Raw genomic sequence first — 55,769 nt, forward strand, 5'->3', positions numbered from 1 at the left:
GGGCCGGGGGCGGCTGCCGAAATTAAAATTCCGCTACCCAACGCGCGCGTTCCCCCCCCCCCCCCCCCCCCCAGGCCCGCCCCCGACCGGGCCCCGCGCGCCTCCCCCGAGGGTTTGGACATGGAAAAACAACGGCACATCCTGCTGGCCCACCTGGGCCGTTCCGCGCTGCTGGCGCTGGTCATGGCCACCCCGGTGGCGCTGCTGTACGCCGACATCCAGCTGCTGGGCGACAACGTGGGCGAATGGTCGCTGGTCGAGCTGACCCAGCTCGGCTTCCTGGTCGCCACCGTGCTGGCGTTCGTGCGCCTGGCCCGCGCCCGCGCGGACGAGCGCGGCTTCGCCGTGCTGGCGGCCGGCTTCTTCGGCTGCATGCTGATCCGCGAGCTGGACGCGGTCTGGGACCTGCTGTTCCGCGGCCTGTGGTCGATCCTGGTCGCGGCCCTGGCCGCCGCCAGCCTCGGCTACGCCCTGCGCCAGCGCCAGGCCACCCTGGACGCCACCGCGCGCTTCCTGCGCTCGCGCCCGGCGGCGGTGATGACCATCGGCCTGGTGCTGCTGCTGATCTATTCGCGCCTGTTCGGCATGACCACGCTGTGGCACGGCCTGCTGGCGGAGAACTACGTGCGCGTGTTCAAGAACGCGGCCGAGGAATGCACCGAGCTGCTGGCCTACACCCTGATCATGGCCTCGGCCCTCACCTATGCCGCCCAGCGCATCCGCGAGCAGCGCCGCGCCGGCGCGCGCGGCCACGCCCGCGCCGGCGCGGCGCTGCTGCAGGCGCGGCGCGCCTCCGGACGCCACTGAGGCGGCGGATCGCCGGCCGGCGGGCTCAGAAGTCCCGCCCGGCCGGCAGCAGCTTGAGCGCGGCGATGGCCTCGGCCAGCGCCTCCACTTCCTGGTTCTCGAAGCCCGCGCGCACCTCTTCCTCGGCCGCGAACAGGCCCTGCTCCAGCAGCCGGATCACGGCTTCCCGCAGCGGCCAGCCGCGGGCCTGGGCGACGCGCTGGATGCGCTCGGCCAGGATCGGGTCGATGTCGCGCAACACCAGGTCGGGCATGGCCTTGGCGGCTCGGTGGGGGGCGGGGCAAAGACTGCCACGAAGCGCCGCCGCATACGAGTCGCCGGCCGCCGTCAGCGTGCCGGCTCGGCCCCGGCCTCGCGGATCCGCGGCCACAGCCAGGCCAGCAGGGCCAGGGTCGGGACCACGGTCAGCGCCGACAGCACGAAGAAGGTCGCGTACGAGGTGGCCTCGACCACGTAGCCGGACACGCCGCCGGCGAACTTGCCCGGCAGGTTGGCCAGCGACACCAGCAGCGCGAACTGGGTGGCGGTGAAGTTGCGGTCGGTCAGCGAGGACATGAACGCCACCAGCACCGTGCCGGCGAAGCCCTGGGCCACGTTGTCCACGGTGATCGCCGCGTAGAACGCCCAGATCTGCGACGGGTACTGGCTCATCAGCAGGAACGCCAGGTTCGACAGCGCCACGCCGAGGGCGGCGACGAACAGCATGCGGCGGAAGCCGAACGCGGCCACGCACAACCCGCCCAGGAACGCGCCGCCGATCCCGGCCCAGATGCCGTACAGCTTGGACACGGTGGCGATGTCGGCCTTGCTGTAGCCGCTGTCCAGGTAGAACGGGCCGGCCATCACCCCGATCACCTGGTCGGGGAACTTGAACAGGCCGACGAACAGCAGCAGGGCCAGGCCCAGGGCCAGGCCGTTGTTGGCGAAGAAGCTGGAGAACGGCTGCCAGAACGCGCCGAGGAAATCGATCCGGCGCACCACGGTGGCCTCCGGCACCGCCGGCTCGCGCGACAGCAGCGTCGCCAGCGCCGGCGCCAGCATCAGCGCCGCCATCGCCAGGTAGGCCACGGTCCAGCCGCCGAACTCGGCCAGGTAAAGCGCGCCGGCGCCGCCGAGGATCAGGCCGATGCGGTAGCCCAGGGTATAGGTGGCCGCCAGCGCGGCCTGGGCCTGCGCCGGGGCGACCTCGATGCGGTAGGCGTCGACCACCGAGTCCTGGGTGGCGCCGGCGAAGGAGGTGAACAGCACCCAGCCCACCAGCGGGCCCACGCCCAGCTCCGGACGGGTGAAGGCCAGCGCGGCCAGGCCCGCGGCCACGCCCAGCTGCGCCGCCAGCAGCCATGAGCGGCGCCGGCCCAGCAGCCCCAGCGGCGCGAACACGTAGCGGTCCAGCAGCGGCGCCCACAGGAACTTCAGCAGGTAGAAGAAGCTGGCCAGGCTGATCAGGCCGATGCTGGCCAGGTCCAGGCCGCCGTCGCGCAGGCGGGTGGACAGGGTCATCGAGGCCACCGGCAGGAACGGCAGGCCGCAGCCGAAGCCCAGCAGCGCCAGGGTCAGCGCCGACGGCGTGCCGAAGGCGCGGCGGATGCCGGCCCAGCCCTTGTAGCGCGGCGGCTCGCCCGCGGGCGCGTTCACGGCAGCGCGCCTTCGTAGTCGACGATGAACGGGGCGTGGTCGGAGAAGCGCTGCTCGCGGTAGATCGAGCAGCCGCGCAGGCGCGGTTTCAGCGACGGGGTGACGAACTGGTAGTCGATCCGCCACCCCACGTTGTTGGCGCGCGCCGCGCCACGGTTGCTCCACCAGGTGTAGTCCTCGCCCTGCGGATGCAGCGCGCGGTAGGCGTCGACCCAGCCGCCGGGCCGCGGCGGGGTGCCGTCGCTGCCCTCGTCCGGGCCGATCATGCCGTTGAGCCAGGCGCGCTCCGGCGGCAGGCAGCCCGAATTCTTCTGGTTGGAGGTCCAGTTCCGGATGTCCTTGCGGCAGCGGACGATGTTCCAGTCGCCGCACAGCACGTAGTCGCGGCCGCTGGCCAGCCACTCGTCGAGCACCGGCTTCAGCCACTCCATGACCTGGAACTTGTAGCCCTGGCGCAGCTCGCCGGAGGAGCCGGAGGGGATGTAGAACGAGACCACGCTGAGGTTGCCGAAGCGCGCCTCGATGTAGCGCCCCTCCTCGTCGAAGTCCGGCCGGCCCAGCACCGTGCGCACCTCGTCCGGCTCGCGCCGGGCGTAGATCGCCACGCCGCTGTAGCCCTTCTTGCTGGTGGCATCGCGGTAGAAGCAGTGGTGGCCGTCGGGGCGGAAGCAGGCGTCGGCCAGCTGGTGCTCCTGCGACTTGGTTTCCTGCAGGCAGACCACGTCCGCGTCCTGGCCGGCCAGCCAGTCGAAGAAGCCCTTGCTGGCGGCCGAGCGGATGCCGTTGGCGTTGAAGCTGATGATGCGCATGCGGGGACGGGTCGGAAAAACAGGCCGACAGCCTACCCAATCGCGCCCGCCGGCGCTGCCTCCGCGGCGCGCCGCGGCCGTATCCTATGCCGCCGTCCCACCGCCGCCATCCCCATGTCCGACCACCGCACCCGCTTCCTGCAGCTGGCCCTGGACGCCGACGCCCTGCGCTTCGGCGAGTTCACCCTCAAGTCCGGCCGTGTCTCGCCCTATTTCTTCAATGCCGGCCGCTTCGACAGCGGCGCGCGCCTGGCCGGCCTGGCCGCCTGCTACGCCGACGCGGTGGACGCGGCCAGGCTGCAGTTCGACGTGGTGTTCGGCCCGGCCTACAAGGGCATTCCGCTGGCCACCGCGCTGGCCTGCGAGTACGCCGGCCGCGGCCGCGACCTGCCGCTGGCGTTCAACCGCAAGGAAGCCAAGGACCACGGCGAGGGCGGCACCCTGGTCGGCGCGCCGCTGGCCGGGCGCCGGGTGCTGGTGGTGGACGACGTGATCACCGCCGGCACCGCGATCCGCGAGGCACTGGGGATCATCGCCGCCGCCGGCGGCACCGTGGCCGGGATCGTGGTCGCGCTGGACCGCCAGGAGATCGCCTCCGAGCAGGACCGCCGCTCCGCCGCGCAGGCGGTGGCGGCGGAGGCCGGGGTGCCGGTGGTGGCGGTGGCCGGGCTGGCCGACCTGCTTGCATTCGCCGCCGGAAACGACACACTGGCGGCGTACCACGCACCGTTGCTGGCCTACCGCGCCCGCTACGGCTGCGACCACACGGGCTGACTGACAGCGCAGGGGGCTGCCGTGACGCCGCAACACATCCGTCCGCTGGCGATGCTGGCGGCACTGGTCCTGCTGCCGGCGCCGGCGATGGCGCAGCAGAAGGCCGCCAACAAGAAGCTCTATTGCTGGGACCAGGACGGGCAGCGCGTGTGCGCCGACACCCTGCCGGCGGAAGCGGCCGGGATGGCGCGCGACGAGATCAGCGCCAGCAGCGGCATGCGCACCGGCCAGGTGCAGCGCGCGCTGACCCCGGAGGAACGCGCCGCGCTGGCCGAGGAGGAGCAGCGCCGGCAGCTGGATGCGATGGCCGAGGAGACCCGGCGCCGCACCGAGCAGGCGATGCTCATCACCTTCCAGGACGAGAACGAACTGCGCCGGGTGTTCAGCGAGCGCGTCACCCTGGTGGAGAACAGCATCGAGACCGCGCGCTACAACGTGGCCAGCCTGCGCGAGGGCCTGGTCACCCTGCTGCGCACCGCCGCCGAGCGCGAACTGGCCGGCAAGCCGGTGGCCGAGAAGCTGGCCGCCGACATCCGCCAGCGCCATGCGCAGCTGCTGTACCACCAGCTGCTGCAGCGCAATTTCGAGCGCCAGCGCGCGGCGCTGGACGGCGAGATCGAGGCCACCCTGGAGCGCTACCGGGCGCTGAAGTCCGGCACCACCGCCGCTGCACCGGCCACCGCCGCGGCGCAGTAAGGCCGCCGGCCGCGCCCGCGGCGCGGCGGCCCCGCTCCGCTCAGAACGGCAGGGTGCGCCCGGGCAGCAGCGGCTGCAGCTGCTCGCGGAACAGGGTGCGGATCCGCGCCAGCGCCGGCTCGTCGTCGGCCTCGAAGCGCAGCACCAGCACCGGGGTGGTGTTGGAGGCGCGCAGCAGGCCCCAGCCATCGTTCCAGTCCGCGCGCAGGCCGTCGATGGTGGTCAGGCGCGCGCCGGCGAACGCCGAATCCTCGGCCTGGGCCGCGGCGGTGAACCGCTCCACCAGCGCGTGCGGGTCCTCGCCGTCCTCCAGCGCGACCTTGATCTCCGGGGTGGACACGCTGTCCGGCAGCGCGTCCAGCACCTCCGAGGGCGACTCGAAGCGGCCGGCCAGGATCTCCAGCAGGCGCGCGGCCGCGTACAGGCCGTCGTCGAAGCCGTACCAGCGCTCCTTGAAGAAGAAGTGGCCGCTCATCTCGCCGGCCAGCTCGGCCTCGGTCTCGCGCATCTTGGCCTTGATCAGCGAGTGCCCGGTCTTCCACATCTGCGGGCTGCCGCCGTGGCGCAGGATGTAGTCCTGCAGGCGGCCGGTGCACTTGACGTCGTAGATCACCATCGCGCCCGGGTTGCGCTGCAGGACGTCGGCCGCGTACAGCATCAGCAGGCGGTCGGCGTAGACGATGCGGCCCTCGCGGGTGACCACGCCCAGGCGGTCGCCGTCGCCGTCGAAGGCCACGCCCAGGTCGGCGTCGAACTGGCGGACGGTCTGCACCAGGTCCTCGAGGTTGCGCGGCTCGCCCGGGTCCGGGTGGTGGTTGGGGAAGGTGCCGTCGACGTCGCAGTACAGCGGCACCACCTCGGCGCCGATCGCCTCCAGCAGGCGCGGCGCGATCTCGCCGGCCACGCCGTTGCCGGCGTCGGCCACCACCTTGAGGGGGCGCTCCAGCTGCACGTCGTCGGCGATCCGGCGGACGTAGTCCTCGGCCACGTCCTGGGTGGCGTAGCTGCCCGGGGCGTCGCTGCGCAGGCGGCCGTCGCGGATGCGTGCGTACAGGTCGACGATCGCCTCCCCGGACAGGGTCTGGCCGCCGACCACGATCTTGAAGCCGTTGTAGTCCGGCGGGTTGTGGCTGCCGGTCACCGCCACGCCGCTGCCGGCGCGCAGGTGGTAGGCGGCGAAGTACACCACCGGGGTCGGCACCATGCCGATGTCGATGACATTGCGGCCTGCCTTGCGCAGGCCCTCGACCAGGCCCTCGACCAGCTCCGGCCCGGACAGGCGGCCGTCGCGCCCGACCACGATGTCGGTGAGGCCTTCCTCGGCCATCACCGTGCCGATCGCCTGGCCGATGCGCGCGGCCACCTTCGCGTCCAGCTGGCTGCCGACCACGCCGCGGATGTCGTAGGCGCGGAAGATCGCCGGGTCCACCGCGACGTCGTCTTCCGGCGCCGGCGCCGGTGCGGCCGGGGCCGCGGCCGGGGTGGAAGCGGCCGGTGCCGGGCGCGGCTCCTGCTTCAGGGTCTGGCCCAGGGTCGGGGCCTCGTCCACCGGCGCCGGGGCGGCGCTGCGGCGCCGCCGCAGCTTGCCGCCGGCGGCCAGCAGCGCCACCAGCACGCCCAGCGCCAGCACCGTCGCCGCCGCCAGGCACGGCAGCGCGCCCAGCCCGAACGGGCCGGCGCCCGGATCCGGCGCCGCCGCGGCGGCGCGCAGGCCCTCCTGGCCGACCGGGCGCGACAGCACGTCGGCGCTGCCGCCGAGGCCGGCGTCGCCGCGCTCGAGCACGTTGTAGTTGCCCTGGCGCAGGGCCAGGTAGGCGCCGTCGGGCACCGCCGCGGCCTCGGTCGCGGCGGTCAGCACGCCCAGCGGCAGGCGCACGTAGGCGACCGCGGCGTCCTGGCCCAAGCGGACCGGCGCCGCCACGCCCAGGGCGATGCGGTCGGCGTCACGCACCACCGTGGCGACCGCCTCGTCCTGCGCCAGCGCGCGCTGCAGCAGGGCCAGGCGGGCGTAGCCGAAGGTCGCCGCGTCGGCATGCGCCGCGGCCAGGTCGGCGCGCAGCACCTGCGCCTGCTCGGCCTTGTCCCAGCCGTCCACCAGGGCGGCGGCGGCCGCTTCGGCATCGCCGGCCTCCAGGGCGGCGGCGACCGCGGCGCTTTCCAGGCGGCCGGCCAGGGCGCGGGTCTGCGCCCGCACCGCCGCGGCGGTGGCCTCGACCACCTGGTCGCGCGCCGCCTCCAGCTGCGCCAGGCGCTGGTCGGCCTGCCATTGCCGCACCCCGCTCCAGGCGAACCAGCCGGCCAGCAGCGCCAGCAATGCCGCCAGCAGCAGCGCCCCCCGCCGGACCTGCGACAGCCCCGGACCCACGTCCTTCTGCTTCATCCCCGCCCCCTGTTTCACCGTACGCCCGTGTGGCCGAAACCGCCCTCTCCCCGGGCGCTGGCCGCGAACGTGTCCACTACCTTCAGTTCCGCTCGCACGATTGGCGCCAACACCAGCTGGGCGATGCGGTCGCCCGGCTCGATGGTGAAGGCTTCCCGGCCCCGGTTCCAGGTGCTGATCAGCAGCGGCCCCTGGTAGTCGGCGTCGATCAGGCCGGTGCCGTTGCCCAGCACGATGCCGTGGCGGTGGCCCAGGCCCGAGCGCGGCAGCACCAGCGCGCACAGGTTCGGGTCGCCGATGTGGATCGCCAGGCCGCTGGGGACCAGCGCGGCGTCGCCGGGCTGCAGCACCAGCGGAGCCTCGATCGCCGCGCGCAGGTCCATGCCAGCGCTGGACTCGGTGGCGTAGGCCGGCAGCGGCCAGCTGTCGCCGAAGCGCGGGTCCAGCAGCTTCACCTCCAGCACCCGGGAGCTCATGCCTGCAGCCTCTCGGCCACCAGCGCCACCAGGGCGTCGGCCAGCTGCACCTTGGGCGCGGAGGCGAAGTCGCGCTCGCCGCCCGGCCAGAACGCGGTCATCGCGTTGGTGTCGCTCTCGAACCCGGCGCCGGGCACGCCCACGCGGTTGGCGATGATCAGGTCCAGGCGCTTGGACGTCAGTTTCTGCCGCGCATAGTCGGCCACGTTGTCGGTTTCGGCAGCGAAACCCACCACCAGCTTGAGCCCGGCGTCCTCGCGCGCGGCCACCTCGGCCAGGATGTCCGGGGTGCGCACCAGGTCCAGGGCCAGCACCTGGCCGGTGCCGGTCTTCTTGATCTTGCTCGGCGAGAACGCGCGCGGGGTGTAGTCGGCCACCGCGGCGGCGCCGATGTAGATGTCCGCCGGCAACGCGGCGAACACCGCCTGGCGCATCTGCTCGGCCGAGCGCACGTCCACCCGCTGCACCCCCGGCGGGGTCGGCAGCTGCACCGGACCGGCGACCAGCACCACCTCCGCGCCGGCGCGGGCGGCGCTGGCGGCCACGGCGAAGCCCATCTTGCCGCTGCTGCGGTTGCCCAGGTAGCGCACCGGATCCAGGTCCTCGTAGGTCGGGCCGGCGGTGACCACCACCTTCAGGCCCTGCAGCAGGCCCGGCGTGGCGGCCGCGGCCGGGGCGGCGCCGCCGGCCAGGGCGGCGACGATCGCCTCCGGCTCGGCCAGGCGACCGGGGCCGGATTCGCCCTCGGCCAGCGGGCCGTCGTCCGGGCCGATCACCTGCACCCCGCGCGAGCGCAGCAGCTCGACGTTGGCCACGGTGGCCGGGTGCTTCCACATGCGGTGGTTCATCGCCGGGGCCACCGCCAGCGGGGCCTCGGTGGCCAGGCACAGGGTGGTGACCAGGTCGTCGGCCAGGCCGTGGGCCAGGCGCGCCAGCAGGTCGGCGGTGGCCGGGGCCACGACCACACGGTCGGCCCAGCGTGCCAGCTCCAGGTGGCCCATGGCCTGTTCGGCGGCGGTATCCCACAGGGTGGTGCGCGCCGGATGCCCGGACAGGGCCTGGAAGCTCAGCGGGGTGACGAACTGCTGGGCGCCGGCGGTCATCGCCACCTGCACCTGGGCGCCGGCGTCGCGCAGGCGGCGCACCAGTTCCAGCGCCTTGTAGGCGGCGATCCCGCCACCGACGCACAACAGGATCCGCTGTCCCGCCAGGGCGGCGGTGGCCGTTGCAATCACTTGGAAATTCCTACCCGGGAAAGGGCTACAAGCTTACTCCAGGCGGCGCTTCCGCCTGATTCCCGCGAGCCTGCGCGGACGGCACCCTTGGGCATATGCGGATCCGCGACTGGCCAGCCGGTGAACGTCCACGGGAGAAGCTGCTGGCGCACGGCGCGGCGGCGCTCTCCGACGCCGAACTGCTGGCCCTGTTCCTCGGCTCCGGCCTGCGCGGCCGCGACGCGGTGCAGACCGCGCGCGAGCTGCTGGCCGCGCACGGCCCGTTGCGCGCCCTGCTGGACCGGCCGCCGCGGGCGCTGGCGCGCCTGCCAGGGGTGGGTCCGGCCCGCGCCTGCGCCCTGGCCGCGGCCCTGGAACTGGGCAACCGCCACCTGGCCGCCGCCCTGGAGCGCGGCGAGGCCCTGACCGACCCGGCCAGCGCCGGCCGCTACTTCGCCCGCCGCCTGCGGCCGCGCCCGCACGAGGTCTTCGCCGCCCTGTTCCTGGACAACCGCCACCGGGCGCTGGCGTTCGAGGAGCTGTTCACCGGCACCATCGACGGCGCCGAGGTGCACCCGCGCGAGGTTGTGCGCCGGGCCCTGGCGCACAACGCCGCGGCGGTGATCGTCGGCCACAACCATCCCTCCGGCTGCCCCGATCCCTCGGCCGCCGACCGCGCCATCACCGCCCGGCTCCGCCAGGCCCTGTCCCTGGTGGAGGTGCGGCTGCTGGACCACTTCGTGGTCGGCGACGGCGAGCCGGTGTCGATGGCCGCGCGCGGCCTGCTCTAGGCCCCGCCGGCGCGGGCATCGGCCCGGGCCCGCGGACCGGGTAAAATAGGCGGCCAAACCGCAGAACCGGTCCCCCGTGAAGATCCTCCTGAAGGCCCTGGTCAGCCAGGGTATCGAAGCCCTGCGCGTCGCCGGCAAGCTGCCCGCCGACGCCCCCACGCCCGACTTCGTGATCGAGCGCCCCAAGACCCGCGAGCATGGCGACTTCGCCACCAACGCGGCGATGCTGCTGGCCAAGGCCGCGCGCACCAACCCGCGCGCGCTGGCCCAGGCGCTGGTCGAGGCCTTCCCTGCCAGCGACGACATCGCCCGGGTGGAGATCGCCGGGCCGGGCTTCATCAACTTCCACCTGGCCCCGGGCGCGTGGCAGCGCGAGGTCGCCGGCGTGCTGCGCCACGGCGCCGAGTACGGCCGCAACACCTCCGGCCAGGGCCGCACCGCCGGCGTGGAATACGTCTCGGCCAACCCGACCGGCCCGCTGCACGTGGGCCACGGCCGCGCCGCGGCGATCGGCGACTGCATCGCCCGCGTGCTCGACGCCAACGGCTGGAAGGTCAAGCGCGAGTTCTACTACAACGACGCCGGCGTGCAGATCGAGAACCTGGCGCGCTCGGTGCAGGCGCGCCTGCGCGGGCTCAAGCCGGGCGACGCGCAGTGGCCGGCGGAGGCCTACAACGGCGACTACATCCAGGACGTGGCCGACGCCTACCGCCGCGGCGAAACCGTGCAGATCGAGGGCCACGCGGTCACCGGCAGCGGCGACGCCGAGGACATCGAGGCCATCCGCCGCTTCGCCGTGGCCTACCTGCGCAACGAGCAGAACCAGGACCTGGCCGCGTTCGGGGTGGAGTTCGACATCTACTTCCTGGAAAGCTCGCTGTACCGCGACGGCAAGGTCGAGGAGACCGTGCGCGAGCTCACCGCCAAGGGCCACACCTACGAGGAAGGCGGCGCCCTGTGGCTGCGCACCACCACCTTCGGCGACGACAAGGACCGGGTGATGCGCAAGTCCGACGGCACCTACACCTACTTCGTGCCGGACGTGGCCTACCACCTGAGCAAGTGGCAGCGCGGCTACGAGCGCGCGATCACCGAGCTGGGCGCCGACCACCACGGTTCGCTGGCGCGCGTGCGCGCCGGCCTGCAGGCGCTGGACGTGGGCATCCCGCAGGGCTGGCCGGAGTACGTGCTGCACCAGATGGTCACGGTGATGCGCGGCGGCGAGGAAGTGAAGCTGTCCAAGCGCGCCGGCTCCTACCTGACCCTGCGCGACCTGATCGACGAGGTCGGCCGCGACGCCACCCGCTGGTTCCTGGTCGCGCGCAAGCCCGACTCGCAGCTGGTGTTCGACATCGACCTGGCGCGCCAGCAGAGCAACGACAACCCGGTGTTCTACGTGCAGTACGCCCACGCCCGCGTGGCCGCGCTGTTCCGCCAGGCCGGGGAGAAGGGCTACGCCTTCGACCAGGACAACGGCCTGGCCAACCTCGCCCGCCTGGACGACGACGGCTCGCTGACGCTGGTCGTGGAACTGTCGCGCTACCCGGAGGTGGTGGAGGCGGCCGGCCAGTCGCTTGAACCGCACCTGGTGGCGCAGTACCTGCGCGACCTGGCCTATGCTTTCCACACCTGGTATGCGAACACGCCGGTGCTGGTGGACGAGGCCCCGCTGCGCGACGCGCGCCTGGCGCTGGCCCGCGCCGTGCAGCAGGTACTGGCCAACGGCCTGGGCCTGCTCGGCGTGGGCGCGCCGGAGCGCATGTAAGGCACCAGGCTACGGAGACCGGAAGACGATGGCGGCAAGACGCGGCAAGAGCCAGGCACGACGCAACGGCAGCAGTGGCCGGCCGGCGTGGGTGTGGCTGGTGGCCGGCCTGGCGCTCGGCGCCCTGGTGGTGCTGGGCGCGCCAGTCCTGCTGAAGCAGGACGGCGACGGCTTCGTCCGCTTCGGCCCGCGCGCCGATCCCGACGCGCAGCCGCCGCCGGTGGCCGACCCGGAGGCCATCGCCGAGACCGCGCCGGCCGAGCCGGCGCGCCCCGCCGCGCCGCCACCGCCGCAGTACGACTTCTACACCGTGCTGCCGGGCAACGAGGTGCGCATGTCCGACGCCGAGCTGGCCGCCAGCGCGCGCGAGGAACAGGCCCGCCGCGAACGCGAGGAGGCGCGCCGCGCCCGCGATGCGCTGGAAGGCCGCGCCCCGGACCCGGTGCCGTTGCGCGAGCCGGACCCGGCCATGGCCGGCGCCTCCACCGCCATGCCGGCCGCCGGCAGCGATGCCGGTGCGCCCACGCCCGCCCCGCCGGCGCCGGCCCAGGCCGCTACCGGCACGGGCGAGGCACGCTACATCCTGCAGGCCGGCGCCTTCGGCGCGCCCGGCGATGCGGAGGAAGTGAAGGCCAAGATCGCCATGCTCGGGCTCAGCGCCCGGGTGGAATCCGGCGAGGCCGGCGGGCGCACCGTGTACCGCGTGCGCATGGGGCCGTATGGCAGCGCCAGCGAGCTGGCCGCGGCCAAGCAGGCGCTGGCCGAAGGCGGCCTGCCGGCGGTGGCGATCAGGGCGCAGTGATTCCGCCCCGGGCGGAATCACCCCAAGGTTTGCCCGGCACAATCCCGGGCCCCGTGCCCGCTGCATCCATACCCCCTGCGCCCGCCGGCGCGCACCCCCTGGCCCAGGGGGTGCTGCCCATGCCCACAGCGCCCAGGGAGGCCGAAGCCCGGCCTCGCATGCGGTGGGCCACCGTCGCGTGATGGTGCGAGAATCGGCGGGTTTCTCCCGCGAGGAAATCCACGATGTCCAAGACCGTGTTCATCACCGGCGCCACCTCCGGCTTCGGCCTGGCGGCGGCGCGCCGTTTCGTCTCCGCCGGCTGGAAGGTCGTGGCCACCGGCCGCCGCGCAGACCGCCTGCAGTCCCTGGTCGCCGAGCTCGGCGCGGACAACGTGCACCCGGCGGTCTTCGACGTGCGCGACGCGGCCGCCATGGATGCCGCCCTGGCCGCGCTGCCGGAGGCCTTCGCCGGGATCGACGTGCTGGTCAACAACGCCGGGCTGGCGCTGGGCACCGCGCCGGCGACCCACGCCTCGCTGGACGACTGGAAGGTGATGATCGACACCAACATCACCGCCCTGGTCACGCTCACCCACCGCCTGCTGCCGAAGCTGGTCGAGCGCCGCGGCGCGGTCATCAACATCAGCTCGGTCGCCGGCGTGTACCCGTACCCGGGCGGCAACGTCTACGGCGGCACCAAGGCCTTCGTCAGCCAGTTCTCGCTGAACCTGCGCAGCGACCTGCACGGCACCGGCGTGCGCGTGACCACGATCGAGCCGGGCATGGCCGAGACCGAGTTCACCCTGGTCCGCACCCACGGCAACCAGGCCGCCTCCGACGCGCTGTACAAGGACGCGCACCCGATGAGCGCCGAGGACATCGCCGAGCAGATCTACTACGTGGCGACCCTCCCGCCGCACCTCAACATCAACCGGCTGGAGATCATGCCGGTGACGCAGAGCTTCGCCGGCTTCCAGGTGCACCGCGGCTGACGGCCGGCGGCGGCCGCGCCGCCGCGCGCCGGCACCGTCACTCGAACGGCGAGTCGGTCAGGTAGGTGTAGCCGGTCAGCCCCGCCTCCAGCGCCGCGGCCATGGCCAGCGCCTCTTCCTGCGGCAGCCCGGCGTCGTGCACCCGCTGCGCGTAAGCCGCGCGCAGGTCGTCCAGGCGGTAGCCCACGTAGTCCAGCATCACGTCGGTGGTGTCGCCGCGGCGCTGTTGCGCCAGCTCGTAGCCGCCGCCCTCGGCCAGTCGCACCTCGACCGCGTCGGTATCGCCGAACAGGTTGTGGATGTCGCCGAGGATCTCCTGGTAGGCACCGACCAGGAAGAAGCCGAGGCGGTAGCGCTCGCCGCGGCGCACCGGGTGCAGCGGCAGCGAGGTGTCCAGGCCGCCGTTCTCGACGTAGGTCTTGACCGTGCCGTCGGAGTCACAGGTCATGTCGGCGACCACGCCGCGGCGGGTCGGCGCCTCGTCCAGGCGCTCGATCGGCACGATCGGGAATACCTGGTCGATCGCCCACACGTCCGGGATCGACTCGAACACGCTGAAGTTGACGAAGTACTTGTCGACCAGGCGGTCGTTGAGCTCGTCCAGCACCGGGCGGTGGCTGCGCTCGTTGCCGTCCAGGCGCGCGCGCACGCCGTTGAGCACGGCGTAGAACAGGTCGTCCACGCGCGCGCGCTGCGGCAGGTCGATCTGGCCCAGGGCGTAGGCAGCCAGGCCTTCGGCATGGAAGTGCTGGGCCTCGTGGAACAGCTCCAGCGGCGGGCGGCGGTCGAGGTCGGCATGCAGCTCGCGCAGGTGGCGGATCGCCGCCGGCTCGTCGTCGTGCGGGTCCGGCACGCGCCCTTCCGGCGCCTGCTCGACCTCGATGGTGTCGGCCACCAGCACCGCGTGGTGCGCGGTCATGGCGCGGCCGCACTCGGTGACGATCCGCGGCGGGGCCAGGCCCTGCGCCGCGCAGGCCTCGGCCAGCGGCTGCACGATGTTGGCCGCGTACTGGTGCAGGCCGTAGTTGATCGAGCACTCGCTGCGCGAGCGGGTGCCTTCGTAGTCGATGCCCAGGCCGCCGCCCACGTCCATGTAGCGGATGCCGGCGCCCAGCCGCGACAGCTCGCTGAAGTAGCGCACCGCCTCGCGCATGCCGTTGGCGATGTCGCGCACGTTGGAGATCTGCGAGCCCATGTGGAAGTGCAGCAGCTGCAGGCAATCGGTCATGCCGCTGTCGCGCAGGTTCTTCCACAGGTCCAGCAGCTGGCGCGGGGACAGGCCGAACTTGGCCTTGTCGCCGCCGCTGTTCTGCCACTTGCCGGCGCCCAGCGAGGCCAGGCGCATGCGCACGCCCAGGCCCGGCTGCACGCCCAGCGCGCGCGCCTCCTCCATCGCCAGCCGCAGCTCGGAGGGCTTCTCGATGACGATGAAGGTCTCCAGGCCCAGCTTGCGCCCGATCAGGGCCAGGCGGATGTACTCGCGGTCCTTGTAGCCGTTGCACACCACCAGCCCGCCGGGCCGCGACAGCGCCAGCACCGCCATCAGCTCCGGCTTGCTGCCGGCCTCCAGGCCGAAGCCCTCGCCGTGGTGCGAGGCCAGGGTGCCGGCCACGCCGCGGTGCTGGTTGACCTTGATCGGGTACACCGCGGTGTAGCCGCCGGCGTAGCCGGCGTCGTCCATCGCCAGGGCGAAGGCCGACTGCAGCTGCGCCAGGCGGTCGCCGAGGATGTCCGGGAAGCGCAGCAGCAGCGGCAGCTGCATGCCGCGCGCGCGCGCCGCCTCCACCAGCTCCGGCAGCGGCAGCGCCGGGCCGCCCTCGCCGCGCGGCCGCACCTGGATCGCGCCGTCGGCCACGTCGAAATAGCCCCCGGACCAGTGCGGGATGGACCAGGTGGCGCGGGCGCGGTCGGCGGACCAGTCGCTCATCGGGCAGGACTCGGATGGTGAAAAGGACGCGCATTCTAGCGCCGACGTGCGCCGCGCTCCGTTACAATGCGCGCCCTTCGCCGCCGCCCCCCGGCGGCGCCCCGCCCTCCCGGCCGCCGCCGCGGCACCCCCTGCTCCCCACGAGGACTGCCCATGAGCACCCAGGACAACTGGTACATCGAGCGTTTCGAGCCGACCGGATCGGCCATCGGCTACCGGGTCGAGGCCAAGCTGGACGAGGTGCAGTCCCGCTTCCAGAAGATCGAGGTCTACCGCACGACCGACTGGGGCAACCTGATGCTGATCGACGGCGCGGTGATGCTCACCAGCCGCGACAACTTCCTCTACCACGAGATGATCACGCACCCGGCGCTGTTCACCCACGCCGCGCCGAAGCGCGTGGTGATCATCGGCGGCGGCGACTGCGGCACCCTGCGCGAGGTGCTCAAGCACCCGGGCGTGGAGAGCGCGACCCAGTGCGACATCGACGAGCAGGTCACGCGCATGGCCGAGAAGCACTTCCCGGAGCTGTGCGAATCCAACGCCGACCCGCGCGCCGAGCTGCTGTTCGACGACGGCGTGGCCTACATGGCCAACTGCCCGGCCGGCAGCGTGGACGTGGTGATCGTCGACTCCACCGACCCGGTCGGCCCGGCCGAGGGCCTGTTCAACAAGGACTTCTACGCCAGCTGCTTCCGCGCCCTGAAGGAGGACGGCATCCTGGTGCAGCAGTCCGAATCGCCGCTGGCGCAGCTGGAGCTGATCAAGGCGATGCGCGCGGAGATGGGCAAGGCCGGCTTCTCGACCTTCAAGACCCTGCCGTTCCCGCAGCCGTGCTACCCGACCGGCTGGTGGAGCGTGACCCTGGCGCGCAAGGGCCAGGGCTTCGGCTTCCGCGAGGCCGACGCCGAAGCCAAGGGCTTCGGCACCCGCTACTACACCGCGCACCTGCACCGCGGCGTGCTGGTGGCCCCGCCGTTCGTGGCCCAGGCCCTGGGCGAGTAAGCCGGACCCGGCCCGGCGGCCATGTCCCCGCCGGCGCCGCCACGCGCTGACCCGTTCAGCTGGCGGCAGGGAAACCTGAACTTTTTAAGGCTCCGTTCTGCGAACGGAACATAGCCTTTTCTTAACATTCATAGTTACCAGACGCGCCGGTTTTATATTTGCGCCTGGTGTTACCCCCCCACCCCGCGGCTCCCCCTTCCCCTTCCCGCGGGCACGAAGAAGAAGAAGAGCCATGAACACCTTTGCCGATGCCGCAGGCATCGCCGGGCGGCAGTTCGAGGCGCCCGTGCTGCTCAAGGAAGGCACCCGCCTGCTGGAGCCAGACGTCTACCGCACCCTGGTCAAGGGCCGCGTGGCCGTGGTCAAGGATTACAGCCGCTACCGCCGCACCCCGCTGGCGCCGCTGGCGCGGCTGCTGGTGCGGCGCGAGGCGCGCGCGCTGGGCCGCCTGCGCGACTGGGCGCACGCGCCGATGCTGCTGGGCATCGTCGGCGGCTTGGCGCTGGCGATGGAGTTCGTGCCGGGCGAACCGCTGGGCGCGCAGCGCCGGGTCAGCGAGGACACCTTCCGCCAGCTGCGCGGCGCGTTGGCGCACCTGCACGCCAACGGCATCACCCACAACGACCTGCACCCGGCCAACGTGATGGTCAGCGGCGACCGCGTGGTCCTGCTGGACTTCGCCTCGGCCCTGCGCCTGCCGCGCTGGATGCGCAACGCCCCGGTGGTGCGCGAGCTGCGCCGCAGCGACCTGGCCAACGCGCTGAAGATCGAGCAGCGCCTGACCGGCCGCGCGCCGGGCGAGTTCGTGTCGCAGGTGCTGGCCGATCCGCGCTGGGTCACCGCCGTGCGCGATGGCTGGAAGCGCTTCTACCGCGGTTTCAAGGCCACCTTCGGCGGCTGAGCCGCCGACCGGATCGCCGGCGCGCCTCAGAGCGCGTCGGCGTCCAGCTCGCCGGTGCGGATGCGCACCACCCGGCCCAGGTCGTACACGAACACCTTGCCGTCGCCGATCTTGCCGGTGGCCGCGGCCTTGACGATCGCCTCCACCACCGCGTCGACGCGGTCGTCGGTCACCGCCACCTCGACCTTCACCTTGGGCAGGAAGTCGACCACGTACTCGGCGCCGCGGTAGAGCTCGGTGTGGCCCTTCTGCCGGCCAAAGCCCTTGACCTCGGTGACGGTGATGCCCGCGATGCCCTGGCTGGCGAGTGCCTCGCGCACGTCGTCCAGCTTGAACGGCTTGATCACGGCCATGATCATCTTCATGCGTTGGTCTCCGGGTCGCCACATGGGATAACGGGGCGCACAGGATACCGCGCCGCGCTGCTTGCCCAGCAGCACCCGCCTCCTGTCCAATGCGCCAGGCTCGGAGTTTTCCCACGCCGCGCCGCGAACCCCGCCGACTGCCGTGCCCCCCGTCGCCGGCGCACACTGCCCATCCCGCCGGAGGAGCACCCATGATCGACCTGAACCACATCGACGACCTTGCCCGCCGCCTGAGCGAGCTGGTCCCGCCGGGCCTGCGCGAATCGCGCGAGGAGCTGCAGGCCAGCTTCCGCGCCGCGCTGCAGGCCGGGCTGTCGCGCCTGGACCTGGTGACCCGCGAGGAGTTCGACGTCCAGCGCGCGGTGCTGCTGCGCACCCGCGAGAAGCTGCACGAGCTGGAGCGGGCGGTGGAGCAGCTGGAAGCCCGGCTGGCCGCCGGCGACGGCGGAAGCGGCACCGCCCACTGATCCACCATGGGCCTGGCCCTGGTGCACAGCCGCGCCCGTGCGGGCGTGGCGGCTCCGGCCGTGCAGGTCGAGGTACACCTCTCCGGCGGCCTGCCCTCCACCCAGATCGTGGGCCTGCCGGCGGCGGCGGTGCGCGAATCCCGCGACCGGGTGCGTGCGGCCATCCTCTGCGCGCAGTTCGAGTACCCGCAGCGGCGCATCACCATCAACCTGGCCCCCGCCGACCTGCCCAAGGACGGCGGCCGCTTCGACCTGCCGATCGCGCTGGGCATCCTCGCCGCCAGCGGCCAGATCGACCGCGACGCGCTGGCTGGCTGCGAGTTCCTCGGCGAGCTGGGCCTGACCGGCGAGCTGCGCGCGGTGGACGGCGTGCTGCCGGCGGTGCTGGCCGCCGCGCGCGACGGCCGCCGCCTGGTGGTGCCGGCCGCCAGCGCGGCCGAAGCGGCGCTGGCACGCCAGGCCGAGGCCTATGTCGCGCGCACCCTGCTGGAAACCTGCGCCGGGCTGGGCGGCCAGGCGCGGCTGCCGCGCGCGACCGAGGCCGGCGCCGCGGCCACGCCCGTTGCGGCAGCTCCCGCCCTGCCCGACCTGGCCGCGGTGCGCGGCCAACTGCAGGCGCGGCGGGCGCTGGAGATCGCCGCCGCCGGCGGCCACCACCTGCTGATGAGCGGCCCGCCTGGCTGCGGCAAGACCCTGCTGGCCTCCTGCCTGCCCGGACTGCTGCCGGAAGCCAGCGAGGCCGAGGCCCTGGAAACCGCCGCGGTGCATTCGATCAGCGGCCATGGCCTGGACCCGGCGCGCTGGCGCCAGCGCCCGCTGCGCGCCCCGCACCACGGCGCCAGCGCGGTTGCCCTGGCCGGCGGCGGCAGTCCGCCGCGCCCGGGCGAGATCTCGCTGGCGCACAACGGCGTGCTGTTCCTGGACGAGCTGCCGGAATGGAGCCGCGCCGCGCTGGAGGTGCTGCGCGAGCCGCTGGAATCCGGCCGCATCACCGTCTCCCGCGCCGGCCGCAGCGCCGAGTTCCCCGCACGCTTCCAGCTGGTGGCGGCGATGAATCCCTGTCCCTGCGGCTATGCCGGCGACCCGTCGGCGCGCTGCCGCTGCACCCCGGACATGGTCGCGCGCTACTGGGGCCGGCTGTCCGGTCCGCTGCTGGACCGCATCGACCTGCACCTGGCCATGGCCCGGCTGCCGCCGGCGCAGCTGCGCGCCGATGCGCCGCCGGGCGAATCCAGCGCCGCGGTGCGGGCGCGGGTGGAAGCGGCGCGCGAACGCCAGCAGGCCCGCGGCACCGGGCCCAACGCGCGCCTGGATCCGGCCGGGCTGGCCGCGTGCTGCCGCCTCGGTGCAGGCGAGCAGGCCCTGCTCGAACAGGCCGCCGAGCGCCTGCAGCTGACCGCGCGCAGCCTGCACCGGGTGCTGCGGGTGGCGCGCACCATCGCCGACCTCGACGCCAGCGAGGGCATCGGCCGCGACCACCTGGCCGAGGCCCTCGGCTTCCGCGCACCGCTGCTGCTGCGCGACTGAGGCCCGATCCGCAGCATTCCTCCAGGCACGCAGTGGCGCTGCGCGGGAGCCGGGGCGTCCGCATCGACCTGCCTGGTGAATTCGTCTTCCGTGGGAAGGGGAACTTGCGCGGTACGCACGCATCGCGGGAACAAGAGAAACCCCCGGCTGCACGACCCACCAAACCCGTGCAGCCGGGGGCGGTGCCGGAGCGCCGCCACTCCGGCATCCTGGACGTCAGGCCGCGTTGCGGTCCTGGAACTGCTCTTCCTCGGTCGAACCCTTCAGGGCGGTGGTCGAGGACTGGCCCTGCTGGATCGCCTGGGTGACCGCGTCGAAGTAGCCGGTGCCGACCTCGCGCTGGTGCTTGACCGCGGTGAAGCCCTTGTCCGCGGCGGCGAACTCGGCTTCCTGCAGCTCGACGAAGGCGCTCATCTGGTTGCGGGCGTAGCCGTAGGCCAGGTTGAACATCGAGTAGTTCAGGGCGTGGAAGCCGGCCAGGGTGATGAACTGGAACTTGTAGCCGTAGCTGGCGATTTCCTTCTGGAACTTCGCGATCGTGGCGTCGTCCAGGTTCTTCTTCCAGTTGAAGCTCGGCGAGCAGTTGTAGGCCAGCAGCTTGCCCGGGAACCTGGCGTGGATGGCCTCGGCGAACTTGCGCGCGAACTCCAGGTCCGGCTTGCCGGTCTCGCACCAGATCAGGTCGGCGTACGGGGCGTAGGCCAGGCCGCGGGCGATGGCCTGGTCCAGGCCGTTGCGGGTGCGGAAGAAGCCCTCGACGGTGCGCTCGCCGGTGCAGAACGGCCTGTCGTTCTCGTCGATGTCCGAGGTCAGCAGGTCGGCGGCCTCGGCGTCGGTGCGCGCGATCAGGATGGTCGGCACGCCCATCACGTCGGCGGCCAGGCGCGCGGCGTTGAGCTTCTCCACCGCCTCGCGGGTCGGCACCAGCACCTTGCCGCCCATGTGCCCGCACTTCTTCACCGAGGCCAGCTGGTCCTCGAAGTGCACGCCGGCGGCGCCGGCCTCGATCATCGCCTTCATCAGCTCGAAGGCGTTGAGCACGCCGCCGAAGCCGGCCTCGGCGTCGGCCACAATCGGCTGCAGGAAGTCGATGCTGTCGTTGCCCTCGGCGTGGTGCAGCTGGTCGGCGCGCAGCAGGGTGTTGTTGATGCGCTTGACCACCGCCGGCACCGAGTCGGCCGGGTACAGCGACTGGTCGGGATACATCTGCCCGGCGAGGTTGGCGTCCGCCGCCACCTGCCAGCCGCTCAGGTAGATCGCCTTGAGCCCCGCCTTGACCTGCTGCATGGCCTGGTTGCCGGTCAGCGCGCCCAGCGCGTTGACGAAGTCCATCTCGTGCAGGTAGCGCCACAGCTTCTCGGAAGTGATGCGGGCGATGGAGTGCTCCACCGGGATGGTGCCGCGCAGGCGCACCACGTCCTCGGCGGTGTAGTTGCGGATGATGCCGGCCCAGCGCGGGTCGGTGTTCCATTCGTGCTGGATCTGCTCGGCGGTCTTCAACGTGCTCATGGTGCTTCTCCGTGGCGGTGGGCTTCTTGCGCTCGAGGGGTCCTGCCGTCGTTCCGGCGGGCCGGACGCGGTGGCCTCGATGGGTCCGTGGTGGAAGGTCCCGGGTCCCGGCCTGGGCCGGGACGCGGGCGTGGGTCAGTCGATGCGGGCGTAGGCCGGCAGGGTCAGGAACTCGACCAGCTGGCAGGCGCGGGTCAGCTCGTCGAGCAGGGCGGTGGCCTCGGCGATGCGGCGGCCACCCGGCAGGTTGGCGGTGTCCCCCAGGCGCCCGGGCAGCGCGGCCAGGGTGCGTTCGAACAGGGCGAAGTCGATGACGGTGCCGTCGGCCAGGTGCACCGGGCTGCCGTCGGCGTGGCGGCCGCGCGGGTCGGAGTGGTGCAGCCACTGCCACAGCTGGGCGCGGGCGATCTCGGCGGTGGCCGCGTCCTCCATCATCCCGTGGATCGGCACGCAGCCGTTGCCGTCCAGCCAGGCGGCCAGGTAGCGCACGCAGACCTCGATGTTGTTCTCGAAGCCCTCGCGGGTGATCGTGCCCTCGCACGGGCGGATCAGGTCGTCGCGGGTGACCTGCACGTCCTCGCGCAGCACGTGGTGCTGGTTGGGCGTGGGCATGTGCGCGTCGAACACCTCGCGCGCCACCGGGATCAGCGCCGGATGCGCCACCCAGGTTCCGTCGTGGCCGGCGGTGACCTCGCGCAGCTTGTCCGCGCGCACCCGCGCCAGGGCCTGCTCGTTGGCCACCGGGTCGGAGGCGTTGGGGATCTGCGCGGCCATGCCGCCCATGGCGTGCGCGCCGCGGCGGTGGCAGGTGCGGATCAGCAGCTCCGAATACGCCTTGAGGAACGGCTGGGTCATGGTCACCTGGCCGCGCTCGGGCAGGACCTTGTCCGGGTGGGCGCGGAACGTCTTCAGGTAGGAGAAGATGTAGTCCCAGCGCCCGCAGTTCAGGCCGACGATGCGGTCGCGCAACGCGTGCAGGATCTCGTCCATCTCGAACACCGCCGGCAGGGTCTCGATCAGGACGGTGGCCTTCATCTGCCCGTGCGGCAGGCCCAGGAAGGCCTCCACGTGCGACAGCGCGGCTTCCCACAGCGCCGCCTCCTCCATCGACTGCAGCTTGGGCAGGTAGAAGTACGGGCCGCGGTCGTTGGCCATCAGCGTGCGCGCGTTGTGGAAGGCGAACACGGCCATGTCGAACAGGCCGCCGGCGATCGGCTCGCCGTCCACGCGCACGTGCTTCTCGTCCAGGTGCCAGCCGCGCGGGCGCACGATCAGCACCGCGCGCTCCTCGTACGGGCGCAGGCGGTACTGCTTGCCGTTGCCGGCCTGGAAGCTCAGCGAGCCATCCACCGCCGCGGCCAGGGCGCGCTGGCCAGCCAGCAGGTTGCGCCAGGTCGGCGAGGTGGAGTCCTCGAAGTCGGCCATGTAGCAGTGGGCGCCGGAGTTCAGCGCGTTGATCACCATCTTCGGGTCCACCGGGCCGGTGATCTCCACGCGGCGGTCCTGCAGCGCGGCCGGGATCGGCGCGACCTTCCAGTCGCCCTCGCGGATGTGGCGGGTGTCGGCACGGAAGTCGGGCAGGCCGCCGGCGTCGAAGAACGCCTGGCGCTCGCGGCGGGCGGCCAGCAGGGCGCGGCGTTCCGGCTCGATCGTGCGGTGCAGCGACACCAGCAGCCCCAGCAGCGGCGCCGGCAGCAGCTGTTCCTGCCCGGCGACCCGCTCGGTCAGCGAAAGCCCGGCCGCGCCCTTGGGAACGGCGGCCGGCCCCGGGCGCCGGCCCGGATTCGAAGCGGGAATGGCGGATTCAGCGGTCGCGGACATGACGGTGCTCCTGCATCGGTCGGGCGTCCACGCTGCTTGCTTGGCCAGGTATTTGACAAAGCAGTTTTGTCAATGTAGTTCATTAGCCAGGCTTATAGCCACCGTGAGGCTGCCGTGAGTGCCGCTGCAAGTCCTCGTTTTTCCTACAAATCCGACCGTCTCAAGCCGCTGCGCGCGTTCTGCCAGACGGTGCGGCTGGGCTCGGTATCGAGGGCGGCGGAGGCGCTTTTCGTGTCCCAGCCGGCCATCACCCTGCAGCTGCAGGCGCTGGAGCGCGACCTGGGGATGCCGCTGCTGGAGCGTTCCGGGCGCCGCCTGGTGCCCACCCGCGAGGGCGAGCTGCTGTACGAGATGGCCCAGCCCCTGGTCGAGCAGCTGGACGGCCTGGAGAACGCCTTCCGCGAGCGGGTGCGCGGGTTGGATGCCGGCGAGCTGCGGATCGCGGCCAACAGCTCGACCATCCTCTACCTGCTGCCGAAGATCGTCGCCGCCTTCCGCCAGCAGCACCCGGACGTGCACCTGGTGCTGCACAACGTGGTCACCAGCGAGGGCACCGAGCTGCTGCGCGAGGACGCGGTGGACCTGGTGGTCGGCACTTTGCTCGACGTGCCGGCCGACCTCAGCTACGAGGCCGCGCACCGCTTCGAGCAGCGGCTGATCGCGCCGCCCGGGCACCCGCTGCTGCGCAAGCCGCGGCTGGAACTGGCCGACCTGGCCGAATACCCGCTGATCCTGCCGCCGCAGCGCCAGGTCACCTGGCGCCTGGTCGACCTGGTGCTGCAGCAGAACCGGGTGCCGTACACGGTGGCGCTTGAGGTCAGCGGCTGGGACGTGATCAAGCAGTACGTGGCCATGGGCCTGGGCGTGTCGATCATCCCCTCGGTATGCCTGGCCGAGGGCGACGAGGCCCGCCTGGGCTCGCGCTCGCTGGCGGCGTTCTTCCCGGCGCGCAGCTATGGGGTGGTGGTGCGCAAGGGCCGGGTGCTGTCGCCGCAGGCGCGTGCGTTCGTGGCCCTGATCCGCCCGGACCTGCTTGCGCCGCGCGAGTACGACCAGAGTGGACACTCCGAACGCTGAGCATCCGCCTGCAGGCCGGCAGCCTGGCCAGGAGGAGGGGATGGATCAGGCCGGGTGCGTATGCCGCCAGATGGCCACGGCCGCGGCCATGCACAGGAACCAGAACGCCAGGCCCACCACCGCGCACCACGCACTTTCCGGGTGGGTGCGCACGCCGAGGCCGCGCAGCAGCGCATAGCCCAGGCCCGTCACCAGGATTTCCAGCACCACGTCGACCAGGACGTAGCCGACGACGCGGACGGTCCAACCCAGCAGGCCCCCGATGGCTTCCTCCGGCATCGTCGCCCCTCCGGACTTGGCTCAGCGGACCTGGGCGGCTTCCACCTGCCGGTCGCGCATCGCCAGGTCCTTGCCGATGCCGTAGCCGGCAACGAACAGCAGGAAGGCCGCCGTGCAGGCCAGCCCGGCGCCGCCGAGGAGGCGGTTGTGCCGCGCCAGGACCAACCCATAGGTCGCCCATGCCCCGGCAAGCAGCAGCGCGGACCAGGCCAGGCCGGCGACCACGAACGCGCATGCGGCGAACGTCTCGGCGGCGGTGATGCGGATGCGGCGGATCGAGTGCATGGATGGCTTCCTGTCCGTTGCATGTGGGTTGTCGCGCCATGGCCGGTCCCGGCCATGTCCCCCCCCCCCCCCCCCGGCGCGATGCCGATCCTATCGCGCCGGCAAGCGCCGCACATCAGCCTTCCCGGCCGGCCCGCAACGCCGCCAACGCCTCCAGCGCCGCCGCCCTGCCCGCGGCCAGGTCCACCTGTGGCCGCCGCGGATAGCGCGGCGCGACCCTGCGCAGCAGCTCCGGGTGCTGCCACGGTGTGAACCGCGCCGGCAGCGGCAGCGGCGCCAGCTCCGGCACCCAGCGCGCGATGTATTCGCCCTGCGGATCGAACTTCTGCGCCTGGCTGACCGGGTTGAACACACGGAAGTACGGCGCTGCGTCGGCGCCGGTGCCGGCCACCCACTGCCAGCCCTGGGTGTTGTTGGCCAGGTCGGCGTCGACCAGGGTGTCCCAGAACCAGCGCGCGCCGTGCCGCCAGTGGATGCGCAGGTGCTTGGCCAGCCAGCTGGCCACGACCATGCGCACCCGGTTGTGCATCCAGCCGGTGTGCCACAGCTGGCGCATGCCGGCATCGACGATGGGCACGCCGGTGCGGCCGCGCTCCCAGGCATCGAGGGTGGCGCGCAACGGCCGCGCCCAGCGGAACCCGGCCATGCGCGGGTCGAGGTCCTGGTCGACCACGTGCGGGTAGTGGTGCATGACGTGGTGGGCGAACTCGCGCCAGCCCAGCTCGGCCAGGAAGCGTTCGCGGTCGGCCTCGGCCACCTCCGCCGCCTGCACCGCCGCGGCCACGCGCTGGACCGAGATCTCGCCGAAGTGCAGGTGCGCCGACAGGCGCGAAGTGCCGTCGGCCGCGACCTGGTCGCGGGCCTGCGCGTAACCGGCCAGGCCCGCGGCCAGGAACCGCTGCAGCCGCGCCTGCGCCCCGGCCTCGCCGGGGGTGGCCTGCTCCCAGAAACCGGCGTCCCAGTCCGGGCGGGTCTCGGGGATGATCGCGTCCAGGTGCCGGCCTTCCGGCGCGCCGGCCAGGTCCGGCGAGGGCAAGCGCTCCGGCGCCTGCCACAACGGGCGCAGGCGCCAGTGCGCACGCGCCGCTTTCCAGAACGGGGTGAACACCCGGTACGGGTCGCCCTGCCTGGTCTCGATCTCCCACGGTTCGAACAGCAGCGAGCCGTTGAAGCTTTCCGCATGCAGCCCGGCCTGGCGCAGCTGCCGCTTGATCCGGGTGTCGCGGGCCTCGATCCGCGGCTCGTAGCGGCGGCACCACAGCACCGCCTCGGCCCCGGTCAGCGCCGCCAGCGCCTGCAGCGTGCCCAGGCTGGGCCCGTGCAGCATCAGCAGGCGCGAGCCGCGGCGCCGCAGTTCGGCTGCCAGCGCCGCCAGCGAGCGCCGGCGCCAGGCGTTGGAAGCGGCGCCCGGCGCCCAGTCGCCCTCCTCGTCCGGGGCGTGGATGTACACCGGCACCGGCACCAGGCCGCGCTCCAGCGCGGCGCGCAGGGCGGGGTGGTCGTCCAGCCTGAGATCGTCACGGAACCAGACCAGCGCCACGCCCATGGGCGACCCTCAGGCAGTGCCGCGGTTGCGGCCCATCCACGGCCGGTACCAGGCGCGGACGGCGGCCATGTCGGCCTCCATGTCGCCGGTGGTGTGGAACAGCGGACCGAAGCCGATGATCCGCTCCGGGTAGTGGAAGTAGGCCATCAGCACCGGCACCTGGGCGCCATGGGCGATCTTCCAGAAGCCGCGCTTCCATTCCTTGACCGCCTTGCGCGTACCTTCCGGCGCGACCACGAACCACATCCGCTCGCTGCCGTGCACCAGGTCGATCGCCTGCTCGACGACGCCATGCGGGTTGCTGCGGTCCACCGGGATCACGCCCAGCCGGCGCAGCACGATCGACAGCGGCCACCAGAACAGCTGGGCCTTGCCCAGCACCCGGATGTCCACGCCCAGCGCCAGCTTGGCAGCCATGCCCCAGATCCCGTCCCAGTTGGACGAGTGCGGCGCGGCGATCACCACCAGCCGGCCGACCGGCGGAATCTGCCCGACCACGCGCCAGCCGCCCAGGCGTAGCACGCGGCGGCCCAGCCAGCGGGTGAAGCGGCCCATGCCGCGCTCGGGGGTCTGCGGAACCTGCGCCGGCATCGCCGGCAGCAGGGGTGAAGCCTCGGACATTCTCACTCCCAGTCGCGGCGCGAGCGCCCGCGCTTGATCTGGCTGCGCTCGCGCTTGCCCTCCAGGCGCCGCTGCTGCGAGGCGCGGGTGGGGCGGGTCGCGATGCGCCGCTTTGGCACCGCCAGGCCGGCGGCAATGAACGCCGCCAGGCGCTCGCGCGCATCCTGGCGGTTGCGCTCCTGGGTGCGGAAGCGCTGCGCGTCGATCACCAGCACGCCGTCGTCGGTCAGCCGCCGGTCGCGCCGCGCCAGCAGGCGCGCACGCAGCGCCTCGGGCAGCGACGGCGAGCCGGCGACGTCGAACCGCAGCTCGACGGCGCTGGAAACCTTGTTGACGTTCTGCCCGCCGGCGCCGCTGGCGCGCACGAAGCGCTCGACGATCTCCGACTCCGGGATCGCCAGGCCGGGGCTGATGCTGAGCGCGTCGACGGGCATGGCCGGATTGTAAGCGGGCGGCGCACCGCGGCGTGCTCAGCCGGCCGCGCCGGTGTGTTCCGGCAGGCTCCAGCCGAACAGCGCCATCGCCCTGATGAACTCGCCCGAGGGCGGCGCCACCACCTCCACCCGGGCGCCGCCGCGCGGGTGCGGGAAGCCCAGCTTCCACGCATGCAGCAGCATGCGGTGCACCCCGCGCATGCGGAAGATGCGGTTGTGGCGGCCGTCGCCGTGGCTGGTGTCGCCGATGAGGTGGTGCGAGGCGTGCTTGAGGTGGCGCCGGATCTGGCGGAAGCGGCCGGTCACCGGCGCGCATTCCAGCAGGGCGTAGCGCGAGGTCGGGAAGCCGGCCGAGGGCTCGTCCAGCTCGCCGCAGGCCAGCCGCCGGAAGCGGGTCAGCGCCGGTTTCTTCTGCGGCTTGCCGGGCCCGCCGTCCAGCGGATGGTCGATCTCGAACGCCTCCTCCGGCCAGCCGCGGCACACCGCCAGGTAGCGCTTGTCCAGCTGCTGGGCCATCACCGACCGGCCCAGGGCCGAGGCGGTGTCGCGGTCGAAGGCCAGCAGCAGGCAGCCGCTGGTGGCGCGGTCCAGGCGGTGGACCAGGTACACGGGCCGGCCGAACTGGGCGCGCAGGCGGTCGGCGGCGAAGTCGGTCTCGTCCGCCGCCAGCGGGCTGTCGTGCACCATCAGCCCGGCGGGCTTGTCCACCACCGCCAGGCAGTCGTCGGCGTGGAGGACGGCGAGGGATCCGGGAATGTCGTTCACCCGCGCATTATCCGCGGGCGCGGCGGCGATTACGAAGGCGGGCGCGGCAAGGGCGCGCCGGGCCCTGGCGGCCCATGCGGCCGTGCCGGCGCGGCTTCAGGGACGCTTCAAGCCCGCGCCGCCGCATTCTGGGAAACTCGGCGCCGGCCATGAGGCCGCAGCAACTGGAGACCAAGGATGATCCCCGGAAGACATGCACTCGCCCTGACCCTCGCCGTCGCCCTGCTGGCGCCCGCCTGGGGCGCCGGCGCCGCCGCGCCCGCCCTGCCGCGCGGCGTCAGCGCCGGTCCCTCCATCGAGGGCATCAGCGAATACACCCTGGGCAACGGCCTGCGCGTGCTGCTGTTCCCCGACCCGACCAAACCCACGGTCACGGTCAACCTGACCTACGGGGTCGGCTCGGTGCACGAGACCTACGGCCAGACCGGCGCCGCGCACCTGCTCGAGCACCTGCTGTTCAAGGGCACGCCCGCGCACCGCGACATCAGCGGCGAGATGAAGCGCCGCGGCATCCGCTACAACGCCACCACCGGGCAGGACCGCACCAACTACTTCGCCTCCTTCCCCGCCGGCGGCGACAACCTCGACTGGGTGCTGGCGATGGAAGCCGACCGCATGGTCAACGCGCGCCTGGAACGCGCCGACCTGGACAGCGAGATGACGGTGGTGCGCAACGAGCTGGAGGCCGGCGAGAACAACCCCAGCGGCGTGCTGGTGCAGCGCGTGCGCGCGGCCGCCTACCAGTGGCATGGCTATGGCCAGGCCACCGTGGGCGCGCGCTCGGACGTGGAGGCGGCCGACATCGGCCAGCTGCGCGCCTTCTACCGGACCTGGTACCGCCCGGACAACGCCACCCTGGTGGTCGCCGGCCGGATCGACCCGGCGGAAGTGCTGCGCAAGGTGCAGGCCACGTTCGGCAAGCTGCGCGCGCCGGCCACGCCGCTGCCGCGGCGGGCCACGGTGGAGCCGCCGCAGGACGGCGAGCGCGAGGTCACCGTGCGCCGCACCGGCGACTTGCGCATCGCCATGGCCAGCTACCACATCCCGGCCCGCACCCATGCCGACAACGCCGCGCTGGTGGTGCTGGCGCAGGTCCTGGGCCACACCCCCGGCGGGCGCCTGCACAAGGCCCTGGTCGAGCCGCGGATCGCCGCCGGCGTCGGTGCCGGTGCCGACGGCCTGGCCGAGCCGGGCCTGTTCAGCGCGGTGGTGGTACAGCCGCGCGACGGCGACGGCGAGCGCGCCGAGCAGGTGCTGCTGGCGCAGCTGGAGGAACTGGCGCGCAACCCGGTGACCGAGGCCGAGGTCGAGCAGGCCCGGCAGCGGGTGGCCAATGCCTACGACCTGTACTTCACCGACGTCAACGCGGTGGGCATGGGCTTGTCGGAGTTCGTCGCCGCCGGCGACTGGCGCCTGCTGTTCACCAGCCGCGACGCGATCGCCGCGGTGACCGCCGCCGACGTCAACCGCGTCGCCGCCGCCTACCTGCGCCGCGACAACCGCACCCTGGGCCGCTTCGTGCCCACCGACGAACCGCAGCGGGTACAGGTGCCGGCGGCCCCGGCCGCGGCCGAGGTGGTGGCCGGTTACACCGGGCGCCAGGCGCTGGACGCCGGCGAGCACTTCGATCCCACGCCGCAGAACATCGAGGCCCGCACCCAGCGCTTCACCCTCGGCGACGGGCTCCGGGTGGCCCTGCTGCCCAAGCGCACCCGCGGCGGCACCGTGGTGGTCGACGGCTACTTCCGCTTCGGCGACGCGCAGTCGCTGGCCGGGCGCCAGCATGCCGCCGGCCTGGCCGGGGCGATGCTGATGCGTGGCGCACGCGGCCTGGACCGCGAGGCCATCGACCGCAGGCTGGAGGAGCTGCAGGCCCGGGCCCAGGTCGCCGGCGGGCTGCAGGGTGCACAGCTGTCGCTGATCGGCCGCCGCGAGCGGCTCGGCGAGACCCTGGAACTGCTGGCCACCCTGCTGCGCGAGCCGACCTTCCCCGAGGACGAGTTCGAGCAGCTGCGGCTGCAGGCCATCACCGGGCTGGAGGCCTCGCGCGGCGAGCCGGGCGCGGTGGCGCAGCGGGCGCTGGCGCTGCACTTCGATCCGTGGCCGGAAGGGCATCCGCTGCACGCGCAGAGCCTGGATGAAACCCTGGCCGCGGTGCGTGCGCTCCGGCGCGAGGAGGTGGTGGCGTTCCACCGCGACTTCTACGGCACCGCGCAGGGCGAGATCGCGATCGTCGGCGACTTCGACCCGGAGGCGGTGCGCGCGCAGCTGGAACGCCTGTTCGCCGGCTGGCGCAGTCCGCATCCGTACCAGCCGATCGCCACCCGGCATGCCGAGGTCGCGCCGCTGCAGCGGCAGCTGCCGACCCCGGACAAGGCCAACGCGGTGCTGCTGGCGCGGCAGAACGTGGCCCTGCGGGTCACCGACCCGGACTACCCGGCGCTGGTGGTGGCCAACCGCATCCTCGGCGGCGGCGCGCTCAAGTCGCGCCTGGGCGACCGCATCCGCCAGAGGGACGGCCTCAGCTACGGGGTCAGCAGCTCGTTGCATGCCGACGACAGCGCCGACGGCGTGGACGATGCCGGCAACCTGCTGATCCAGGCCATCGCCGCGCCGCAGAACCTGGCCCGGGTCGAGGTGGCCATGCGCGAGGAACTGCAGCGGCTGGTGGCCGAGGGCATCACCGAGGCGGAACTGCAGGATGCGGTGTCCGGCCTGCTCACCGAGCGCGCGCAGGCGCGCGCGGACGACCAGAACGTGGCGGGCATGCTCCAGGACCAGCTGTACTTCGGCCGCACCATGGCCTTCACCGCGGAACTGGACGAGGCCTACCGCAGGCTGACCACGGCCCAGGTCAACGCCGCCATCGCCCGCCACCTGGCCCCGGGCAAGCTGAGCGTGGTCGCCGCCGGCGACTTCAACGCGGTGGCCCGCGCCGGCTCCGGCGCCGCCGCCCCGGCCGCGCCGGCCATGGCCGACTAGCCCCGGCAAGCCCGCCGCCAGGCGCGGCGGGCGCAGCGGCGAACGGGCCCGCGCGAGGCGGGCCCGTTCGTTGCTTGCGGCTGCGCGGGGGTCAGCGTCGCGGCAAGGCCGCCAGCACCGCCCACAACCCGCCGATTCCGGCGACCCAGGCCGACAGCGGCACCCCGGCCAGGCGCGGACCGCCGGCCTCCAGCGCGTACAGCACCGCCGCCACCAGCAGCAGGCCCACGCCCAGGATCGCCGCCACCGCCCGCCGCTGCATCACCCGCAGGGTGTGCTCGATCCCGGCCAGGTCGGGCGAGTGGATGCCCATCCGGTGCCGGCCCTGCACCTGCTGCTCCAGCCACTCGTGCAACAGGCGCGGCATCTCCGGTGCGCGGGTCATCAGCTCCGGGGCGCGCTGGCGGAACTCGCGCAGCAACCGGCGCGGGCTGTAGCGCTCGCGCAGGATCTTCCCAAGCACCGGGCTGGCCACCGCCCAGATGTCCAGCTGCGGATCCAGCTGCCGGCCCACGCCCTCGATGTTGAGCAGGGTCTTCTGCAGCAGGATCAGCTGCGGCTGCAGGGTCAGTTCGTAGCGCTGCGCGGTGCGGAACAGCTTGGCCAGCACCTCGGCCAGCGAGACCTCGCTCAGTGGCCGGGTGAAGTACGGCTCGCACACCGCGCGCGCCGCCGCCTCCAGTTCCTCGATCCGCACCGTGGCCGGCATCCAGCCCGCCTCCACGTGCAACTCGGCGATGCGGCGGTAGTCCTGGCGGAAGATCGCCATGAAGTTCTCGGCCAGGTAGTACTGGTCGCGCGGCGACAGCTGGCCGACGATGCCGAAGTCCAGGGCGATGAAGCGTGGGTCGTGGCGCCGCGCCGGGTCGGCATCGACCCAGATGTTCCCCGAGTGCGCGTCGGCGTGGAAGAAGTTGTCGCGGAACACCTGGGTGTAGAACACCCGCACGCCCTTGGCCGCCAGCACCTTGCGGTCGATGCCTGCGGCATCCAGCGCGGCGATGTCGTCGGAGGGGATGCCGTGCACCCGCTCCATGGTCAGCGCCCGCTGCGCGCTGTGCGACCAGATCACCTCCGGCACGTACAGGTCCGGCGAGTCCTTCCAGAAGCGGCGCATCACCGAGGCGTTGGCGCCCTCGCGCTGCAGGTCCAGCTCGGCGGCCAGGGTGGACTCGATCTCGGCCACCACCGCCTGCGGGCGGATGCGGTCGGCCCGCGGATGGGCGCGGTCGACCAGCGCCGCCAGCGAGCGCAGCAGGGCGAGGTCGGCGTCGATCTGGCGCTCGATGCCCGGGCGCAGCACCTTGACCACCACCTCGCGGCCGTCGTGCAGGCGCGCCGCGTGCACCTGGGCGATCGAGGCCGAGGCCAGCGGGCGGGTGTCGAAGCCGGCGAACGCGGCCTCCACCGGCCGCCCCAGCGCCTGCTCGACGATGGCCCGCGCCGCCTGGCCGTCGAACGGCGCCACCTGGTCTTGCAGCAGGGACAGCTCCGCCGCGATGTCCGCCGGCAGCAGGTCGCGGCGGGTGGACAGGATCTGCCCGAACTTGACGAAGATCGGTCCCAGTTCCTGCAGCGCCAGGCGCAGGCGCATGCCGCGCGGCTGCGAGGCCACGTCGGCCGCCGCTCGCGGCACGAACGGCTTGGCCAGGCGCAGCCAGCGCTCGGCCGGGGTGCCTTCCAGCAACGCGTCCAGCCGGTAGCGCAGCACCACCCGGGCGATGCGCCAGGCGCGCAGCGCGGCCCTCATGGCGCGCCTCCGGGCACGCGCAGGCGGGCGACGCGCGCGGCCAGGCGCTCGACGTCGTCGCGGACCGCATCGACCTCGTCGTTGAACGCGGCCAGCTCGGCGCGGCCGACCACGTCGCGCGATTCCTCCACCAGGTATTCGGCACCGGAACGCGCCAGGCCGCCGGCCAGCCCACGCGCGCCGCGCAGGGCCGCGGCCGCGGCATTGGCCAGCTGCACGCCCAGCACCGGGCCGAACAGCTCCACGAACGGCTGCTGCCAGTCCGGCTCGAAGCCGGAGGCCAGCTTCTGCAGGCGCCGTGCCAGGTCGGCGTCGCCGGACACGTGCAGGCGCCCGGCGGGCTTGCCGCGCGCGGCGGCGGCCAGGAACGGCAGCTGGCCGAGCAGGCCGCCGATGGTGCCGCGCACAGCCAGGTCGGCCTCGCGCAGCGGCGGGCCGACCTGCAGGTAGCGGTCATGCACGCGGATTTCCAGCGCCAGCGCCGGGCGCTCCAGGGTCAGGGAAACGCTGCGACCGTCCAGCTGCGCCAGCGCGGCGAGGGTATCCGGGTCCAGCGCCGCGGCACGGTTGAGCGCCGCTTCCAGGGCGCGTCCGGCCAGCGGCTTGAGGGCATCGAGGGGGCTTGGCATGCGGCCATTCTAGCGGTCGCGGCGGCGCCGCACCGGAAAACCCGGGGTCCGGATACGATACGGGCGCAGCCAGTGGCCACGCCCGTGCTGGGGTTCCGGCGGCGCCAGGGGCGCCGGCGCGGACTAGACCCGCCTGCCGCGCAGCAGCGAGATCGCACCCAGGATCAGGAACACGACGAACAGGATCCAGGCGATGTTGGTGGCGGCGCCGGCGATGCCGCTGAAACCCAGCAGGGCGGCGATCACGGCGATGACGAAAAACACGACGGCGTAATGGAGCATCTGGGCATTCCTCGGGGTGGCGCCGCGGGGGGCGGTCGAGCGGCATGCTGCCCAAGCGCCGGTCGTGATCAGGTGACGGATGCGCCCTGTTGCCAGCTGGCCTTCAGCCTGATGATTCCCTCGTCAAAGCCGACCCTTGGCACGTAGCCGAAGTCGCGCCGCGCCGGCTCCATGCTGTACCAGTGCGCGGTGGCCAGCTGCTCGGCGAGGAAGCGTGTCATCGGCGGCTCGCTGCGCAGGCGCAGCAGCGGCCACAGCCGCTCGCACACCGCACCGATGCGGTACGCCGTCTTGAACGAAATGCTGCGCGTGACCGGCGGCGCACCGGCGGCCTGCAGCAGGCGGTTGAGCACCTCGCGGATCGGCAGCGGTTCGCCGTTGGAGATGAAGTACGCCTTGCCGGCGCAGGCCGCATCCGGCGCCAGGCGGTCCAGCGCGTCCAGATGCGCCTGGGCGGCGTTGTCGATGTAGGTGGTGTCGACCAGGTTGGAGCCGTCGCCGACCAGGCGCAGGCGCCCGGCATGCGCGCGTTCGACCAGGCGCGGCAGGATCTGCGGATCGCCCGGGCCCCAGATCAGGCGCGGGCGCAGCGCGACCACCGCCAGCTCCGGTCCGTTGGCCGCCAGCGCCTCCTGCTCGGCGATGGCCTTGGTCGCCGCGTACGGCGCCTGGAAATCCTCGCCGTAGGGCACTTCGTCCGCGCCCAGGCCTTCCACCGGATGGGTGGCGCGATGGGTGACGCTGGGCGTGGAGGTGTAGACCAGCCGCTGCACGCCATTGGCGCGGCAGGCGGCAATCACGTTGCGGGTGCCGACCACGTTGGCCTGGTAGTAGCTGTCGTAGCTGCCCCAGGCGCCGGCCTTGGCGGCGTTGTGCAGCACCGCGTCCATGCCCGCCACCGCCCGCGCGACCGCGGCCGCGTCGGCCAGGTCGCCAAGGTGCTGGACCACGCCCATCGCCTGCAGCGCGGGCGAATGGCTGCGCTGGAAGCTGTGCACCGCATGGCCGCGCGCCAGCAGCGCGCGGCACAGGGCCTGGCCGAGGAAGCCTCCGCCACCGGTCACCAGCACCTTCATCGGGCCTTCTCCAGTTGCCGGGCCGCCCATGCGGCGAGCTTCTCGCGTCCGATCTTGGCGTTGTGGCGGATGTCGACCGGGAACGCGGGATGGCGCAGGAAGCGGCCGATGCGCGCGGTCTGCGGGGTACGGCTGCCAAGCATGCGCAGTTCCTCGGCGATGCGCTCGAACTCGGTGGCGCGCACGCCGCGGGCCAGTTCCACGCACAGCACCGGAACCTGCGCCCCGGGCGCGCCCACGCCTACCAGCGCGGTGCGGCGCACGCGCGGATGCACGTTGAACACCGGCTCGACCTGCTCGGTGTACAGCGGGCCCTGCTCGGTCTCCACGCGCTGGGTCTTGCGCCCGCAGAACCACAGCCGGCCGTGTTCGTCGAAATAGCCCACGTCGCCCATGCGGTGCACGACGCGGGTGCTGCCGTCGGCCAGGGCCTCGCGGATCTTGGCCGCGCGGGTGGCGGCCTCGCGGTTGAAATAGCTGTCGGTGGCGGTCGGGCCGGCGACGGTGATCTCGCCCACTTCGCCCACGCCCAGCACGCGCGCCTGGCTCCAGCTTTCGATCGGGCCGTCGTCCACGGCGATGATGCGCACCTCGTTGGGCGCCACCGGGCGGCCCACGCAGGTGCCGGCGCCGGCCTCGGTGGCGGCGCGGGTTTCCTGCAGCTCGCGGCCCTCGATCACCGCCACCGGCAGGCACTCGGTGGCGCCGTAGGGCGTCCAGAACTGCGCATCGGCCGGCAGCAGCGCGCGGATCTTCTCCACCACCTCCGGCGGCACCGGCGCGCCGGCGGAAGTGGCGCGGCGCACGGTGGGCAACGGCGCACCATGGTCGGCCAGCACCCGCATCAGCGCCGGCGAACCGAACAGCTGGGTCACGCCGAAGCGCGCGATCGCATCGTGCAGGCGGCGCGGGTCGGCCTCGGCCGGGCGGGTCGGATCCATGTCCGGGATCACCGAGGTCAGGCCCAGGGCCGGATCGAACAGGGCGAACGGCGGGAAGGTCGGCAGGTCCACGCCACCGGGCTCGATGCCGAAGGCCTCGCGCATCAGCGCGATCTGGGCGACGAAGTGGCGGTGGCGGTAGACCACGCCCTTGGGCACGCCGGTGGAGCCGCTGGTGAACAGGATCGCGGCGACCTCGTCCGGAGCGGTGTCGGCCAGCTGCGGGCCGGCACCCTGGCCGGCGCGCTCGACCGCGGCCAGGGTGGTCCCGCCCCAGCCCATGCGGGTGCCCACCGTGACCAGCTTCCTCGCCGACGGCGCCCAGCCCAGCAGGCGCCGGGCCACGTGCGCCAGTGGGATGCCGATGAAGGCCTCGGCGCGGGCCTCGTCCAGGCACTGCTTCAGCGCGCGGCGGTCGATGCCCGGGTCCACCAGCACCGGCACCGCCCCGGCCTTGAACAGGGCGAACATCACCAGGAAGAACTCCGGCGAGGGCCGCACCATCACCACCGTGCGCACGCCGCGGCCGATGCCGTGCGCGGCCAGGCCGGCGGCGAGCGCATCGCTGCGGGTGTCCAGGGTGCGGTAGTCGAGGACCACGTCGTAGCGGGCCAGGCCGCGGCCGGAGGCACGCTTGCCGGGGCAGCGGATCGCGGGCTGGTCGGGACGCTCGGCGGCCAGCCGCGGCAGCGCCGCGGCGATGTTGCAGGGGCTGGAAGTCATGCGGGGATTATCCCACGCGCGTGCCCACCGCCCGGCGCCACTTCGCCGCCGCCACCGGATGCGGCAGAATCGCGCCACCCGCAACTGCTGCCGCGCAAGGCCCGGCCCGCCCCCCATGCATCCCTGCCTCACCTGTGGCGCCTGCTGCACCCAGTACCGGGTCGCCTTCCACTGGATGGAATCGGATGAAGTGACCGAAGGGGGCGTACCCGCCGCACTGACCCAGCGCCTGGACGCGCACCGCCTGTGCATGCGCGGCACCTACGGCCCGCCGGTGCGCTGCGTGGCGCTGGACGCGGACATCGGGGTGTACTCGCGCTGCACCATCCACCCCAACCGGCCCTCGGTATGCCGCGAGGTGGATGCGTCCTGGGAATTCGGCGCCGCCAGCTCGCAATGCGACCGCGCCCGCATCGCCCACGGCCTGCCACCGCTGACCCCGGCCGACTGGACCTGGCGCGAAGCCGCCAGCAACGACGACGGCGAACCGGACGACAGCGGCAACAGCCCGTCCTCGCCGCCGGTCACGCCGATCGCGGCCTAGGCGGCCCCGGAACCCCTGCTGTCCCCGGCCAGGCAGGGCGGGTGTGCACCCGCTGCCTGGCTCCCGGCCAGTGGCTGCCTTGACCGGGGCAGGGCCTGCTTCCAGTATCGGGACGTCGACGGTTCAGGGGGGGACAGCCGATGAAGTGGACCAAGGGCGGCAAGGCGGTTTTGAAAGGCCTCGCCGATGCGACCTACGGGGTGGCGCGCCACGTCGCCTGGCACGAGAAAACGATTGCCGGCGGCGTCCGTTCCGCACTCGAGGCCACCGGCCGGGTCATCTCCAGGGGAGGCGCCGCGACCACCCGGATGGGGCGCTACGCGGAAGAGCAGCTCAAGGCTCAGGCAGCCCGCTCGGAAGGCACGTTTGGACGTGCGGCCGCGGGTGCGGGCGTCCTGCTCGGCAAGGGGATCGCGCTGACCGGGGCCGGCATCCACGCCGGCGGCCGGGTGGCCGCTCGTGCGGCGCCCGCCGTGGGTGCGGCGACGGGCGGGTTCGCCCTTGGTGGCACGTCGGTCGTCGCCGAGGTGATCGACAGCTTTGCCATCAACCGCAACGACCTCGAGGAACTCCGCCGGGAGGTCGCCGGTTACGGCGAGAGGATCCGGCGCCAGTCCGAACGGCTGGAGCGGCGCGTCCGCCTCGCACAACAGGCACGCAGGCGCGACGAACTACTCGACCTGCTCGTCGTGGGCGGCATCTCCCTGGCCTATGCGCTGGACCATCCGGACGAAGTCCCCGAGAACGTGCTTCGGGCATTCGAGGCGGCCTACCCCGGCCTGGCAGCCAAGGAGAGCTTCGCCGACGTCGTCGACCGGCTCCCGGCCGACGCGTTGCCGGGGTTCGTCTCGGCGGTGAAGGGCAAGCTGTTCGAGATCGAGCTGGTCGACCACTTCAACAACGGCGGCCTGCCGGAGGGGTGGACGGCCGATCTGGCCGGATCGGCGACCCAGCCGGGCTGGGACATCCGCATCCTCGACGACCAGGGCCAGGTCGTGGAGGTGCTCCAGGCCAAGGCCACCGAGTCGGTGCAGTACGTCAATGACACCCTGGAGCGCTATCCGGGCATCGACGTGGTGACCACCAGCGAGGTCCACGCGCAGCTGGTTGCAATGGGCCTGGCAGAAGGCGTGAAGGACAGCGGCATCACCGAAGCCTCTCTGCAGGCAGCCGTGGAGCAGGCAGCGACCGCTGGCGTGGACTTCGGCGTGGGCGACCTGATGCCGTCGGCGCTCGGGCTGGCGGTGATCAGCCTGTCGCTGATACTCGATCCGAAGATGACCTGGGTCGAGCGCGCCAGCCAGCTGGGCTCCAGGGGCGCACGCGTGGGCGCCGCCGGTGCGCTCGCCAAGGTGGCGATGGTCGCAACCCAGACCTGGTGGCTTGGACTCCTGGCCGGTGTGGGCTCGGGCTGGCTTGCCGCCAAGGGACGGCAGAAGCGCGAACAGTACGAAGCGCTGTGCCGGGCCGCGGCGCAGTTGCGCGCCCATCACGGCGGCCCCGAGCCCGCCGGATTCCTGCCTGCGCCGGGCTGAGCGGCGCGCGCTTCCTTTTTCCCCGGAGCCCAGGAGCCTGCCGTAAGGAAAAAGGAAAGGCTTCCCGCCGGGCTTTCCTTGCGGCACCAGCACGGGCCTGCAAGGAAAGGCCCCGTGGTCCGCTCAGGCCAGCGGATTGGCGTCGAGGAAGGCGCGGATCGCCGGCACCAGCACTTCGTGCCTGTCTTCCAGCACGTAGTGGCCGGCGTCCTCGAACGCATGCACCTGCGCGCGCGGCAGGTCGGTGCGGAAGCGCTCGAGGAAGTGGTGGTCGAACACGAAATCCTTCAGGCCCCAGCCGATGAAGGCCGGGCGGTCGGCGAAGGACGGCAGCGCCTTGCCGGCCGCTTCCAGCAGCGGCCAGGCCTTGTCGCCGGGGCGCAGCGGGATGTCCTGCATGAAGCGGATGGTGGAGATGCGGTTCTTCCACGAGTCGTAGGGAGCCACGTAGGCACGGCGCACGTCGGCCGGCATCTTCCGCTCCACGCCGAAGTACGAGGCGCCGGCGGAGAAGGCGTTGAACGCGCGGATGATGACTTCGCCGACGAAGTAGTCGCGGCCCAGCGCGATCTGCCAGGGCATCTGCTTGGCCGCCGGCATCGGGAACGCGGCGGTATTGAGGACCACCAGGCGCTTGACCTGGGCCGCATGCGACAGCGCCCAGCCGAAGCCGATCATCCCGCCCCAGTCGTGCACGGCCAGGGTCACCGGGGTGGCGTCGTCGACCCCGGCATGGCGCAGCAGCGCCTCCAGGTCGTCCACCCGCGACTGCAGCGTGTAGTCGTAGCGCGGCGAGGCGGTGGGGCGGTCGTCCGGCTTGTCCGACAGGCCCATGCCGACGTGGTCGGGGACGATGCAGCGGTAGCGGTCGGCCAGCCCGGCCACCAGGGTGCGCCAGTAGTAGCTCCACGACGGGTTGCCATGCAGCATCACCACGACTTCGCCGTCGCGCGGGCCCTCGTCCAGGTAGGACATGTGGATGCCGGGCCGGACTTCGAAGCGGCGGCGGTGCTCGGGGTAGCCGGGGAACTGGGACACGGGCAGCAGGTTCGCGCGGAAACCGCGCATTGTAGGCCAGCGCGGACCCGCCACGGCCCCGCCGCGGCCCGCCAGGGACTACCATGCACGCCCCTCCACCGTTCCAGCCGCCATGGCCACGCCCCCGCCCTATCTCGACGACGCGCAGATCGAACGCCTCTCCACCCTGCTTGAACAGCGCGCCGTGCCCTTCCGCGGCTTCAACCTGGAGGCGCTGGACGGCTTCCTGTCGGCCCTGGCGGTGGCACCTGCGCCGGTGCCGCCGGAGGAATGGCAGCCGGTGGTCTGGGGCGGCAAGCTGCCCAGCTGGGGCAGCCCGGAGGAGGCCGAAGAGGTCCAGGCCCTGCTGCAGGGCCACTGGAACATGTGCGTGGCCCGCGCCCGCCAGGGCGAGGACCTGCCGGAACACCTGCTGCCGCTGATGTGGCTGCCCGAGGACCCGGAAAGCGCGGACGAGGCCCTGGCCGAGGACGAACTGGACGTGGGCCGGGAATGGGCGCTGGGCTTCTTCGAGGGCGCGGCCCTGCGCGAGGAGGCCTGGGACCGCTGGCTGGACGAGCACGAGTGGATCGAGGAGATCTTCGACCTGCTCGAGCGCCTGGCCTCCGGCGAGGTGGTCGATCCGGAACACCCGGAGAAGGAGCCGGTGCCGCTGGCCTACCGCGAGCGCCTGGACATCGTCATGGACCTGCCGGGCATGCTGGCCGACCTCAACCACCAGCACATCGCCGAACAGACTCCGCGCACCCCGATCCGCCGCGAGGACGGCCCCGGCCGCAACGATCCCTGCCCCTGCGGCAGCGGCAAGAAGCACAAGAAGTGCTGCGGCGCCGGCTGAGGCCGCGCCGCCACCCCGGCCCCGGCAGCGATGCCGGACGCCGGAAAAGCAAAGGGCCGGCAGAGCCGACCCTTTGTCATGCGGGGCAGGAGTGGGTTACCACACCACCTCGGCCATCGAGCAGTTCAGGCCCGAGCCGATGCCCAGCAGGGCGATCCGGTCGCCCTTCTTCAGGCGCCCCAGTTCCTTGAGCTTGCTCAGCACGATCGGCACCGAGGCCGGGCCGATGTTGCCGTGTTCGCCGAAGATGGTCATGACCTTCTTCGGATCCACGCCCAGCGACTTGATGAAGGCCTTGGTGTGCGGGCGGCTGACCTGGTGGATCACGAACTGGTCCAGCTCGTCCACCGCCCAGCCCAGCGCCTGCTTGGCCGCGGCGAAGGTCTTGGTGGCCAGCTTGATGCCCTCGATCAGCAGCAGGCGGGTGTCGGTGACCATGCGGTCGAGGTTGCCGCGGCACAGCTGGTTGAACTCGGTGGCCGAACGGGTCACGCCGCCCTTGTAGCGCGGGGCATCCGGGGCCAGTTCGCGGCGGCACAGGACCATGGCCGCGGCGCCGCAGCCCAGGGTCAGGGCCGCCATCTCGTCGCGGAATTCCTGCTCGGTCACGTCCGGGGCGCTCATGCGCTCCAGGGTCTTCTCGTACACCAGGTTGGCGGTCTCGCCGTCCACCACCAGGGCGTAGTCGATCTCGCCGCGCTCGAGCATGCGCGCGGCGATGTCCATGCCGTTGATGAAGGCCAGGCAGGCGTTGGCGACGTCGAAGGTCATGCACTCCTCGGACACGCCCAGGTTGCCGGAGACGATGGAGGCAGTGGACGGCTCCAGGTAGTCGCGGCTGACCGAGGTGTTGACCAGCAGGCCGATCTTCTCCACGCCGATGCCGGCGTCCTCGAGCGCCTTGCGCGCAGCCATGGTCGCCACGTCGGAGGCCGTCATGCCGTCATCCCACAGGCGGCGGGCATGGATGCCGGCGATGTCGCCCAGCACGTCCACCCGGATGCCGAGGCGGTCCAGGGTCGGCTTCAGGCGCGCGTTGATTTCCTCCGAGGTCAGGGTATGCGGCGCATCGATATGCGCCAGCCCCGCGATCGAGACGTTCTTGAAAAGCATGGCTAGACCACGCCGGTAAGGCGAAAGGGGCGTCGATTCTACCGGTTGCCCGCCTTCACCGCACCTTTACGTACGGGGCGGGGCGTGCCCCGTTCAGGGACACTGCCAGGCGGCGAAGCGCTGGGTCCCGCCGGCCGGCTCGCCCAGCGGCTGGACCACGTTGGCCCCGACCCCCGGGGCCTCGTTGCGGGCCAGGCTCTCCAGCTCGTCGCGGACCTTGACCTGGTCGCGCTGGTAGAAGCCCACGCTGTGCTTGACCGAGACCTCGACCTCGCCCTGGCGGGTGCAGCCGGCCGGGGCCGCCCCGGCGGCGATCACGCGCACGGCCTTGCCCTGGGGCTGCAAGGGCACCCAGGTGCAGGCGGCCAGCGGGAGGACGAGCAGGAGGGAGGCGGCGGCAAGGCGCATGCGGGTCTTCCGGGAAGGTGAAGGCAGGCCGGAAAGCCTGCCATGGTTCGGTGCAACAGGGGGACAACCGCCGGCGCCGCCCGTCGGGACGGCGCCGGCGCACGGGTCAGCGCGCGACCGGGCGACCGTCGGCGTCGATCACGTGGACCGGGCCGAGCTTGAGCGCGCGCACCGGCTGCTCGACCTGCTTGAGGTCGCCCACCACAACCCAGACCAGCTTGTCCGGATCCAGGGTGGCGGCCGCCTGCTGCACCTGCTCCACGGTCAGCGCCTCGATCCGGGCCTTGCGCCGGAACACCCAGTCGTCCGGGCGGTCGTAGCGGACGATGCCACCGATGGTGCCCAGCACCGCGCGCGCGGTTTCGTAGGCACCGGGCAGGCTGCGGATCTCGGTGGCCTGGATCTTGGCCACCTCGGCCGGGGTCGGCGGCTTGCGCCCGCCGACGTACTCGCGCACCTCGCGGTCCAGCTCGGCCAGGGCCTCGGCGGTCTTGTCGATCTGCACCGGGGCAAAGGCCATCCACGGCCGCTGGCCCAGGGCCTGGGTGGTGAAGCTGTAGGCGCCGTAGGCCCAGTGCTTGTCCTCGCGCAGGTTCATGTTCAGGCGCGAGGAGAACTCGCCGCCCAGCACCGAGTTGGCGAAGTCGAACACGATGGTCGACGGGTCCTTGGTCGAGGGCACGACCTGGCCGGCGAGGATGGTGGCCTGCACCGCGCCGGGCTGGTCGATCAGGTACACCGCCGCCGCCTGCGGACGCTCCACCTCCGGGATGGCGTCGACCGCGGCCGGGGCCGGGGCGGCCGCCTTCCAGTCGCCGAAGTGGCGCTCCAGCAGCGGCACGATCTCCTCCAGGGTGGTATCGCCGACCACGATCAGGGTGGCGCCGTCCGGGCGCACCCACTGCGCGTGGAAGGACTGCAGGTCCTCGCGGGTCAGCGAGGCGATGGATTCCTCGGTGCCGGTGCCGCTGAACGGGATCGCGTAGGGGTGGCCCTGGCCGTACAGCAGCGGCGGCAGCACGCGCATGGCCGCGCCGTTGGGGCGCGCCTTCTCCTGGGCGATGCCGGCCAGCCAGGTGGCGCGCACGCGCTCGATCTCCTTCTGCTCGAAGCGCGGGCGGCGGACCATGTCGGCGAACAGCTGCAACGACGCGTCCAGGTTCTCCTTCAGCGCCGACAGGTAGGCGTTGCCGCCGTCCAGGGTGGCGCCGGCGCCGAGCACCGCGCCCAGCGACTCGGCGCGGTTGGCGAAGCCCAGCGCGTCCAGCTCGCCGGCGCCCTCGTCGAGCATGGCCATGGTGAAGCTGGAGGTGCCCAGCTTGCGGCCCAGGTCGGCGGCGAAGCCGCCCTTGAACTCGTAGCTCAGCTGCACCACCGGCACGGCGTCGCGGCGGGCCAGGATCACCTGGGTGCCGTTGCTGAGCGTGGCCCGCTCCAGCGCCGGGAATTTCAGGTCCGGGAAGCGGTCGGGCATGGGCACGCCCTTGCTGCGGTCCACCTGCGGCTTCAGCGCGCGGTACTTGCGGTCCGGCGGCGGCAGCTTGAACGGTTCCGGGGTCGGCGACGGTTCCTCGGCCAGCGCCTGGCGCTCGCCCGGCAGCACCACCAGGGTGTGCGAACCCTCGCCCAGCCAGGTGCGGCCGGCCTCGCGCACTTCCTCGACGGTGGCGTTGGCGACCACCTCCAGGGCGTCGCGGAAGCAGCCGGGGTTGCCGGTGTACACCGCGCACTCGGCCAGGGCGTCGGCCTTGCCGCCGAAGCCGCCGATGCGCTCGATCCCGCGCACCACCGAGGCCTTGGTCATGATCTTGGCCTGGCCCAGCTCCTCGGCGGTCGGCCCCTCGGCCAGCAGGCGCGCGATTTCCTCGTCCAGCGCCTTCTCCACCTGCGCCGGGTCCACGCCCTGGCGCACGTCGGCGGTGACGTAGAAGGTGGAGGCCAGCTCGAACGGCAGCACGTAGGCGCTGACCTTGTCGGCCAGCTTGTCCTCGAATACCAGGCGGCGGTCCAGGCGCGAGCCGCGGCTGCCGCCCAGCACCTGGGCCAGCAGCTGCAGCCGCTCCAGGTCCGGCTTGCCGTATTGTTCCACGCTCCAGGCGCGGTAGATGCGCGCCTGCGGGACCTTGTCCTCCATCGTCTCGCGCGTGGTCGCGCGCTTCACCGGGCCGGCCTGGATCCGCTCCAGGGTCGGGCCGGCGGGGATGTGGCCGAAGTAGCGGGTGACCTTCTCGCGCGCGGTCTTCACGTCGATGTCGCCGGCCAGCACCAGCACCGCGTTGTTCGGGCCGTACCAGGCACGGAACCACTGCTTCACGTCCTCCAGCGAGGCCGCGTTGAGGTCGTTCATCGAGCCGATCGTGCTGTGGTGGTACGGGTGGTCCTTGGGGTACAGCGCGCGGTAGATCAGGTCGTCGGCCTGGCCGTAGGGCTGGTTCTCGCCCTGGCGCTTCTCGTTCTGGACCACGCCGCGCTGCTCGTCCAGCACCTTCTGGTCGATCGCGCCGAGCAGGTGGCCCATGCGGTCGGACTCCATCCACAGCGCCAGGTCCAGCGCGGTGGTGGGCACGTTCTGGAAGTAGTTGGTGCGGTCCAGCCAGGTGGTGCCGTTCATGTCGGTGGCGCCGACCAGCTCGAACGGCTCGAAGTACTCGCCGCGGTGGTTCTCCGAGCCGTTGAACATCAGGTGCTCGAACAGGTGGGCGAAGCCGCTGCGGCCGGCCGGTTCGTCCTTGCTGCCGACGTGGTACCAGATGTTCACCGCCACGATCGGCGCCTTGCGGTCGGTGTGCACCACCACGCGCAGGCCATTGGGCAGGGTGAACTCCTCGTACGGGATCAGCACCTCGCTGCCGGCCGCGGGACGGGTGGCGGCATCCGCCGGGGCCAGTCCGGCGACCCCGAAGGTGGCGGTGATGGCCATGGCCAGGGCCGCGGCGAGCGGCCTGCGCGTGATCCTCATCGTGACGCTCCCTGTGCTGTGATTGGTGCGCCGATGCTAGCCGCCACGGGCAGCCTTTACACTAGGCCACAAGCCATCCCGGCCGGAGCGGACACGGACATGCGCCACTGCCTGGTCACCGGGGCCAACCGCGGCCTCGGCCTGGAGTTCACCCGCCAGCTGCTGGCGCGCGGCGCGCGCGTGGTCGCCACCGCCCGCCATCCCGGCCGCGCCGCCGCGCTCAATGCCCTGGCCGGGGATTACCCCGGGCGCCTGCACGTGCTGCCGCTGGACGTGGCCGCCGCGCGCAGCCGCGGGGAACTGGCGCGCGAACTGGCGCTGGTGCTGGACGGCCAACCGCTGGATCTGCTGCTCAACAACGCCGGCGTGCTGCACGGCGGCGAGCGCTTCGGCCAGGTGGCCGAGGCCGACCTGGAAACCAGCCTGCGCACCAACGCCATCGGCCCGTTCCTGCTGGTGCAGGCGCTGGCGGACCTGCTGGCCGACGGCGGCATCGTCGCCAACCTGTCCTCGGAGATCGGCTCGCTGGCGCTGCGCCGCGAGTTCCGCACCCCCAGCTACGCCATCGGCAAGGCCGCGCAGAACATGGGCACGGTGCTGCTGTCCCGGGCGCTGCAGCCGCGCGGCATCCGTGTGGTGGCCCTGCATCCGGGCTGGGTGCGCACCGACATGGGCGGCGAGCGCGCCCCGGCCCTGCCGGCGGAGGCCGCCGCCGCGCTGCTGGCGGTGCTGGACCGCCTGGGCCCGGACGACAACGGCCTGTTCCTCGGCCCCGACGGCGCGGTCCTGCCCTGGTGAGAACGGTTGCCCGGGCCCGGCCGGCCGCTACGAAGGCGGCGGCCGCAACCGGAAGCACGCATCCGGCCTGAGGCTGCTATCCGCTCCGGCGCCCGACCCCGGCCCTCCCGGTTCCTGCCGTACCTCCGCGTTCCCCGGCCAGGCCGCGCGGCCTGGCGACGGGCGCACGACCACCCCGTCGGCTGGCGCTCCACGCCCTGCGCCGGCAGCTGCACGGGGCCAGCGCTGCGGCCGGCCCTGGCGGCGACACGCCACCGGCTTCCAGGCCGTTCCGGTCCCGGATTTCGGCCCTGCTGCGGCCTGCGGACCGGTGACCACGCCCCTCGTCCGCATCCCTGTCCGGCGCGGTGTCCGCCCCGTGCGGACGTCCGCGCCGTCCCGCGGACACCGGGTCAGAAATCCAACCAATTGATCTGAAAGAAGAAATTCTTGGAACGCGACGTGCTTTGTACAGCTTGCTCCCGGAAGCACTCCGAGGGTTACTGAATAAATGCTGAAGCAGCGTGCCGGAACCCCATCTTCTCCTTGCACCCTCTGCTTAGGTGTACTACCTTACTACCACACCACTGATCAACGACACCGGAGCACACGATGAACGCCAAGACCCTTGCCGCCTCGTTGGCCCTTGCCCTCGCCGCGACGCCTGCCCTTGCCGCCGAGACCCCGCGCGTCGACCACATCGTCGACCTGCCGGCGGTCGAGGTCCGCCCGGATCCGGCCCTGCGCGCCGAGCTGGCCGCCAACCGCATCGTCGACCTGCCCGCCGTCGTGGTCCGCCCGACCACCGCGCAGAAGGCCGAATACCTGGCCGTGCAGGCCATGCAGGGCCGCATCGTCGACCTGGCCACGGTCTACGTCCGCCCCACCGCCGAGCAGCTGGCCGAGCGCGCCGCGATCGTCGCCCGCGAGCAGGCCGAGGCCCTGGCCGTGCAGGTCGGCAACACCCTGGCCGGGCAGGCCCAGGCCCACGTCGGCGGCCTGGCCGCGATGGGTAACTGAGTGCGGGCCGCGGAAGACACCGGCGGACGCGGCGCAGGCCGCAAGGCGCTCCAGCGCCCCGTCCGCCGGCACGTCTAGAATCCGCGGATGCCAGCCCCCGTTTTCGACGTCCTGCTCTACCAGCCCGAGATCCCGCCCAACACGGGCAACGTGATCCGCCTCTGCGCCAACACCGGCGCCCGCCTGCACCTGATCGAGCCGCTCGGCTTCAGCATGGAGGACCGGCAGCTGCGCCGCGCAGGCCTGGACTACCACGAATACGCCAGCGTGCAGGTCCATCCCGACCTCGCCACCGCGCTGGAACGCATCTCCCCCCGACGCCTCTTCGCCCTGAGCACCCGCGGCCAGGTCCGCCACGACCAGCCGGCCTATGCCAATGGCGACGCCTTCCTGTTCGGCTGCGAGACCCGCGGCCTGCCCGAGGACGTACTCGGGTCGATCCCCGAAGCCCAGCGCTTGCGCCTGCCGATGCGTCCGGGCAACCGCAGCCTCAACCTGTCCAACGCCGTGGCCGTGCTCGTGTTCGAGGCCTGGCGCCAGCACGGGTTCGCCGGCGGCAACTGATTCCGCCGCAGCCCCGGGTCCAGCGCGACCCGCCCCGCGATCCCCCCGCGCCGGAGCCGGCATCGCATCCGCTGGCGGTGACAACCATGTCAACGTTGTCAGCATATCGCCAAGGCCAGGACAGAAGCTGTCCTGGCCGATGCCTCGCCGGGACATCCACCGGCCATTCCCGGTCCACCCGGGAAACGCCCGGACAACCCCCCGGACATATCGCGAATCCTGCTGATTTTCCAGCAGTTGTGGCGCGCATGCGGAAATCCATGTTGCACGGCAACAGCCAGGAAGGGTGTTAGCGCTACATCCTTCCTGGATTGACCGATTTTGCGTTTTTCGCTTGACAACGCTGTCACCTGACATCCAAATCCGGCCCCGTCGGGCGCATGGCGCCTGTCCACCCAACACAACGCCGAGAGAGAGGGGAAGGATCCATGAAGCGTTCCCGTGTAGCCGCGCCGCCGCGCCGCCGCCTGCTGAGCACCGCCCTGCTGGTGGCGCTGGCGCCGCCCGCCACCCAGGCCCTGGCCCAGGAGGCCCCCGCCACCGACCAGGTGAGCGAACTGGATACGGTCGTGGTGACCGGCATCCGCGCCAGCCTGGCGTCCTCGATGAACCTCAAGCGCGACGCCCAGGGCGTGGTCGACGGCATCGTCGCCGAGGACATCGGCAAGTTCCCCGACACCAACCTGGCCGAGGCCCTGCAGCGCATCAGCGGCGTGTCCATCGACCGCACCAGCAGCGGCGAGGGCTCCAAGGTCACCGTGCGCGGCATCAGCCCGGACTACAACCTGGTGTTGCTCAACGGCCGGCAGATGCCGGCGTCCAACCTCGGCCCGGGCGGCGGCGGCACCTCCAACTCGCGCTCGTTCGACTTCGCCAACCTGGCGGCCGAGGCGATCTCGGCGATCGAGGTCCACAAGACCGGGCGCGCCGAACTCCCCACCGGCGGCATTGGCGCCACCCTCAACGTGAAGACCGCCCGCCCGCTGGACATCGGCCAGTTCCTCGGCAGCGTGGGGCTCAAGGCGGTGCACGACACCTCGGTCGACAACCTGCCGCGCAGCTTCGCCGGCAGCAAGTTCACCGGCGAGCTGTCCGGCATCTTCAGCCAGACCTTCGCCGACAACACCTTCGGCGTCATGGTCAGCGGCAGCTACCAGGAACGCGACTCCGGCTTCTCGCAGGCCTCGGTGGCCGACGGCTGGCTGACCTTCCCCGGCGACGATGCCACCAGCGGCACCCGCCTGCCGCTGCCGGGCGAGCCCGGCTACGAACGCATCCAGAACCGTCCCGGCCCCGACGACATCTATGCGCGGCCGCAGAACACCGGCTACAGCGTCAACGGCGTCCAGCGCCAGCGCACCAACGGCAACATCACCCTGCAGTGGGCGCCCAGCGACGCGGTCACCGCGACGCTGGACTACAACTACATGGAGAACAAGGTCCAGCAGCAGCGCAGCGAGCTGTCGGTGTGGTTCAACTACCAGCCCGGCGACAGCTCCTGGACCGACGGCCCGGTGGCCGCGCCGACCTGGTACTCGGAGGACATCCCGGCCGGCAACAGCGACCTCTCCATGGGCGGCATGCGCCTGGCCACGAAGAACAGCGGCGATTCGCTGGGCTTCAACGTGGAATGGGAAGTCAACGACGCCCTGGGCCTGGAGTTCGACTACCACAAGGCCAAGGCCGAATCGCGCCCCGACGGTCCGTATGGCTCGGCCGGCGTGCTTGGCGTGGCCGCGTTCGTGCGCGGCACCACCTCGGTGGACTACACCGGCGAGATCCCGATCGTGAACGTGGTCCTGCCGCCGGGCATGGACGAAGTCGGTCCGGCCGACGCGGTGGTCACCGGCTCCGTGTTCCAGAACAGCTACAACCGCTCGGAGGTCGAGCAGTTCCAGGTACGCGGACGGTTCGAGTTCGGCGACTACTCCGGGCTGGATTTCGGCGTGTCCGCCACCGAGGTCGACAACCGCACCGCGGCCTCGGTGATGCAGGCCGACAACTGGGGCGGCCTCGGCAGCCCGGGCGACTACGACGATGGCATCTGGTACCTGGACCACATGTCGCGCTACTTCGACGCCTTCGGCAACTCCGGCGACCCGCGCTGGAGCGACGGCTTCCTGGTGTTCGACTTCGAACGCCTGCGCCAGCGCGCGGCGCAGATCCCGCAGCCGGACGGCCAGCCCTGCCCGTCCTGCTACCAGATGCGCCCGGACTACACCGACGACCTGCGCACCACCGAGAAGACCCGCAGCGCCTACCTGCAATGGACCAACACCTTCGACTGGTCCATGCCCCTGGACGTGGCGGTGGGGGTGCGCTACGAGAAGACCGAGGTGGAGTCGTCGGCGCTGGTGCGCATCCCCACCGGCATCAGCTGGGTGGCGGCCAACGAGATGTACGTGCAGTACGCCGACGAGCAGGGCTTCACCACGCTGGACGGCGAGTACGACTACTTCCTGCCCAACCTCGACCTGGCCCTGCACATCCGCGACGACCTGGTGCTGCGCGGCAGCTTCAGCGAGACCATCGGCCGCCCGGGCTGGCAGGACATCCAGGGCGGCCAGCGCCTGGACAACATCGTGCGTACCATCGGCGGCAACGGCAGCCGCGGCAACCCCGCGCTGGAACCGCTGGAATCGCGCAACTTCGACCTGTCGCTGGAGTGGTACTACGGCGAGGCCAGCTACGTGTCCGCCGGCTATTTCCGCAAGAACGTGCGCAACTTCATCAGCAGCACGGTGCTGCGCGAGTCGCCGTTCGAGCTGCACACGCCGGTGGGCGGCGCCTACTGGAACGAGGCCACCTCCACCGGCGGTTGCGGCCAGACCGACCTGCCCTGCATCCGCGACTACATCTTCGCCAACTTCGACGGCCAGCCCGGCGTGGCCTACACCGGCCTCAACTCGGCCGGGCAGATGACCGGCAGCATCGAAGGCCTGCCCGGCGATCCGGTGGCGCAGTTCGACATCACCGTGCCGGTGAACCAGCGCCGCGACCACGTCGACGGCTTCGAGCTGAGCATCCAGCACGTGTTCGGCGAAACCGGCTTCGGCCTGGCCGCCAACTACACCAAGGTGGATTCGGGGCTGACCTTCGACAACGCCAGCCTGGAGACCCAGTACCCGATGGTGGGCCTGAGCGATACCGCCAACCTGGTCGCGTTCTACGACAAGGACCGGTGGCAGGTGCGCGCGGCGTACAACTGGCGCGACAAGTTCTTCAACGGCATCGGCGGCCAGGGCCCGAATCCGAACTGGACCGAGGAATACGGCCAGCTGGATGCGATCGTCAGTTATTCGGTCACCGACAACCTGGTGCTGAGCCTGGAGGGCATCAACCTGACCGACGAAACCCAGCGCATCCACGCCCGCCACCGCAACATGGTGCGCTACGCCACCCAGACCGGCCCGCGCTACATGTTCGGCCTGCGCTACCGCTTCTGACCGTGCAGCAACCCGCCGCGCCCTCCCTCCCGGGCGCGGCGGTTTCCGGGTCGCCGGAAGGACCTGGCGACCTTTCTTTCCACCCCCGCGCTGCGGCACGATGCCGCCACGCCCTTCCTGGACCTGGCGCCGTGGACGAACAGGCCATCCATCGCCGACACCCCGCCGGCCCGGCGGGCGGGACGATCCCGGAACTGGAGGTCGCCGCGCCCGGCATGGTGCCCGAGGCGGTGCTGCAGGGATCGCGCCCGCTGGTCCTGCGCGGCCTGGTCGCGCACTGGCCGGCGGTGGCCGCGGCGCGGGAATCGCCCGAAGCCGCCATCGCCTACCTGCGCGGGTGCGAACGCGCGGATGCGCCGCCGGCGGTCGCGACCGTCGGGCCGCCCGATATCGAGGGCCGCTTCTTCTACGACGAGGACCTGGCCGGATTCAATTTCCGCCGCGAGGAGGTGCCGCTGGGCGTGGTCCTGGCCACCCTGCGCAAGTACCTGGCGCACGAGCGGCCCCCGGCAATCTACGTCGCCTCCACCACGCTCGACACCTGGCTGCCGCGGTTCCGCGCGGCCAACGACCTGGCCCTGCCCGGCGCCGAACCGCTGGCCAGCATCTGGATCGGCAACCGCAGCCGCATCGCCGCGCACCAGGACCTGCCGGAGAACATCGCCTGCGTGGTCGCCGGGCGCAGGCGCGTGACCCTGTTCCCGCCGCAGCAGCTGCGCAACCTCTACGTCGGTCCGCTGGAATTCACCCCGGCCGGGCAGCCGGTGAGCCTGGTCGATCCGGCCGCCCCGGACCTGCAGCGCTTCCCGCGCTTCGCCGAGGCGCTGCGCCACGCCATGTCCGCCGAACTGGGCCCGGGCGACGCGGTGTTCATTCCCTCGATGTGGTGGCACCACATGGAAGGCCTGGAGGGCTTCAACGTCCTGGTGAACTACTGGTGGCGGCGCGCGCCGGCGTGGATGGACAACCCGGTGGACGCCCTGATGCTGGCCATCGCCAGCCTGCGCGGCCTGCCGCCGGAGCAGCGCGCGCTGTGGCGCGACGCCTTCGAGCACTACGTGTTCGGCTACGACGAGGGGCAGGTGGCCGGCCACCTGCCGCCGGCCGCGCGTGGGGTGCTTGGTCCGCTGGACGAGGCGCATGCGCGGCGCATCCGGGCCAAGCTGGTGCAACGGCTGCAGCAACGGGGGACCTGATGGACGACGCACGCCTGCCTTCCACCCCCATCCGCCGCGTGGTCATCGCCGGCGGCGGCACCGCCGGGTGGATGGCCGCCGCCGCGCTGGCGCGCACGCTGGGCCGGGTGCTGGACATCACCCTGGTCGAGTCGGAGCAGATCGGCACGGTCGGCGTGGGCGAGGCCACCATCCCGCCGCTACGCACCTTCCACCGCCTGCTGGGCATCGGCGAGCAGGACTACCTGGCCGCGACCCAGGGCACGATCAAGCTGGGCATCTCTTTCGAGAACTGGAGGGCGCAGGGCCACCGCTACATCCACTCCTTCGGCAGCAGCGGCCGCGACCACTGGTCGGCCGGCTTCCAGCACTTCTGGCTGCGCGGCAGGCAGGAGGGCCTGGCCGGCGATTACGCCGACTACTGCATCGAGCTGCAGGCCGCGCACCAGGACCGCTTCTCCCACCTGCCCGACTACCACGTCAACTACGCCTACCACATGGATGCGGCGCTGTACGCGCGCTTCCTGCGCGCACTGGCGCAGCGCCATGGCTGCCGGCGCGTGGAGGGAAAGATCGCCGAGGTGGAAACCGACCCGGGCAGCGGCTGCATCGGCGCGCTGAAGCTGGAAAGCGGGGACGTGCTCGAAGGCGACTTCTTCATCGACTGCACCGGCTTCCGCGCGCTGCTGATCGGGCAGGCCCTGGGCGTGGGCTTCAGCGACTGGTCGCAGTGGCTGTTGAACGACCGCGCCCTCGCCGCCCAGACCACCGCGGTGCGCGACGCGGTGCCGTATACCCGCGCCATCGCCGGGACGGCGGGCTGGCAGTGGCGCATCCCGCTGCAGCACCGCGTGGGCAACGGCATCGTCTATTCCAGCCGCTTCATGGACGATGACCAGGCGCGCGAGGCCTTCCTCTCCAGCCTGGAGGGCGAGGTGATCCGCGCGCCGTGGCCGGTACGCTTCCGCCCCGGCCAGCGCCAGCGCTGCTGGGAGAAGAACTGCGTGGCCCTGGGCCTGGCCGGCAGCTTCATCGAACCCCTGGAATCGACCACGATCCACCTGATCCAGCGCGGCATCGTGCGCCTGCTGCAGTCGTTCCCCGGGGTGCTCAGCCAGGCCGCCATCGACGATTACAACGCGCAGCTGGACGCCGAACTGCAGCACGTGCGCGACTTCGTGGTGCTGCACTACCACGCCACCGAGCGCCGCGACTCGCCGTACTGGGAGGAGGTGGCCTCGATGCGGCTGCCGCCGAGCCTGCAGCACCGCATCGACCTGTTCCGCGAGACCGGCCTGGTGTTCCACCAGCCCGGCGAACTGTTCGCCGAGAACTCCTGGGTGCAGGTCATGCTGGGCCAGGGCATCGTCCCACGGCACTACCATCCGTCCGCCGACGTGATGTCGCGCGAGGACCTGCAGCGCTTCCTGGGCGATGTCCGCGGCAACGTGCTGGGCACGGTGGCCCGCATGCCCGGCCACATGGACTACCTGCGCGGCTACGCGCCCGCGCCGGTGCCACCCGACCTGCGCCAGGAGCAACCGTCGCCCGCAGGCGCCTGACCTGTCGCGCGGAGCGCGTGTGGGCGGCCGAAGCCGGCGCCATCCGGCGCCGCGGTCGCCGTCGGCCGCATGCAGGCCAGCGGAGGGCGGAAATCCGCTTTCCTGCGCAGAGCCGCCACGGGGTTCCAGGAAGACGGACGCTCCCAGGCAGCGTTGGTCGGGCCTTCGAAGACGCCAGGAAGATCCCTTCGGATCTTTACGCCGTCGGCCTGCAACGCACCGGCCAGCTGTCCGCTGCCCTCGCCGAGCCCATCCCTCCCCGGGCCTGGGCACCGGGGTACTCCCCAGTGGGACGGCACAGCCGCCCTGCGGGCGTAGAACCCCCTCGGACGCTGCGACGCGGCGCTTCCAAAAGTTCCCCGGATGCGCCGCTAATTCATGTACTGGTCAGTTCTATATTCAGGCCATGTTGCGGGTGGGGGCGAATAATGCGCCTGCCGTGAACGGGAACGTTTCGTTCATAGGCCCATAACAACGAGACAAGAGAGTCCGTACATGAAGAAGAATTCCCTGCTTGCCCTGGCCCTGGTCGCCACCCTGCCGTTCGCTGCCAGCGCTGCCGATGGTGTGTCGTACAACTATGTCCAGGGTGGCTACACCGCCACCAATACCGACGGCGCGGACGCCGACGGCTTCGGCGTGGACGGCTCGGTTGCCATCGCCCCCAACTTCCACCTGTTCGGCGGCTACAGCAACCAGGAGATCGACCACAGCTCGGTCGACTTCGACCAGTACCGCTTCGGCGTCGGCTACAACCGCGAAGTCGCCCCGGCGGTCGACCTGGTCACCAAGGTCGCCTACGAGAAGTTCGATGCCGGCCGCGGCTTCGACTACGACGGCTGGAGCGCCGAGGTCGGCGTGCGCGGCTCGCTGCATCCGAACCTGGAAGGCTACGTGATGGCCGGCTACGAGGACGGCGACGAGTACGACGGCGAGTTCTACGGCCGCGTCGGTGCGCTGGCCAAGTTCAACCAGAACTGGGGCATCAGCGGCGACGTGAAGTTCGTCGACGGTGACACCCAGTGGTTCGTGGGCCCGCGCTTCACCTGGTAACCCGCGTCCTCCGCGCAGGGCGGGAGGTCTCTCTCCCCCGCCCGCCCTGCGGGGACAGTGCTGGCGTGTCCCCTCTCCCTCGCGCCAGCCACCCGGAGCCCGGCCTCGTGCCGGGCTCTTTTTTTGCGCATAGGCCGCCTGCTCATGTCGTCATGAGCATCGCGCATGGCCGCGGGCGGTCCACGGGCCGGACGCCATGACAGACTCGCGCAGCGACCACGCTCCGTGTCCCGCGATGACCCTGACCCAGCTGCGCTACTTCGCCGCCATCGTCGATGCCGGGCTCAACATCACGCTTGCGGCCCGCAAGGTCCACGCCACCCAGTCGGGACTGTCCAAGCAGATCAAGCAGCTGGAGGAGGAACTGGGCTTCCTGCTGTTCACCCGCCGTGCGCGCAGCCTCACCGCGCTGACCCCGGCGGCCGAACGCGTGCTCGAGCACGCGCGCCCGCTGCTGGCGCATGCGGCCAACATCCGCGCGCTGAGCGAGAACCTGCGCCGCGAGAGCGGCGGCGAACTGCACATCGCCACCACCCACACCCAGGCCCGCCACGTGCTGCCCCCGGTGCTGGCCGCGCTCAAGCGCAGCTACCCGCAGGTGGCCATGCACCTGGCGCCGGGCGGGGACGGCGAATCGCTGGCCCGCCTGGCGCGCGGCGAGGCCGACCTGGCCATCGTCAGCAGCAGCGGTGATCCGCCGCCGGGCGACATCCGGCTGCCGCTGTACCACTGGGAGCGGGTGGTGGTGGTGCCGGCGCGGCACCGCCTCACCCGCCTGGGCCGGCCGTTGCAGCTGGACGACCTGGTGCACTACCCGCTGGTCAGCTACGAATCCAGCCGCGAGCCCGGTTCCTCGCTGCAGCGCGCGTTCCGCGCCGCCGCACTGGAACCGCAGGTGGCGGTCACCGCGCGCGATGCCGACCTGATCGCGACCTACGTGCGCAGCGGCCTGGGCGTGGGCATCGTCGCGGAGATGGCGGTGGAGTCGATCCAGGGCGAGGACCTGGTCGCGCTGCCGGCCGACCACCTGCTGCCCACCTGCACCACCTGGCTGCTGCTGCGCCGCGACCGCCTGCTGCGCGACTACACCGCCGAGCTGGTCGCGCGCATGGTCGGGGCCGACGTGCGCGACGTGCGCCGTGTCGCCGGCGGCGAGGCCACGCCGGAATGGCCGGTGCCGCACTGGCGCGAGACCGGCACCCTGCTGCGCCGCCGGCGCTGAGCGCCGCGCAGTAGCCAAGGCCATGCGGGCGGGCGCACCAGGCGTGCCGCGCCTGCGTGCGCCATCGAAGACTGGCGGGATCCGGGCCGCTGCCACGGCCGGTGCCATTGGAGTGCGGCGCCCCGGCCTACGCAGCCTAAGCCGCATCCGGATGCCAGCGCCGCGCGTGCCAGGCGCGTGCATCCCGGATGCGGTGTTGGCGCCAGGCCTACTGCACGCCGCCGGCCAGGGCCAGGAGCTGGATCCGGATCTCCAGTTCGTCGCCGATGTGCGGCAGCTGCTGCACCAGGCCGAACTCGCTGCGGCGGATGCGGGTGCTGGCGGACACGCCCAGCGCCGGCGCGTCCTTGGCCGGGTGCTGCGCGGCGCGGGTCACCACGGCTTCCAGCTCGACCGGCCTGGTCACCCCGCGCAGGGTCAGGTCGCCGGCCACCTGCAGGCGCTGGCCGTCCACGCGCACCGAGCGGCTGGTGAAGCGCG

50 protein-coding genes (1 of these 50 running past the window's edge) are annotated in these 55,769 nt (G+C 72.3%); 24 read left to right on the plus strand and 26 right to left on the minus strand.

The window, feature by feature from the left end; genetic code table 11:
- Positions 1-120 precede the first annotated feature (120 nt).
- A complete protein-coding gene (locus tag EIM47_RS05430) occupies positions 121-807 on the plus strand; it encodes a hypothetical protein (protein WP_125076341.1) in 687 nt (228 codons plus the stop codon).
- 25 nt (positions 808-832) lie between these two features.
- Here the strand turns inward: EIM47_RS05430 and EIM47_RS05435 are convergent, their stop codons facing one another.
- The 3 genes from EIM47_RS05435 to EIM47_RS05445 form a co-directional block, all read right to left on the minus strand.
- On the minus strand, positions 833-1,060 hold the full coding sequence (locus tag EIM47_RS05435) for a hypothetical protein (RefSeq protein WP_028914386.1): 228 nt from the start codon (positions 1,058-1,060) through the stop codon (positions 833-835).
- A 74-nt stretch (positions 1,061-1,134) separates the two neighbouring features.
- Positions 1,135-2,442: an MFS transporter gene (locus EIM47_RS05440; RefSeq protein ID WP_125076342.1), complete on the minus strand. Its 1,308-nt coding sequence runs from the start codon at positions 2,440-2,442 to the stop codon at positions 1,135-1,137.
- Complete coding sequence (locus tag EIM47_RS05445; protein ID WP_019398612.1) at positions 2,439-3,251, minus strand: exodeoxyribonuclease III; 813 nt, start codon at positions 3,249-3,251, stop codon at positions 2,439-2,441. Before EIM47_RS05445 ends, EIM47_RS05440 begins: the two co-directional genes overlap by 4 nt.
- Before the next feature lie 114 nt (positions 3,252-3,365).
- Between EIM47_RS05445 and pyrE the strand changes: the two genes are divergently transcribed.
- Together pyrE and EIM47_RS05455 are read left to right on the plus strand one after the other, a co-directional pair.
- Positions 3,366-4,025, plus strand: a complete 660-nt coding sequence (pyrE, locus tag EIM47_RS05450; RefSeq protein WP_019398613.1) for an orotate phosphoribosyltransferase — start codon at positions 3,366-3,368, stop codon at positions 4,023-4,025.
- Positions 4,026-4,076: 51 nt separating this feature from the next.
- Positions 4,077-4,721: a hypothetical protein gene (locus EIM47_RS05455; RefSeq protein WP_037034215.1), complete on the plus strand. Its 645-nt coding sequence runs from the start codon at positions 4,077-4,079 to the stop codon at positions 4,719-4,721.
- Positions 4,722-4,761: 40 nt separating this feature from the next.
- On the opposite strand, the gene EIM47_RS15890 is transcribed toward EIM47_RS05455, so the two are convergent.
- The 3 genes from EIM47_RS15890 to coaBC are packed head-to-tail and all read right to left on the minus strand — an operon-like array spanning position 4,762 to position 8,812.
- On the minus strand, positions 4,762-7,101 hold the full coding sequence (locus tag EIM47_RS15890) for a phosphomannomutase/phosphoglucomutase (protein ID WP_125076343.1): 2,340 nt from the start codon (positions 7,099-7,101) through the stop codon (positions 4,762-4,764).
- Positions 7,102-7,115: 14 nt separating this feature from the next.
- Positions 7,116-7,577 (minus strand): dUTP diphosphatase, encoded by a 462-nt coding sequence (dut, locus tag EIM47_RS05465; protein WP_019398196.1) that lies wholly within the window; start codon positions 7,575-7,577, stop codon positions 7,116-7,118.
- On the minus strand, positions 7,574-8,812 hold the full coding sequence (gene coaBC / locus EIM47_RS05470) for a bifunctional phosphopantothenoylcysteine decarboxylase/phosphopantothenate--cysteine ligase CoaBC (protein ID WP_125076344.1): 1,239 nt from the start codon (positions 8,810-8,812) through the stop codon (positions 7,574-7,576). The genes dut and coaBC overlap by 4 nt, the downstream gene beginning before the upstream one ends.
- A gap of 95 nt (positions 8,813-8,907) precedes the next feature.
- On the opposite strand from coaBC, the gene radC reads away from it, so the two are divergent.
- The 4 genes from radC to EIM47_RS05490 all read left to right on the plus strand — a co-directional run bounded on the left by radC (position 8,908) and on the right by EIM47_RS05490 (position 13,123).
- Positions 8,908-9,582: a DNA repair protein RadC gene (gene radC, locus EIM47_RS05475; protein ID WP_125076345.1), complete on the plus strand. Its 675-nt coding sequence runs from the start codon at positions 8,908-8,910 to the stop codon at positions 9,580-9,582.
- 76 nt (positions 9,583-9,658) lie between these two features.
- Positions 9,659-11,347 carry an arginine--tRNA ligase gene (argS, locus tag EIM47_RS05480; protein ID WP_028914380.1) on the plus strand — a complete coding sequence of 563 codons (1,689 nt, stop codon included), beginning with the start codon at positions 9,659-9,661 and terminating at the stop codon, positions 11,345-11,347.
- A 28-nt stretch (positions 11,348-11,375) separates the two neighbouring features.
- Entirely contained in the window at positions 11,376-12,149 is a 774-nt protein-coding gene (locus EIM47_RS05485) for an SPOR domain-containing protein (RefSeq protein ID WP_028914379.1), read from the plus strand.
- A 224-nt stretch (positions 12,150-12,373) separates the two neighbouring features.
- Positions 12,374-13,123 carry an SDR family NAD(P)-dependent oxidoreductase gene (locus EIM47_RS05490; RefSeq protein WP_028914378.1) on the plus strand — a complete coding sequence of 250 codons (750 nt, stop codon included), beginning with the start codon at positions 12,374-12,376 and terminating at the stop codon, positions 13,121-13,123.
- A gap of 37 nt (positions 13,124-13,160) precedes the next feature.
- On the opposite strand, the gene speA is transcribed toward EIM47_RS05490, so the two are convergent.
- Positions 13,161-15,050: an arginine decarboxylase gene (speA, locus tag EIM47_RS05495; RefSeq protein ID WP_019397622.1), complete on the minus strand. Its 1,890-nt coding sequence runs from the start codon at positions 15,048-15,050 to the stop codon at positions 13,161-13,163.
- Between the two features lie 153 nt (positions 15,051-15,203).
- Here speA and speE point away from each other — a divergent pair, with 153 nt between their 5' ends.
- Entirely contained in the window at positions 15,204-16,055 is an 852-nt protein-coding gene (gene speE / locus EIM47_RS05500; protein ID WP_019397621.1) for a polyamine aminopropyltransferase, read from the plus strand.
- Between the two features lie 232 nt (positions 16,056-16,287).
- The gene (locus EIM47_RS05505) at positions 16,288-16,956 is read left to right on the plus strand and encodes an RIO1 family regulatory kinase/ATPase (RefSeq protein WP_125076346.1); all 669 of its coding nucleotides are present in this window, start codon (positions 16,288-16,290) and stop codon (positions 16,954-16,956) included.
- Positions 16,957-16,982: 26 nt separating this feature from the next.
- Here EIM47_RS05505 and EIM47_RS05510 read toward each other — a convergent pair whose 3' ends face one another.
- Entirely contained in the window at positions 16,983-17,321 is a 339-nt protein-coding gene (locus tag EIM47_RS05510; protein ID WP_019397619.1) for a P-II family nitrogen regulator, read from the minus strand.
- A 191-nt stretch (positions 17,322-17,512) separates the two neighbouring features.
- On the opposite strand from EIM47_RS05510, the gene EIM47_RS05515 reads away from it, so the two are divergent.
- On the plus strand, positions 17,513-17,788 hold the full coding sequence (locus EIM47_RS05515) for an accessory factor UbiK family protein (protein WP_019397618.1): 276 nt from the start codon (positions 17,513-17,515) through the stop codon (positions 17,786-17,788).
- A 6-nt stretch (positions 17,789-17,794) separates the two neighbouring features.
- Positions 17,795-19,315, plus strand: coding sequence for a YifB family Mg chelatase-like AAA ATPase (locus tag EIM47_RS05520; RefSeq protein WP_028914376.1), 1,521 nt, complete (start codon positions 17,795-17,797; stop codon positions 19,313-19,315).
- 216 nt (positions 19,316-19,531) lie between these two features.
- Here the strand turns inward: EIM47_RS05520 and aceA are convergent, their stop codons facing one another.
- On the minus strand, positions 19,532-20,824 hold the full coding sequence (gene aceA / locus EIM47_RS05525; protein ID WP_125076347.1) for an isocitrate lyase: 1,293 nt from the start codon (positions 20,822-20,824) through the stop codon (positions 19,532-19,534).
- Positions 20,825-20,959: 135 nt separating this feature from the next.
- Positions 20,960-22,645 carry a malate synthase A gene (gene aceB / locus EIM47_RS05530; RefSeq protein WP_233581624.1) on the minus strand — a complete coding sequence of 562 codons (1,686 nt, stop codon included), beginning with the start codon at positions 22,643-22,645 and terminating at the stop codon, positions 20,960-20,962.
- A 114-nt stretch (positions 22,646-22,759) separates the two neighbouring features.
- Here aceB and EIM47_RS05535 point away from each other — a divergent pair, with 114 nt between their 5' ends.
- Positions 22,760-23,722, plus strand: coding sequence for a LysR family transcriptional regulator (locus EIM47_RS05535; RefSeq protein ID WP_026010694.1), 963 nt, complete (start codon positions 22,760-22,762; stop codon positions 23,720-23,722).
- Between the two features lie 45 nt (positions 23,723-23,767).
- On the opposite strand, the gene EIM47_RS05540 is transcribed toward EIM47_RS05535, so the two are convergent.
- From EIM47_RS05540 to EIM47_RS05565, 6 genes are all read right to left on the minus strand, one after another.
- Positions 23,768-24,001, minus strand: coding sequence for a hypothetical protein (locus EIM47_RS05540; protein WP_125076348.1), 234 nt, complete (start codon positions 23,999-24,001; stop codon positions 23,768-23,770).
- Between the two features lie 21 nt (positions 24,002-24,022).
- Positions 24,023-24,286 (minus strand): hypothetical protein, encoded by a 264-nt coding sequence (locus EIM47_RS05545; protein WP_125076349.1) that lies wholly within the window; start codon positions 24,284-24,286, stop codon positions 24,023-24,025.
- A 115-nt stretch (positions 24,287-24,401) separates the two neighbouring features.
- Positions 24,402-25,832 carry a deoxyribodipyrimidine photo-lyase gene (locus EIM47_RS05550; RefSeq protein ID WP_125076350.1) on the minus strand — a complete coding sequence of 477 codons (1,431 nt, stop codon included), beginning with the start codon at positions 25,830-25,832 and terminating at the stop codon, positions 24,402-24,404.
- A 9-nt stretch (positions 25,833-25,841) separates the two neighbouring features.
- Entirely contained in the window at positions 25,842-26,453 is a 612-nt protein-coding gene (locus EIM47_RS05555) for a lysophospholipid acyltransferase family protein (protein ID WP_125076351.1), read from the minus strand.
- Positions 26,454-26,455: 2 nt separating this feature from the next.
- The gene (gene arfB, locus EIM47_RS05560; protein WP_019399428.1) at positions 26,456-26,887 is read right to left on the minus strand and encodes an alternative ribosome rescue aminoacyl-tRNA hydrolase ArfB; all 432 of its coding nucleotides are present in this window, start codon (positions 26,885-26,887) and stop codon (positions 26,456-26,458) included.
- 36 nt (positions 26,888-26,923) lie between these two features.
- On the minus strand, positions 26,924-27,652 hold the full coding sequence (locus tag EIM47_RS05565; protein ID WP_051403592.1) for a pseudouridine synthase: 729 nt from the start codon (positions 27,650-27,652) through the stop codon (positions 26,924-26,926).
- A gap of 177 nt (positions 27,653-27,829) precedes the next feature.
- Here EIM47_RS05565 and EIM47_RS05570 point away from each other — a divergent pair, with 177 nt between their 5' ends.
- The gene (locus EIM47_RS05570) at positions 27,830-30,634 is read left to right on the plus strand and encodes a pitrilysin family protein (RefSeq protein WP_125076352.1); all 2,805 of its coding nucleotides are present in this window, start codon (positions 27,830-27,832) and stop codon (positions 30,632-30,634) included.
- 91 nt (positions 30,635-30,725) lie between these two features.
- Here EIM47_RS05570 and ubiB read toward each other — a convergent pair whose 3' ends face one another.
- The 5 genes from ubiB to oleC form a co-directional block, all read right to left on the minus strand.
- Positions 30,726-32,384 carry a ubiquinone biosynthesis regulatory protein kinase UbiB gene (gene ubiB / locus EIM47_RS05575; protein WP_125076353.1) on the minus strand — a complete coding sequence of 553 codons (1,659 nt, stop codon included), beginning with the start codon at positions 32,382-32,384 and terminating at the stop codon, positions 30,726-30,728.
- Positions 32,381-33,013: an SCP2 sterol-binding domain-containing protein gene (locus EIM47_RS05580; protein WP_019399424.1), complete on the minus strand. Its 633-nt coding sequence runs from the start codon at positions 33,011-33,013 to the stop codon at positions 32,381-32,383. The genes ubiB and EIM47_RS05580 overlap by 4 nt, the downstream gene beginning before the upstream one ends.
- 123 nt (positions 33,014-33,136) lie before the next feature.
- Positions 33,137-33,295, minus strand: coding sequence for a DUF1328 domain-containing protein (locus tag EIM47_RS05585; RefSeq protein WP_019399423.1), 159 nt, complete (start codon positions 33,293-33,295; stop codon positions 33,137-33,139).
- 68 nt (positions 33,296-33,363) lie between these two features.
- On the minus strand, positions 33,364-34,371 hold the full coding sequence (gene oleD / locus EIM47_RS05590) for a 2-alkyl-3-oxoalkanoate reductase (RefSeq protein ID WP_028914368.1): 1,008 nt from the start codon (positions 34,369-34,371) through the stop codon (positions 33,364-33,366).
- Positions 34,368-36,035 carry an olefin beta-lactone synthetase gene (oleC, locus tag EIM47_RS05595; protein ID WP_019399421.1) on the minus strand — a complete coding sequence of 556 codons (1,668 nt, stop codon included), beginning with the start codon at positions 36,033-36,035 and terminating at the stop codon, positions 34,368-34,370. The genes oleD and oleC overlap by 4 nt, the downstream gene beginning before the upstream one ends.
- 115 nt (positions 36,036-36,150) lie before the next feature.
- Between oleC and EIM47_RS05600 the strand changes: the two genes are divergently transcribed.
- Both EIM47_RS05600 and EIM47_RS05605 read left to right on the plus strand, forming a co-directional pair.
- Complete coding sequence (locus EIM47_RS05600; RefSeq protein WP_028914366.1) at positions 36,151-36,579, plus strand: YkgJ family cysteine cluster protein; 429 nt, start codon at positions 36,151-36,153, stop codon at positions 36,577-36,579.
- 140 nt (positions 36,580-36,719) lie between these two features.
- Entirely contained in the window at positions 36,720-38,114 is a 1,395-nt protein-coding gene (locus EIM47_RS05605; RefSeq protein WP_125076354.1) for a hypothetical protein, read from the plus strand.
- 123 nt (positions 38,115-38,237) lie between these two features.
- Here the strand turns inward: EIM47_RS05605 and EIM47_RS05610 are convergent, their stop codons facing one another.
- Entirely contained in the window at positions 38,238-39,152 is a 915-nt protein-coding gene (locus EIM47_RS05610) for an alpha/beta fold hydrolase (RefSeq protein ID WP_125076355.1), read from the minus strand.
- A 112-nt stretch (positions 39,153-39,264) separates the two neighbouring features.
- Between EIM47_RS05610 and EIM47_RS05615 the strand changes: the two genes are divergently transcribed.
- The gene (locus EIM47_RS05615) at positions 39,265-39,990 is read left to right on the plus strand and encodes a UPF0149 family protein (RefSeq protein ID WP_019399418.1); all 726 of its coding nucleotides are present in this window, start codon (positions 39,265-39,267) and stop codon (positions 39,988-39,990) included.
- A 96-nt stretch (positions 39,991-40,086) separates the two neighbouring features.
- Here EIM47_RS05615 and EIM47_RS05620 read toward each other — a convergent pair whose 3' ends face one another.
- The 3 genes from EIM47_RS05620 to EIM47_RS05630 all read right to left on the minus strand — a co-directional run bounded on the left by EIM47_RS05620 (position 40,087) and on the right by EIM47_RS05630 (position 44,470).
- Positions 40,087-41,103 carry a 3-oxoacyl-ACP synthase III gene (locus EIM47_RS05620; RefSeq protein WP_019399417.1) on the minus strand — a complete coding sequence of 339 codons (1,017 nt, stop codon included), beginning with the start codon at positions 41,101-41,103 and terminating at the stop codon, positions 40,087-40,089.
- A 93-nt stretch (positions 41,104-41,196) separates the two neighbouring features.
- Positions 41,197-41,511 (minus strand): DUF4156 domain-containing protein, encoded by a 315-nt coding sequence (locus EIM47_RS05625; protein ID WP_019399416.1) that lies wholly within the window; start codon positions 41,509-41,511, stop codon positions 41,197-41,199.
- 106 nt (positions 41,512-41,617) lie between these two features.
- On the minus strand, positions 41,618-44,470 hold the full coding sequence (locus EIM47_RS05630; protein ID WP_019399415.1) for a pitrilysin family protein: 2,853 nt from the start codon (positions 44,468-44,470) through the stop codon (positions 41,618-41,620).
- 99 nt (positions 44,471-44,569) lie between these two features.
- Between EIM47_RS05630 and EIM47_RS05635 the strand changes: the two genes are divergently transcribed.
- From EIM47_RS05635 to EIM47_RS05670, 8 genes are all read left to right on the plus strand, one after another.
- The gene (locus EIM47_RS05635; RefSeq protein ID WP_125076356.1) at positions 44,570-45,268 is read left to right on the plus strand and encodes an SDR family oxidoreductase; all 699 of its coding nucleotides are present in this window, start codon (positions 44,570-44,572) and stop codon (positions 45,266-45,268) included.
- A gap of 591 nt (positions 45,269-45,859) precedes the next feature.
- Entirely contained in the window at positions 45,860-46,267 is a 408-nt protein-coding gene (locus tag EIM47_RS05640) for a hypothetical protein (RefSeq protein ID WP_125076357.1), read from the plus strand.
- Between the two features lie 87 nt (positions 46,268-46,354).
- Positions 46,355-46,831: a tRNA (cytidine(34)-2'-O)-methyltransferase gene (locus EIM47_RS05645; protein ID WP_125076358.1), complete on the plus strand. Its 477-nt coding sequence runs from the start codon at positions 46,355-46,357 to the stop codon at positions 46,829-46,831.
- A gap of 428 nt (positions 46,832-47,259) precedes the next feature.
- Positions 47,260-50,277, plus strand: coding sequence for a TonB-dependent receptor (locus tag EIM47_RS05650; protein WP_028914359.1), 3,018 nt, complete (start codon positions 47,260-47,262; stop codon positions 50,275-50,277).
- A 215-nt stretch (positions 50,278-50,492) separates the two neighbouring features.
- Positions 50,493-51,473 (plus strand): cupin-like domain-containing protein, encoded by a 981-nt coding sequence (locus EIM47_RS05655; protein WP_125076506.1) that lies wholly within the window; start codon positions 50,493-50,495, stop codon positions 51,471-51,473.
- The gene (locus EIM47_RS05660; RefSeq protein WP_125076359.1) at positions 51,473-53,014 is read left to right on the plus strand and encodes a tryptophan halogenase family protein; all 1,542 of its coding nucleotides are present in this window, start codon (positions 51,473-51,475) and stop codon (positions 53,012-53,014) included. The genes EIM47_RS05655 and EIM47_RS05660 overlap by 1 nt, the downstream gene beginning before the upstream one ends.
- 495 nt (positions 53,015-53,509) lie before the next feature.
- Positions 53,510-54,067: an Ax21 family protein gene (locus EIM47_RS05665; protein WP_125076360.1), complete on the plus strand. Its 558-nt coding sequence runs from the start codon at positions 53,510-53,512 to the stop codon at positions 54,065-54,067.
- A gap of 235 nt (positions 54,068-54,302) precedes the next feature.
- Positions 54,303-55,289 (plus strand): LysR substrate-binding domain-containing protein, encoded by a 987-nt coding sequence (locus EIM47_RS05670; RefSeq protein ID WP_125076361.1) that lies wholly within the window; start codon positions 54,303-54,305, stop codon positions 55,287-55,289.
- Positions 55,290-55,497: 208 nt separating this feature from the next.
- On the opposite strand, the gene EIM47_RS05675 is transcribed toward EIM47_RS05670, so the two are convergent.
- Positions 55,498-55,769: the 3' end of a YceI family protein gene (locus EIM47_RS05675; RefSeq protein ID WP_019399406.1), read on the minus strand. 307 nt of this gene lie beyond the right edge of the window; only the last 272 of its 579 coding nucleotides appear in the window; the start codon falls outside the window, past its right edge; its stop codon occupies positions 55,498-55,500.

The sequence above is a fragment of the Pseudoxanthomonas sp. SGT-18 genome, assembly GCF_003931645.1.
Lineage (GTDB): Bacteria > Pseudomonadota > Gammaproteobacteria > Xanthomonadales > Xanthomonadaceae > Pseudoxanthomonas.

Bases quoted from the DNA above. Each gene is read 5' to 3' on its own strand.
- EIM47_RS05430 (WP_125076341.1), top strand. From the start codon at position 121: ATGGAAAAACAACGGCACATCCTGCTGGCCCACCTGGGCCGTTCCGCG.
- EIM47_RS05435 (WP_028914386.1), bottom strand. From the start codon at position 1,060: ATGCCCGACCTGGTGTTGCGCGACATCGACCCGATCCTGGCCGAGCGC.
- EIM47_RS05445 (WP_019398612.1), bottom strand. From the start codon at position 3,251: ATGCGCATCATCAGCTTCAACGCCAACGGCATCCGCTCGGCCGCCAGC.
- pyrE (WP_019398613.1), top strand. From the start codon at position 3,366: ATGTCCGACCACCGCACCCGCTTCCTGCAGCTGGCCCTGGACGCCGAC.
- EIM47_RS05455 (WP_037034215.1), top strand. From the start codon at position 4,077: ATGCTGGCGGCACTGGTCCTGCTGCCGGCGCCGGCGATGGCGCAGCAG.
- EIM47_RS15890 (WP_125076343.1), bottom strand. From the start codon at position 7,101: ATGAAGCAGAAGGACGTGGGTCCGGGGCTGTCGCAGGTCCGGCGGGGG.
- dut (WP_019398196.1), bottom strand. From the start codon at position 7,577: ATGAGCTCCCGGGTGCTGGAGGTGAAGCTGCTGGACCCGCGCTTCGGC.
- radC (WP_125076345.1), top strand. From the start codon at position 8,908: ATGCGGATCCGCGACTGGCCAGCCGGTGAACGTCCACGGGAGAAGCTG.
- EIM47_RS05485 (WP_028914379.1), top strand. From the start codon at position 11,376: ATGGCGGCAAGACGCGGCAAGAGCCAGGCACGACGCAACGGCAGCAGT.
- EIM47_RS05490 (WP_028914378.1), top strand. From the start codon at position 12,374: ATGTCCAAGACCGTGTTCATCACCGGCGCCACCTCCGGCTTCGGCCTG.
- speA (WP_019397622.1), bottom strand. From the start codon at position 15,050: ATGAGCGACTGGTCCGCCGACCGCGCCCGCGCCACCTGGTCCATCCCG.
- speE (WP_019397621.1), top strand. From the start codon at position 15,204: ATGAGCACCCAGGACAACTGGTACATCGAGCGTTTCGAGCCGACCGGA.
- EIM47_RS05505 (WP_125076346.1), top strand. From the start codon at position 16,288: ATGAACACCTTTGCCGATGCCGCAGGCATCGCCGGGCGGCAGTTCGAG.
- EIM47_RS05510 (WP_019397619.1), bottom strand. From the start codon at position 17,321: ATGAAGATGATCATGGCCGTGATCAAGCCGTTCAAGCTGGACGACGTG.
- EIM47_RS05515 (WP_019397618.1), top strand. From the start codon at position 17,513: ATGATCGACCTGAACCACATCGACGACCTTGCCCGCCGCCTGAGCGAG.
- EIM47_RS05520 (WP_028914376.1), top strand. From the start codon at position 17,795: ATGGGCCTGGCCCTGGTGCACAGCCGCGCCCGTGCGGGCGTGGCGGCT.
- aceA (WP_125076347.1), bottom strand. From the start codon at position 20,824: ATGAGCACGTTGAAGACCGCCGAGCAGATCCAGCACGAATGGAACACC.
- aceB (WP_233581624.1), bottom strand. From the start codon at position 22,645: ATGTCCGCGACCGCTGAATCCGCCATTCCCGCTTCGAATCCGGGCCGG.
- EIM47_RS05540 (WP_125076348.1), bottom strand. From the start codon at position 24,001: ATGCCGGAGGAAGCCATCGGGGGCCTGCTGGGTTGGACCGTCCGCGTC.
- EIM47_RS05545 (WP_125076349.1), bottom strand. From the start codon at position 24,286: ATGCACTCGATCCGCCGCATCCGCATCACCGCCGCCGAGACGTTCGCC.
- EIM47_RS05550 (WP_125076350.1), bottom strand. From the start codon at position 25,832: ATGGGCGTGGCGCTGGTCTGGTTCCGTGACGATCTCAGGCTGGACGAC.
- EIM47_RS05555 (WP_125076351.1), bottom strand. From the start codon at position 26,453: ATGTCCGAGGCTTCACCCCTGCTGCCGGCGATGCCGGCGCAGGTTCCG.
- arfB (WP_019399428.1), bottom strand. From the start codon at position 26,887: ATGCCCGTCGACGCGCTCAGCATCAGCCCCGGCCTGGCGATCCCGGAG.
- EIM47_RS05570 (WP_125076352.1), top strand. From the start codon at position 27,830: ATGATCCCCGGAAGACATGCACTCGCCCTGACCCTCGCCGTCGCCCTG.
- ubiB (WP_125076353.1), bottom strand. From the start codon at position 32,384: ATGAGGGCCGCGCTGCGCGCCTGGCGCATCGCCCGGGTGGTGCTGCGC.
- EIM47_RS05580 (WP_019399424.1), bottom strand. From the start codon at position 33,013: ATGCCAAGCCCCCTCGATGCCCTCAAGCCGCTGGCCGGACGCGCCCTG.
- EIM47_RS05585 (WP_019399423.1), bottom strand. From the start codon at position 33,295: ATGCTCCATTACGCCGTCGTGTTTTTCGTCATCGCCGTGATCGCCGCC.
- oleD (WP_028914368.1), bottom strand. From the start codon at position 34,371: ATGAAGGTGCTGGTGACCGGTGGCGGAGGCTTCCTCGGCCAGGCCCTG.
- oleC (WP_019399421.1), bottom strand. From the start codon at position 36,035: ATGACTTCCAGCCCCTGCAACATCGCCGCGGCGCTGCCGCGGCTGGCC.
- EIM47_RS05600 (WP_028914366.1), top strand. From the start codon at position 36,151: ATGCATCCCTGCCTCACCTGTGGCGCCTGCTGCACCCAGTACCGGGTC.
- EIM47_RS05605 (WP_125076354.1), top strand. From the start codon at position 36,720: ATGAAGTGGACCAAGGGCGGCAAGGCGGTTTTGAAAGGCCTCGCCGAT.
- EIM47_RS05615 (WP_019399418.1), top strand. From the start codon at position 39,265: ATGGCCACGCCCCCGCCCTATCTCGACGACGCGCAGATCGAACGCCTC.
- EIM47_RS05620 (WP_019399417.1), bottom strand. From the start codon at position 41,103: ATGCTTTTCAAGAACGTCTCGATCGCGGGGCTGGCGCATATCGATGCG.
- EIM47_RS05625 (WP_019399416.1), bottom strand. From the start codon at position 41,511: ATGCGCCTTGCCGCCGCCTCCCTCCTGCTCGTCCTCCCGCTGGCCGCC.
- EIM47_RS05630 (WP_019399415.1), bottom strand. From the start codon at position 44,470: ATGAGGATCACGCGCAGGCCGCTCGCCGCGGCCCTGGCCATGGCCATC.
- EIM47_RS05635 (WP_125076356.1), top strand. From the start codon at position 44,570: ATGCGCCACTGCCTGGTCACCGGGGCCAACCGCGGCCTCGGCCTGGAG.
- EIM47_RS05640 (WP_125076357.1), top strand. From the start codon at position 45,860: ATGAACGCCAAGACCCTTGCCGCCTCGTTGGCCCTTGCCCTCGCCGCG.
- EIM47_RS05645 (WP_125076358.1), top strand. From the start codon at position 46,355: ATGCCAGCCCCCGTTTTCGACGTCCTGCTCTACCAGCCCGAGATCCCG.
- EIM47_RS05650 (WP_028914359.1), top strand. From the start codon at position 47,260: ATGAAGCGTTCCCGTGTAGCCGCGCCGCCGCGCCGCCGCCTGCTGAGC.
- EIM47_RS05655 (WP_125076506.1), top strand. From the start codon at position 50,493: ATGGTGCCCGAGGCGGTGCTGCAGGGATCGCGCCCGCTGGTCCTGCGC.
- EIM47_RS05660 (WP_125076359.1), top strand. From the start codon at position 51,473: ATGGACGACGCACGCCTGCCTTCCACCCCCATCCGCCGCGTGGTCATC.
- EIM47_RS05665 (WP_125076360.1), top strand. From the start codon at position 53,510: ATGAAGAAGAATTCCCTGCTTGCCCTGGCCCTGGTCGCCACCCTGCCG.
- EIM47_RS05670 (WP_125076361.1), top strand. From the start codon at position 54,303: ATGACCCTGACCCAGCTGCGCTACTTCGCCGCCATCGTCGATGCCGGG.